Below are 57,671 nucleotides of genomic sequence, written 5' to 3'. Positions count from 1 at the left end.
GATCAAAAATAGAGGCTACCAGCTTGAGGACACCCCATGAGTATCATGCTGAAAAATTTTCTGTTTTCTGGGATCATCATTTTTCTAGTTTCGATTCTTTCGTTGATCGTTTTATATTTTACGATGCCTGTCTACTATGAACGAATGAAGCTGAACGAAATAAACAAGGAGTTCAATCAAGTAGCAGAAAGTATCGAAAATAAAGATTTAGCTACAATGCAAAAAGTTGTTGATCAATACTGGCTTGGAAGAGAACAAAGTCTTGATATCATGCTGATGAATAAGGATGGTCTAGTCATTGGCCCCTTCATTGATGTGAATCTTGACTATTCAGTGACAAGTTTTTTGTCTGATGAAATGAGCCTTTTTCAAGAAGTCACTGACAAAGAAGGAAACGCTTATTATTTAATTGGTATGTATTCGATGCAGCCAGTCGCAGAAGCTAGCCAAGTGTTACTTCATTTATATCCATTCATCATCATCATCTCACTGATCATTGGGGGAGTCGGCGCTTACTACTATAGTATTTATTCGACAAAAAAAATCAAAGAGATATCCAAAGTAACAGAAAAAATGATCGAATTAGATGCGGATATTCGTTGTGATGTCAAAGGTACGGACGAAATCTCACTTTTAGCGCAAGATATCAACCAATTGTATGTGTCTTTGATTCAAACGATTGATGTTTTAGAGCGTGAAGTAGCCAAAACGAAAGAACTAGAACAAGCAAAGTCAGAGTTTATGCAAATCGCTTCTCATGAATTGAAAACACCTGTTGCTTCATTGATGGGGCTGATTGATGGCATGATCTATAATGTTGGAAAATTTAAAGACAGAGAGCGATATTTAGAAGTTTGTAAAAATATTTTGCAAGAACAAACAGAAATGATCAATAATATCCTCTTTGCCTCAAGAAACAATTTGCCTTCAGATGATGTGGTCTATGAAGAAGTCTCAATCAAAGAAATGATCGAACATAAATTGACTTCTTTCCGAATACTTGCTGAAGCAGAACAGAAAAAACTAGTCGTCAATCTAAAAGGAGAGAAAATCATCGGTAATAAAAATGATATGGATAAAATTTTAGATAATCTACTAAGTAATGCTTTTAAATATACGAAGCATGAGGGAGAAATCAGTCTGTTTTTTGATGGGAAACAATTAGTGATTGAAAATGAAGTGAATCAGATACTTACGGAGGAGGAATTAAGTAAGATTTTCCAACCTTTTTATCGACCGGATTTTAGCAGAAGTCGAGACACTGGAGGTTCTGGTTTAGGATTGTTTATCGTACAACAGCTTTTTGAAAAATATGGCTGGGAGTATTCATTCAAGCCATCAACTGGTTCTAGAATGTGTTTTTCGGTCACTTTTGTTGAGAAAAAACGAAAGTAATAGAGTAATCAACACGTTTGGTAACACAAGTAGGGAAAACTAAGTCAGACTGCACAACTGCTATTTGCCAGGGACTTTATTTTTATATTTATACACACTCAATTGGAATTTACCAAACCAAACCACACCATACCAGGACAAAGTAAAGAACAGAACGATCAGAGAAGTCACACGTTAATACACTCTTGTAGAAAATTTAGTCCCTGGTGAGTAGCAGTTGTGCAATCGGGATGTGATATATTGAAAGAAGTCAGGACTACGTTCGCGCAGTCCTGACTTCTTTTTATATAGTTTCTTATACTATTCCTTGATTTTTCTTTCGCGTACAAAATAGTAACCCGTCATATAGATCAAGAAAATCAAACCGATCATCAATGAGATCCTTGTTTCGGGATTGATGAACATAAAGACTAATACCACTGCCAAAAAGGCCAATGACAGGTAATTGGTATATGGCGATAAGGGCATTTTAAACGGATGTTCAAGCATCTCTGTAGGATGTTTTTTTCTAAATTTGATTTGACTGATCAAAATAACGATCCACGGGACCATTCCTGGTAAGATACTGGAACTGTAGACAAAAACAAATAGATCCTGTGATTGGGAGTAGAAGAATGGCAACAGATAATTCAAAATCAACCCGATCAAAATACCAAATGAGATGGCTACTACTGGGTAAAATGGCACCCCATGACGTGTGAGTTTCAAAAACTTCTTAGACATTTTGCCGTTGATGGCCAATGTGTAGACCATGCGACTGGCGCTGAAAATACCGGAATTACAACCAGATAAAGCAGCAGTGATGACAACAAAATTGATCAAACCAGCTGCAAACGTGATCCCAATCTTAGAAAAAGTTTGAACAAATGGTGATCCTAGTTCGCTCAATTGATTCCAAGGATAGATGCTGACAATGATGAAGATCGCCCCAATATAAAAAATCAAGATCCGACCGATCGTTGATTGGACAGCGTCTACAATCGTTTTTTGTGGATCTTTCGCTTCACCAGCAGTCATTCCGATCAACTCGATTCCTTGATAAGAGGCAACGACGATCGATAGAGCAAAAAAGAAGCCTTTTACGCCGCCTGTAAAGAAACCACCATTTTTCCATAAGTTTGAAATCCCGATTGCTTCGCCATGATTACCGAATCCGAACAAAATGATTCCTAAACCAGCAATGATCATCAATATGATTGTGACTACTTTAATAGTAGAAAACCAAAATTCTAATTCGCCAAATGCTTTAACAGAAACAAGGTTGGCGAACATCAAGAAAAGGATCACAACGATCCCTGGAATGATCTGGGGCAAATCCGGCCACCAATAGTTCATATATTCCCCTACAGCGATCACTTCACTGATACCGACCACGATAAACTGAAAAATATTGCTCCAAGCCGTCAAATAACCTGCGACGGGATGGATGTATTCACTTGCATAATTAGCAAATGAACCAGTAGAAGGATCTAGATACAGCATCTCGCCCAAGGCACGCATGATCAGGTACAAAAAGAATCCTGCCACAGCATAAGCAACCATTACAGAAGGTCCTGTCCAGCGTATGGTGGATGAAGCACCCATGAACAGACCGACACCGATCGTTCCTCCTAGCGCAATCATTTGGATATGACGTGCACTGAGACTACGAGTTAATTTTTCTTCTTCCATACAAAAACTCCTTTTTTAAGTTGAGTGATAAAGTAAAAAATAAGTTCATTTTATAACTAGCAAACAAAATAACGACCATTACTTTATAGCTCTTGTTTGTGATTTTACAGAAAATTTTCAAAAATTGCGAGAAAAATCTAAAAAATCAAAAAAATCAGCTATAACACTTGTAAATGATTTTGATATTAGTTAAACTAAGGTTGAATAAAAAGTTAGGTACACCGAAAAGGAGTGGTAAGAGGTGTCTAAAAACGAAATATCCGTTAAAGATCTAACGGTTGCTTATCAAGGAAAGACAGTATTAAATAATGTATCAACAGTTATCCAAGCACAAAAATTTACAGGGATCATTGGACCGAATGGCGCTGGGAAATCTACTTTTATGAAAGCTTTATTAGAATTAGTTCCTAGAGTTTCCGGTGAAATCACTTTTGACGGCCGATCCATAAAAACGATCCGTAAAAAAATTGCCTATGTGGAACAACGTAGTGAGTTGGACCTTTCCTTTCCTATTGATGTGTTAGGAGTAGTGTTATTAGGAACCTATCCATCTTTGCGCTTGGGGCAACGTCCTGGAAAAAAAGAAAAGGAACGGGCGAAACATGCATTAGCGAAAGTGGATATGGCGGATTATGAAAATCGACAAATCAGTGAATTATCTGGAGGACAATTACAGCGGATATTTATTGCCAGAGCCTTGGCGCAAGGCGCAGAGTGGATTTTTTTAGATGAACCATTTGTTGGAATCGATGCGGTCAGTGAAAGAAAAATTTTCGCTATTTTGAATGAACTGAAAAATGAAGGGAAAACTATCGTGATCGTCCATCATGATTTGCACAAAGTCGAAGCCTATTTTGATGAAGTGATTTTATTGAATCAAACGCTGATCGCAGCTGGACCAGTTGGCGAAGTATTTACTTCAGAAAATCTACAGTTGGCTTATGGGGAGATCATTGGACAATTAGCTAAAGGGGTAATGGAAAAATGATTCAATCGTTTATTGAGGGGTTAATGGATTATCAGTTTCTACAATACGCATTGATCACATCGATGCTTGTAGGATTAGCTTCAGGGGTGATTGGTTCCTTTATTATTTTAAGAGGGATGTCCTTGATGGGGGATGCAATCTCTCATGCAGTACTGCCTGGTGTCGCAATTTCTTATATGTTTGGCTTTAGTTATATTTTAGGTGCGACCGCATTTGGGATGTTGACGGCTGGGATAATCGGCTTTGTCACACAGCGTAGTCGTTTGAAAAATGATACAGCTATTGGGATCGTTTTTAGTTCGTTCTTTGCATTAGGTGTCATCTTGATCTCTTTTGCTCAAAGTGCAACCAATCTGTATCATATCTTATTTGGAAATGTTTTAGCAGTCAGAGAAAGTGATATGTTGATGACTGCCATAGTGAGTGGGATCGTGTTGCTGTTTGTATTGATTTTCTATAAAGAACTGAAAATCACTTCTTTTGATCCGATGATGGCAAAAGCTTATGGTTTGAATACAACACTTGTTCACTATTTGTTGATGTTCTTCTTAACACTGGTTGCTGTGGTCAGTTTGCAGACAGTAGGAACGATTTTAGTCATCTCGATGCTGATCACACCAGCAGCAACCGCCTACCTATTGACCGATCGATTGGCAAAAATGATTTTCATTTCGGCAACAATCGGCGTATTAAGTGCAATCATTGGTGTGTTTTACAGTTATAGTTACAATTGGCCGTCTGGGGCAACCATTGTGTTGACCAGTGCAGTATTCTTTACGTTGGCCTTTTTATTTTCACCGACTAAAGGGATTATTTTTTCAAGAAACAAAACGAAAAAAAATGCCGAGTCGTAAAAAACTAACGCATAGAAATGGAGTATGTACATGAAAAATAAACTGAATATCTTATGGTTAATGGGAGCTGTCTTATTTATTTTTGCAGGTTGCGGTAGCTCTGCAGCTGAAGAGAAAGAAGAAAACTTGACAGTCGTAGCAACAAATTCGATCATCGCTGATATGGCGAAAGAAGTTGGAAAAGAACATGTCGATGTTCATAGTATCGTCCCAGTCGGCACAGACCCGCATGAATATGAAGTATTGCCAGAAGATATCAAAAAAGCAAGTGATGCTGATGTGATCTTATACAACGGGTTAAACTTGGAAACTGGTAATGGCTGGTTCGACAATTTGATGGATACAGCTAATAAAACAGAGAATGAAGATTATTTTGCAGTAAGTAAAGAAGTTGAACCTCTGTATTTATCAGGGGGAGAGTCAGAAACAGAAGCAGATCCACATGCTTGGTTAGATCTTTCAAACGGAATCAAATACGTGCAAGAAATCGCGCGCATCTTTGTAGAGAAAGATCCAGATCATGCGGAGCAATATGAAGAAAATGCCAATGCGTATATTGAAAAATTAAAAGAGCTAGATCAACAAGCAAAAGAAAGCTTTGGTTCGATCCCAGAAAATCAAAAGCTGTTAGTGACAAGTGAAGGTGCCTTTAAATACTTCTCACAAGCCTACGATCTACCAGCTGGATACATTTGGGAAATCAACACGGAAAGCCAAGGAACACCTGAACAAATGCAATCGATCGTCAGTCAAATTCGCGAATCAGATGTTCCAGTCTTATTTGTAGAAACGAGTGTCGATCCAAGAAGTATGGAACGTGTTGCTAATGAAACAGGTCTTGAAATCTTTGATGAATTATTCACTGATTCGATCGCAAAAGAAGGGGAAACTGGCGACTCATACTATGACATGATGAAGTGGAATATCGAAAGAATCCACGAAGGACTATCTCAAGAAAAAAGCTAATCAACCCTCGAAAGACTTAATAAAAAAGTATAAAAACAGAGAAAAGACTGTCACTGGTCTTTTCTCTGTTTTTCTATCAAGAAAAATTCGTCCGTTTATTGTTTTAAAGATACCAATTTTAGTGAAATTCCGTTATAGTTAAAAGAGAGGAAAGGAAGGTGAAGCTATGAATTTTACTAGCAAAGACAAACAATTGATTGCAAAAGAAATAACAAAAAAAATCAACCAACTAGAAAATAAGGAGAAAGATCAAGACCTCCTATTTCTTGAAGCAGAAATGGCGAAAGCGTTCATAGCAAGCCCAGAAGAATTGGAAACAGAGCAATATCCTGGAAAATGGTTATTTGATGATTTTCAGCCATTAGATGAAGATACAGGTATTGGCTACTTTGTCTTTCTTTCATCCGTCGGCTTTACTCCTGGCGTATTAGTCAAACAAAAGAACGAACTAAAGGTTCAAGCATGGCCTGCACTGTTTTCTTTGATAGGAACAGAGGGTGTTATTCCAAAAATCCAATCTGCATTTTTCAAGAGTGCATTTATCGCAAATAGCAAACTAATGAATACGTATTATAATCGTTTGGTAGAAATTGCTCGTCCAGGAGAAATTCCTCAAACGTTCACTTATGGGCAACAAAAAAATCTATACGAAGATGTTGTTTATTCACGGGATCTATCTGAGTTCTCACCAAGAGAACAACTCCGTTTACATGAACTACTCCACACAAAACCTGTTTCGTTGAACTTTTTCAATGCATTAGACCAACGTCGAAAATGGGTATCTGTGAATTTCTGGGAAGTTTTTGCTGCTAGAAATCGTTGGATGGAAGAAAGAAAAATCCCAGATCAACAGATCCAATTCGTTCAATTGAAAAAAGAACGATTATATTATGGATTATATAGTCGTGTCTGATCGAGGGTGGTAATGATGGCACTAACATTAAAGGAAGAAATCATTCAAGAAAGTAAGCGGATCGGGATCGATAAAATCGGGTTTACTACAGCAGAGCCATTTGATCATTTGAAAGAATCGTTAGTAGAACAAAAAGCCGCTGGACATACTTCTGGATTTGAACACCCTAATATCGATGAACGTTTATATCCGGAGATGACGTTTGATCGACCAAAATCGATCATTGCAATTGCTTTAGCGTATCCGACAAAGATCCATGAGAAGATGCCTAGAGATGAAAAACGGGGACAGTTTGCTCGTGCTTCTTGGGGCATCGATTACCATGATGTCTTACGGGATCGCCTGCAACAATTGATTTCATTTATTGAGTCACGAGCGACACATTGGCAAAAGGAAGAAGAATGGCGCTTGGCGCCGCAAGTAGATACAGGTGAGTTGATCGATGTCGCTGTCGCGCAACGTGCTGGTTTAGGTTTTATCGGTCGAAATGGATTATTGATCACAGAGGAATTTGGCTCGTTCGTCTATTTAGGTGAAATCGTGACCAATATCGATCTAGAACCAGATGCTCCTGGTGTCTTTGGGTGTGGTGAATGTACGCGTTGCGTGACGGCTTGCCCAACGGATGCGCTTTTAGGCGATGGCCGAATGAATGCTAAACGCTGTTTGTCTTATCAAACGCAGACGAAAGGCATGATGCCAGAGGAGTATCGAAAGAAGATGAGCAACGTCATCTATGGTTGTGATATCTGTCAGTTAGTTTGTCCATATAATAGAGGGAAAGATTTTCACTTCCATCCAGAAATGGAACCAAAAGTAGAAGAAGTCTATCCGAAACTCACGCCCATGTTAACGATATCTAATAAAGAATTCAAACAGCAATACGGTCATTTGGCTGGCTCATGGCGTGGAAGGAAACCTCTTCAACGAAATGCGCTGATTGCATTAGCTAATTTAGGAGAACGTGCCGCTTTGCCTCATATTGAAGAGTGTCTAAGTGATGTCCGTCCAGTGATTCGTGGAACAGCAGCGTGGGCAATCGGTAAATTAGGGATCAAAGACCCCGAAAAATGGCAAGAAGTATTAAGTCGCGCGCTAGAAAAAGAAACAGAAGAAGAAGCAATCCATGAAATGAACCAAGCAATGCAATTGTTACAAAAGAAAAAAAGTCCTAAAAAATGACTTTTTTATTTCAAACTTCTCGTTTTTCCCAGTAATTGTTGTAACAATTACTGGTTTTTTTGTGTTAATTGCATCAATTTTTGGAAAAATGAGAAGAATTTCGCAAAAAAATACGATAAATTGAAAAAAATATGTTCTGAATATTACAGAACATAAGTTTTTTAAAAGTTTCAATAAAAGAATTGAAAAACGATTACAACGCCGATTTATAAAGCTTCTAAGACTTTAGTCCTAGTTTTTCTAAAAATCAAATATTACAAATATTAAAAATGTGACGATTTTGTCATTAAATGTCATAATTCTTTCACCTATGAAATATTTCTAGATGATAAAGTTAGTGACGTTGAAACAAATCAAAGAGAAAAAAAGGAGCTTACTATGAATTCAATTAAAAAGATCGTTTTGGGGACAACTGTTGCCGCTGGAGCAACTGCAATGTTTGTAGGGACTACTGCTCATGCAGATGAAGTCTATACAGTAAAAGCTGGAGATTCATTATCTAAAATCTCACAAAAATTTGCAGGTGACAATTCACTGATCAAAGCTATTGCAGAGCAAAATTCGATTGACGATATCAACCGCATTTTCGTTGGTGAAGAATTAACAATTCCAACTGACGCTTCATCAGTAAAAACAACAGAAGTAGCACCAACAACTGAAAAAGTAGAAACTCCTGTAGTAACAGAAGCACCAGCGCAAGAATATACATATGTTGCGCCTGTTGAAACAGTTGAAGTAGCACCAGCTACAACTACTGTAACAACAAACAGCAACTCTGCGAAAGAATGGATTGCACAAAAAGAATCAGGTGGTTCTTATACTGCAACAAACGGCCGTTACATCGGACGTTACCAATTAGATTCAGCATATTTGAACGGTGACTACTCACCAGCGAACCAAGAACGTGTTGTAGAAGAATACGTTGCTGGACGCTATGGTTCATGGGATGCTGCAAAAGCATTCTGGTTAGCAAACGGTTGGTACTAAGATAACCATCAATTATAAAGTCAAAAAAGAGGACTACGCAAGTAGCCCTCTTTTTTTGTTCTTTTTATATTCGCGAAAGATACGTATCAATCGTTTTTTGGTACTTATCGCCGCCCCAAGTCCCTGTATTGAGATACTCTGCAATCAAATAGCCGATATAAGGGCCAGTAGTCAAACCAGAGGAGCCTAAGCCGCTTGCAGCGATCAAGCTTGGTTCATCTGGAACAGGTGCAAAGAACGGCGCAAAATCGGAGGTATACGCTCGGGTGCCAACTCGCATGGTGTGTTTCCATGTAGTAAGTTGATCAGGCTCAGCTAGAAACGGCGCTGTGCTTTGCATCAATTGCTGATAAGCGGATTCAGTAGGAGTCAAATCCCAGCCTCCATCATTTTCATGGGTAGCGCCTACTAATATCGTTCCATTGTTAAACGGGATAAAATCAGCTTCACCTTCTAACATGGCGACAGGCCATTCTTGGCTGTTGACATAAGGTGTCTGAAAAACGATCAGCTGTCCTTTTTGTGGACGAATATCGGCATGAAAGCCAATTTGCTCCAGTAACGGTTTCAATGAAGGCCCAGGTGCTAGAATGACTCGGTCAAAGCCAAGTTGTCCAAAAGCACCAGAGATGATCCATTGCGCGGCTTCTTTGCGTAGCTGGACACGTTCAGAGATTACTTTGACCATTTGTTTCTCCAAGCGTGTGGCAAGGTGAGATAGATAGGCATGACCGTCTAAACGCCCCCCTCCACTCACAAATAAGGCGGGTGATGGTTTTAGCAATGGGAGAGCCGAGGCTGTCTCTTCAGCCCTTAACAGCGAAATATCACCGATTTCTGGTGCGTCTTTCTTTCGTTGTTCGGCAAGTGCAGCAAGATCTTCCAAAGCATCTTTTTCGCGAAAAATCAGTGTACCTGATTGTTTATAGATAGAGTCATCAAGTGATAGATCCCGGATCAGTTTTGGGAAAAAAGCCGCACCATCTTTTGCTAACTGATACCACTGTTTATTTCGTCTTTTTGAAAGCCAAGGTGAGATGATGCCAGCACTAGCGCGAGTGGCTTGTCCTTCTTTCGTATCAAATAAAGTCACCTCAAATTTAGAGGTGTCTAAATAGTTGGCTAATGTCATACCGATGATGCCACCACCGATGACAGCAATTTTTTCCATAAAAAAACCTCCTTTACTCATCTACCATCTCATAGAATCACTAGAGATACAATATTTTATCCGAGGAATTTTTTCTATTTCATACGAACGAATGCATGGTGAAAACTGATTATTGATAAAGTTAGAGACAAAAAAAGGAGGAGTGAGCTTCATTCTCTCACACCTCCTTATATATTAATTTTGTATTTGCTTAGGTTTTTGCACCATATAGCGGATAAATAGGATCAAACTAATGATCAACAAACCAAGTAGGACACTTAAAGCAACTTTTGATCCTAACGTTGTTGCTGCTTCATAACTATCTGAACGATGGTCTTGGAAAAAGTTGATGATCACAGCCACCAACGTAGTAGCGACAGCTCCGGAAAATTGTTGCAACGTATTGAATACGGCGTTGCCATCACCTTGTAATTCCATCGATAAAGCATTCATTCCAGTAGTCATCATATTGCTATAAGACAAACCAATACCGATCATATAGAAGAAATGACAGGCAACCAAAAAGCCTAATGATGCGTGACCTAAAATCAGCACAAGGACGGTCCAGCCAACAAGTGAAAACAAGAGACCGATGAAAATTGGTTTTTTAGGTCCATGTTGGTCGAGTAGCTTTCCTGAAAAAGGAGATAAGAGGGCACCAATCGCTGCACCTGGTAGCATAGCTAGACCTGCGACAAAGGCATTGTTCCCTTGGACGATTTGGACAAAGTTCGGTAGGACAAAGGAAACACCCAGCAATAAAAATTGATAAACTAAAAAGCTAAATAAGAATAAGCGGAATGTATGATTTTTAAAAATCTCAAGTCGGATCAAAGGATGTTCGGCTTTTTTTGTTCGTTGATAGAAAAGAATGAATCCTAAAACGGCGATGACTAAGGATGCCCAGCCAATCCAGTCTCTGAACATGCTTAGAAAAGTCAAGCTTCCACTGAACATGAGAGTAATACCAAAGACACTGAGTAAATCTAAACGACCAGTTTTTTCAACCTTGAATTTAGGAATCGCATATAAGCCGATCACGAGTGAAATGAGTAACACTGGCAATAAAAAGAGAAAGATATGACTCCATGAGAAATTAGCAGTCAAGATCCCGCCATACGTTGGACCAATCGCTGGTGCAATGGCGGTTGTCAAAGTACCAAGACCCATCATTGTTCCTCTTTTTCCCATAGGAGCAAAAGTCAAGATGATATGAAACATCAATGGCAAGGCTATCCCTGTCGCAGCACCTTGGAGTACCCGACCTAAAAGTAGTAACAAGAAGGTAGGGGAAAAGTAATCGACCAACAAACCAGCAATAAATAGTAGATTGGAACTCAAGAAAAGAGTTCGCAGGCTAAAGTTTTTTGTCAGATAAGTTGAAAGTGGCACAATGATCGCAATCATTAGTAAGTAGATCGTTGTTACCCATTGTACTTGGGAGGTACTGATTTGAAATTCCTGAATCAGTGTTGGGAAGGTCACGTTCATTGCGGTTTCGATCAAAACGCCTGCAAATGACATGATCCCTGTGGCAAGTACAGCAGGAATTAATTGTAGTTGTTTTTGTTTTTGCATGTTTTTCACCTCTAAATTATTTCGTAAAAAAAGAGAGAGATTTCTATTCGAAAATAGAAACCGCCTCTCTCTCGACACGCTAGGCGTGTTATCTGTACGATTTATCGTTCGGCTTATTCTAGCACAAGTCTAAAAATAGTGTCAACCAGATTAGCCAATCCAATGCAAAAGAGTTATGATAGTAGTGAAGAAGAAAACAAGGAGGGCCTATGGAAAAAATCGAATGGAGAAAAACCGACCCTAGTTATCGTATGTCAAAGAAACCACAACTAATGACACTTCCTGCGCAAAATTTTTTTTGTATCAACGGAATAGGTGATCCAAATGGAGAAGAATTTAAGCGCCGTGTAGGTTGTTTATACGCTGTTAGCTATACGATCCGAATGGCACCGAAAAATGATTGGCTGATTCCTGACTATTTGCCTTACACGGTTTATCCTTTAGAAGGTCAGTGGGGGTTACAAGAAAAATTTTTGAACGAACCAGTGATGTTGAAAGAGCATTTTTCTTATCAGTTGATGATCAAGCAACCGGACTTTGTGACTCCTCAAATTGCTTTAGAGGCGTTAGCGCGAGCCAAAACAAAAATTCCAGAAGATTTAGCGAGTCAACTTGTATTCACAACGATCGAAGAAGGTCTTGTGGCACAGATCTTACACATTGGTTCCTACGACGATGAACCAGAAACATTTGAAAAGCTGGCTTTCTTTCTCAAAGAAAAAGGCTATCGCCGAACTTCGAAAGAGCATAAAGAAATCTATATGAGTGATCCCAGAAGGACTGCGCCAGAAAAATTAAAGACGATTTTGCGGGTAGCCGTTGAACAAGACAAATCAGTCGAAGTGTCAGACACCAACTAAATAAGAGAAAGATCCCCTGTTTTTTTGCTATAATAGATACGAAGAGGTGTTTTTGTATGAAAAAAAATCAACGACAATCATTGATTCGCCAATTGATCACGGAACATGCGATTGGTACGCAAGAGGAATTATTGAATCATTTGCAGATGAAGGGTGTCAATGCAACTCAAGCAACGATCTCACGGGATATTCGTGAGTTGAAACTTGTGAAAATACAAGATGAGAATAAACAAATACGCTATGCGTTGTTCAATCAACAAGCAGATTCTTTGATGGAAGATCGCTTGCGAAGTGCGGTCAAACGAGAAGTCTTACGAATTCAACGGATTCAATTCATGATCGTTGTCTTGACCGAAAAAGATGGTGCGGACGTGGTAACGAACTGGTTAGATGAAGTGGATTATCCAGAAGTTGCTGCAACGATTGCCGGTGTCGATACGTTCATTATTATTTGTCGCACAGAAGAAGAAGCCCAGGCTTTCGCTGAAAAATTAGAGCAAATGAGAGAGTAGGCGCGCTTTTTTGTCTAGTAATCAATGGAAGCGCTAAACACAATAGATCGTTGTGAAAATCGTACTAAATTCCAAGAGTAGTGGACTGTAAGAGTGGCACGTAACTAAAATGAACGATGTTTGTACCATTCGTCTCATGCTGAAGCGTTAATCAATTTGGACAAGTATATAGTGAAAGAGGGGCGACTTCGCCAGTGATGACAAACATGATCATTTTTCTAACAATTTTAGTTTACGGCGTCAATTTCTTGGCATTTATGTACATTAAAATAAAAGAAATCAAAAATTATCTAGAAAAAATTGCGATCTATTTTGGTGTGAATATGACATTATTGTTCACCAGTAGTATTTTCCTATTTTTTGGTAAGATCGTCGAAGACGGAATATTGTTGATAGAGTAATAGAAAAAAACTGATGCCCATTAATTTTGGGCATCAGTTTTTAATTTTCATTTATTTTTTTTTGGGAGGGGTACCGTACATTTTAGGTGTTACTGGTTTTAATTTAGGTGCTTTGCCTTCGATCTTAGGTTCTTCCAACCATTGATATTCCCCTTCACCATCTAAAGCTTTACCTTTTGCCCAAGAACCTTCGCTACTTTCGTCACCTTCTGAAAAGTTATAGAAATCATAAGCAATATCTTTACGTTCTTCTTCTCTTGGGAAAGTCGTAGGAACAAGAATACCGCCTTCTGTTTCTTCTAATTCTTTGACAGCTGCTGCCCAAAGGTTTTGATGATAACTGTCTCTAGCCAATAAAACTGATAGTAGGTCTTTTACGCCACGATCATCGATCATTTCGTAAATACGTGCCACTTGTAGTCTTCCTTGAGATTCTGCGTTCAAGTTTGCACGAAAATCAGCAAGTAGATTCCCACTAGCAACAATATAACCACCACTCCAAGGATTACCAACGCTATCCGCAGGACGAGGTCCTAAGCCAGCTACAATAGCGTGTTGAGGATTCATGCCGGAAATGATCGCACCAATCGTTGGGTCTTTTTTCATTGCTTCTTCTTGATCTTCAACAGGTGCATCTTCAAGTAAGCGTGCAACCATTGTCGCTAACATTTCAACGTGTCCAAGTTCTTCTGTTGCAATGTCCATCAGCATATCTTTATATTTTTCTTCCCCACGACAGCTCCAACCTTGGAAAAGGTATTGCATCGCTACACTCATTTCACCATACTGTCCGCCAATCAATTCTTGTAAATATTTTGCGATTAATGGATTCGGACGATCTGGTTTTGCCTCAAACTGTAATTCTTTTTGGTGTCTAAACATCAAATCTCCTCCTAATCAATTTTTAATACATTACTATTGTTATATGTATTGGAAAAAAATTCAAAGAAAACGCTCTAGATATTGGAGTTATTTTATAAACGTTGATTTATCAATGTTTGATTCTGTGAGAATGACTTCGTTAAAAGAAAAAAACAGGAATAGTTCAACAAACAAATTCTATTCATAAATGATAAATATTGTTTGTTTCCAATAGTATTCTCATTTTTATTGACGGAAAGTAAGTAACAAGAAAGAAGAGATTTTAAGCACAAGGAACGATTGGCACAATTTTTTGTCTTATGCCTTAGTGCTGAACGCTTCTTTCACGACCTATTGTTACTTGTAGAATGTTTGCTTCTTTGATATGGTTAATACAAGAAAAACATCGGAGGTATATCATGGCTAAAATTATGGTAGTGGAAGATGAAGAGATCATTCGTCAGCTGATTATGGAAGAGTTGGAGAAATGGCAATTTGAAACGTATGGAACGTCAGATTTCAATCAGGTTTTTGCTGATTTTGAGAAAGAAGAACCGCAACTTGTTCTTTTAGATATCAATTTACCAGTATTTGATGGTTATTATTGGTGTCAGAAAATACGAGAAATTTCCAAAGTACCGATCATTTTTATTTCAAGTCGAAATACCAATATGGACATGATCATGGCAATGAACATGGGGGCAGACGATTTTGTGACGAAGCCGTTTCAAATCGATGTCTTGATTGCTAAAATCAATGCTTTGTTGCGTCGCTCATATAATTATGGTGAGTTGTCGAGTGAAATGATGACCCATAATGGAATCACGTTGAACGTCGATAATGGCAGTATGGAGATCAATGGTGAAATGATCGATTTGAGCAAGAATGAGTATCGCTTGTTGTTTATTTTAATGAAGCAACATGGGAAAATTTTGACTCGCGAAAAATTGTTGCGGGCATTGTGGGATGATGAACGGTTTGTCGATGACAATACACTGACGGTCAACATCAATCGCTTACGTCGTAAAATCGAACAGGCGGGAATCACTGATTATATCGAAACAAAAGTCGGCCAGGGGTATATTGTTCCCTGAAAGGATGAAAAACAACTATGAATTTTTTTAAATATTTGAAAGATCAATGGTCGTTGATCGTCGGCTGGGTATTTTTCATTTTATTGACGATTTTTGTTATGTGGTTAGCGCCTAATATTGTGGTCGATTGGGCAACGATTTTTTACTTGATTTTGATTGAAGGAGTTTTTTTGATTTTTTTCTTACTTGTCAGTTATTTGAGTAAACGTAGATGGTGGGCGAAATTGGCGAATCTACAAAAAAATTCTCCTCTGCAAAATTATTTAGATGGTGGGCATACAGAAGAAGAGAAGTTGGTAGAAGCTTATATCAATCAACTAATACGTGAACATCAGGAAGTGATGCAAGAAGCTATCACGAATCAACAAGATCAAAAAGATTATATCGACTCATGGGTCCACGAAATCAAAGTGCCCGTGGCGGCTTCAGAATTGTTAGTACGATCGATCGAATTTGATATTGATGATCAAAAGTATACGTTGTTAGAAAATGAGTTGTCTAAAATCGACGAGTATGTGGAACAAGTATTGTACTATGCGCGCTTGGATAGTTTTTCAAGAGACTATTTGATCCAAGAATACAGTATCAAGAGTATCATCCAACCAGTCATTCGTAGCCAAGCGAATTATTTTATCCAAAAGAAAATACGCTATGAAGTGATAGGTGAAGATCAAACGATTTTAACTGATTCAAAATGGGTGGCTTTTATTTTCAAACAGATTCTTAGTAATGCCATTAAGTATACGCCGGATGGAGGGGAGATCAAACTATTGATCGAGAAGACAACAAAAGGCGTAAAATTTTCTGTCAAAGATTCAGGCATCGGTATACCGAAAGAAGATGTTGGACGGATTTTTGACAAAGGCTTCACAGGTGCGAATGGCCGTCTGAGCAAAACTCACTCTACTGGCCTAGGATTATACCTCGCTAAAAATCTAGCGGAAAAATTAGGGATTTCTCTCACTGTCGACTCGATTGAAGGAGAAGGGACGACGCTGTCTTTATTTTTCCCTATCTTGAGTTTTTACCAAGAAGAACGCTGAAAAAATGCGATTGCGACATATTCACGCTTATTTCTGAAGGAACTACCGGTTGAACATTGTCTGATTTGGTTATGAGAGAAGCGTGTTGACCTTAGATGATGATTGGAAAAGTTTTAATATAGTTATATATCGGCTGTTGCCCCGAAAGTAGAAGAATTTTCGAGGTAACAGTTGATTTTGTTTATGGATTTATTAGTGACTGATTGAACTTCATAGAAACGTCAATGAAGTTAAGTTAGAAAAAAGTGAGAAATAAAAAATAACTCTTGTGTTGTTAACGTTTTCGTTGATATGTTCTATAACATGTGACATTTAAAAGAAGGAGAATGTTTATGGAATTATTAATCGCATTAGTCCCAATGGTAGCGTGGGGAAGTATTGGTTTAGTCAGTGGAAAGATCGGTGGCGATGCCAATCAACAAACATTAGGAATGACGATCGGTGCATTTCTTTTTTCACTCGTTGCTTTTTTCATCGTTAATCCAACGATCACGCCATGGATCACATTGATTGGATTTTTATCTGGTTTAGCGTGGAGTGTCGGACAAAATGGGCAGTTTCATGGGATGAAATTTATGGGAGTATCTGTAGGTCTACCGTTATCGACTGGTTTTCAATTGATTTTGAATACGATTGCGGGCGCTGTCTTTTTCCATGAATGGACTCAAACAAAAGATTACGTTTATGGTATTTTAGCGCTGATTCTTCTTGTAAGCGGTGCGTATTTGACTGCTCGACAAGATGATGAAGGAAAAGTTGATACAGATAATAAAATGCTTGATTTTGGTAAAGGATTCAGAGCATTGATCTATTCTACTTTAGGTTATGGTGTCTATACGATCATCGTCAACTGGGCGAATTTAGATGCGATGTCGATTATTTTACCGCAAAGTATCGGTATGATCTTAGGGGCAAGTTTCTTTGCATTCCGAAAAGTAAAAGTTGATCAATATGTTTGGAAAAACATGGCAAGCGGGTTATTATGGGGAATCGGTAATGTATGTATGCTATTGACCGTTAAGTCATTAGGGCTAGCAGTCGGCTTCTCTCTTTCACAAATGGGTATCATCATCTCCACTCTAGGCGGTATTTTTATCCTAGGTGAGAAAAAGACAAAAAAAGAGCTAATATTTGTAATTGTAGGTTGCCTTTTAGTTATTTTTGGTGGTATTCTTTTAGGGTATATGAAAACAGCGTAAAGCTGTTTTTTTATATACTCAAAAATCAGGGGGAGGAAATTAAATGGATTTGTTTCGGAAGAAAGAAATCAATCTCAATCATACGAGTGAGATGAAGAAAGAACTAAAAACATCCGATTTGATCATGCTCGGTATTGGCGCGATCATCGGTACAGGAATATTTGTCGTAACAGGAGTGGCAGCGAACCAAAATGCAGGTCCGGCACTATCATTATCGTTTGTTTTAGCAGCGATCGTTGTGATTTTATCTGGTCTAAGCTTTGCAGAATTTGCTTCGCGGGTACCAGTGATCGGCGGACCATATGCGTATCTATACGTCGTATTCGGTGAATTTGCCGCTTGGTTGACTGGGTGGTTATTGATCGGTGAGTTCTTATTGGCCGTTTCATCCGTAGCTTCAGGTTGGTCCGGTTATGTACAAGGGTTTATTGAAAGTCTTGGTTTTGGTTTACCAACTGCGCTAACAGGTGGATATAATCCAGCCAATGGTACATACATCGACTTAATTGCGGTGCTTGTTGTGATTTTCGTCACATACATTGTTTCTTTGGAAGCAAAGAAAGCGTTACGATTGAACAACATGATGGTTTATGTGAAATTTGGAATCATTGCATTATTTATTATTGTAGGAATCTTTTTTGTTAAACCAGAGAATTGGCAACCATTCACACCATTCGGCTTTGAAGGTGTCCTAGATGGCGCAGCATTAGTTTTCTTTGCATTCTTAGGATTTGATGCGGTAGCGATGGCTGCGGAGGAAGTAAAAAATCCTCAAAAAGATGTACCAAGAGGAATTATCGGCTCGATCTTGATCGCAACCGTGTTGTATATCATTGTGACGCTGATTTTAACAGGGATCGTTCCTTATACAGAATTAGGCGTGAATGATCCTGTGGCATTTGCGATGCGTTACGTAGGGCATGGAACAGTAGGAGCAATCATAGCTGTTGGCGCGATCTTGACCTTATTGACTGTAACGATCTCAATGATGTATTCATTAGCTCGGTTATTATTTGCAGTAAGTAAAGATGGCTTATTGCCACAGTTCATGACAGAAATCGACAAAAAACATCGTACGCCGAAGAAAGCAACTTATGCAGCAGGGATCGCCGCACTATTCTTCGCAGGATTCTTCCCGTTGAATATTTTGGCAGAGTTGACGAACATCATGGCATTGGCTTATCTAATGTTAGTTAGTCTAGGCTTACTGAAATTACGTAAAATGTTTGGCAAACCAAAAGCAGGCGAGTTCAAAGTGCCATTGGTACCGATTTTACCAATCATTTCGATCTTATCTTGTCTAGTCTTGATGTCACGTTTACAAGCGGTGACTTGGTTAGTCTTTGGGATTACGATGGTGATCGGCCTAGTGATTTACTTTGGCTATGGTTACAAACACAGTAAGATGAATACCGAAAAATAAAGAATGAACAAAAAACCTTGTATCAAGCAGCGTTGCTGATACAAGGTTTTTTTATTCTATTTGTTATTGTGTTAAATCGAGTAATTTTTGTTTCAAGTCTTCTTCCATATGTCCAAGCTCGACTTCTGCATGGCGACGTTTTTCTTTTCCTTCTTGTTGGATACGAAGTGTTTCTTGGATCGTTTCAATCAAATCATTTTGTGTGGTTTGCAATGTTTCGATATCCACGATACCACGCTCATTTTCTTTGGCAGTTTCGATGGCAGAGATTTTCAACATTTCTGAGTTTTTCTTCAACAAATCATTGGTTGTTTCAGAAACTTGTCGTTGTGCTGTAACTGCATCTTTTTGTCGAAGCAAGGTCAATGCGATAACCACTTGGTTTTTCCATAATGGGATGGCTGTAGCAATCGATGCTTGGATCTTTTCTGCCAATGCTTGATTGGTATTTTGGATCAAACGGATCTGTGGCGCTTGTTGGATCGTGATCTGTCTTGCTAAACGTAGATCATGGGTGCGCTTGTCCAAGCGATCGAGAAACTGTGTATAATCATTGGCAATCTGTACATCCATTTGATCTCCTGTTTCTTCTGCTTTACGCATAGCTTCTGGAATGATCTTTGTCTGCAATTCTTCCATTTTTAATTCGCCAGCAGCGATATAAATGTTCAACGCATCAAAGTAGTCTTTATTTTTTTGATAAAGTTGTTCTAACATCAGATTGTCTTTTAATAGACCATCTTTTTCTTTATCTAATTTAACTGAGATCTTGTCGATTTGCGCACCGATTTTTTGGTATTTGGCGGTGACTTCATAAATCGATTGTTTGACTTTACCGAATACGCGTTGGAAAATATTTCCTTCTCCAGCACGTAATTCATCAGGATTTGCTTCTTGAAGACGATACATCAATTCAGTCAATGAGTCGCCAACTGGTCCGATATCTTGTGCTTGTACGTGATTCAACATCGACTGTGAAAATTCACCTAATTTTGTTTGGGCAGCTGAACCGTAGCTGATGACCGACTGAGAATCAGTGACGTCGATTTTTTCAGCCAATTGTTTGGCTTGTTCTTGTCTTTCAGCAGGTAATTTATCGATCAACCGAGCAGCAGTTTGCTGTTCTTGAAGTGCATTGATTTCATTTTGTTGTGTTTGAGTCAATTTATCGACAGGTGTCGAAAAAGGATTATTCAGTAAATCTTCTAAAGTATCATTTACAGGGGTTACTTCGTGTTTTGGTTCATGTGGATTATTTTCCATTAAAATTCCTCCTTATCGATTAAGCTAGAAAAAGTACCCGAAACAATCAGACGATGTCTAAGTGTTCCGAGTCCAAGAAATAAACGTGCTTATTCTTCTGGTACATCTTTATTATCACGCTTTAAGCTTTGTTTCGCAACAGATATCTCTACATCGATATCTTCTAAATCTTCCGAAACGAAATCTTGATAGTCTTTCGCGACTAATGAAGCAAGTTGATCAATGATCTGGGTGCTTTCTTCCAGTTTTTGATAGGTCTGTTTGTTTTTGATCTCGTGTCCATTGATCTCGATATATTTGTTTGTCAAATCCACTAAGTTTGGCAAGTGGGTGTAAAGAAACTGACTCGCATCATGCAAGCGAGTGGGTTCTTTTACGAGTTCTTTGAACAAACCTTTTGCTGCTTTTACAGGTTCGTGACGAAGATCGATCGCTTTAAGCTTTGCCGTTTCGTACATATTTTTTTCTAGTTGCTCAATTTCATTTTTTGTTTGATTCATCGTATCTCTGAAAAAAGAGATTTCACTCGGGGTCATGCCATTTTCGCTATAATGGGTCGCTAATTTGTCTGAAAGATTTGGTAAAGTTGTTTTATCTTTAGGTTTTTTACGAAAACCAAAAAGTCCCCAAATCAGTAAAACTGCGCCAATTAACAAGATCATTGATATGATCGATACATCATTATAACTGAAGAACAGTATCACTAAGAGTAAACCTACGATCCATTTCCAATTCTTTTTAATCATCCTAAAAACCTCCGTGTATATTCATTGTCCACTCTGCTCATCTACCTCTTTATTTTAGCACAACCTTCTTAATAATTAGTATCGGACTAAAGGTGGATTTTATGAGTTTATAGAATTTCTAAGGTTTGGATATGGTAAACTAAGTAAGAAATCAAAAAGAAAATTGAAAAAATCAAAAAAAGTAGTTATTATAGGACAAAAGAAAGCAGGGGAAAAGATGCTTGAATATGATCAGTTTGAAGAAAAAACGATCCAACGAAAAGAAATTTATCATGGAGCGATCATTGATGTCGCTGTGGATGATGTTCGCTTACCAGATGGAAATATCGGAAAGCGTGAATTAGTCTTTCACCCCGGTGGTGTAGGAATCATTGCTTTTGATGAAAAGGATCGTCTGCTATTAGTCAAACAATTCCGCAAACCTTTAGAAAAAGTGATCCTCGAAATACCAGCTGGTAAAATTGATCCAGGAGAAAAACAAGCGCCTGAGATCACTGCTGCTAGAGAATTAGAAGAAGAAACTGGATACCGCGCAGAGCGTTTGGAGCATTTGACTTCTATGTATTTATCACCAGGATTTGCGAATGAACTCCTGCATATCTATCATGCAGTAAATATCGAAAAAGTGGAGCAGCCTCTCGCACAAGATGAGGACGAAGTATTGGAACTTTATGCGTTGACTTTAGCAGAAGCAAAACAAGCGATGTCAGATCAAGTCATTTGCGATGCAAAAACGATTTATGCGATTCAATACTGGGAATCAATGAACAAAGGAAAGTAGAGGGATCAATTGATGGTCAAAGGACCGCTAGTCACACGTAGCGAAATCCGTAAACGACAGCAAGAACAGGCGCAAGAATCATTAAAAAAACAAAGAAAAGCGGAAGCTACGTACAAACAAGAAGAAAAAAAAATCGCGAGTTTTTATCGTAAAGAACAAAAGAAAAATAAGCCGATCACGAAAACAAGAGCGGGCGAACGAGAAAAAACACGCAAATGGAATGCTGTTTTGATGAAAGGCTTGGTTATCGTCATTTTATTGTTAGCCATCGTTTTTCTGGCAGTTGCATTTATATAGAAAGAAGGAGAACTACTAAATGAAAATTGGAATCATTGGAGCAATGGAAGAAGAAGTAAAAATTTTAAGAGAGCAACTAGGACAACCCTTATCATGGGAAAGAGCAGGCGCTCTGTTTATCTCAGGCTCATTAGGCAATCATGAAGTCATCATTGTACGTTCAGGTATCGGGAAAGTCTTAGCATCGATCACAACAAGCCTATTGATCCAACAATATGGTGTCAACATGGTCATCAATACAGGATCAGCTGGCGGCATCGGTGAAGGTCTACGTGTAGGGGATGTAGTGATCTCTGACAAAGTTGCCTATTTTGATGCAGATGTTACAGGGTTCGGTTACAAGCCAGGACAGTTACCAGGCATGCCTCTTTATTATGAAGCAAGCACGTATTTACGTTCAGAAATGAAAAGAGCCGCAGAGGCAACCAACTTGAATGCAAAAGAAGGCTTGATCGTCACAGGAGATACATTTGTTGATTCGCCAGTCAAAGTCCAAGAGATCCTAGCCAATTTCCCTGAAGCACTTGCTTGTGAGATGGAAGGGGCTGCAGTCGGTCAAACGGCGCAACAATTCAATATTCCTTTCTTGATCGTACGAGCAATGAGTGATACTGCGGACCATTCAGCAACACAAAGCTTTGACGAATTCATCGAAGAAGCAGGGAAACGTTCAGCTGAAATGGTCATTGAATTTGTCAAACATCTTGTATAAGGAGTGAACCGAATGAAAGCATTGATTTCGATTGATTACACCTATGATTTTGTGGCAGACGATGGGAAATTGACGACTGGAAAGAGCGGTCAGGCAATTGAACCAGCTTTAACGAAGTATACAAAAAAGTTTATTGATGAGAAAGAATTTGTCGTATTTGCGATCGATGCACATGATCCCGAAGATGCTTTTCATCCGGAAAACCAATTGTTTCCACCACATAATGTAGTCGGAACCAGTGGCCGCGATCTGTATGGTTCGTTGCAAGAGATTTATGCGGAACATCAAACACGAGCCAATGTTTATTGGATCGATAAACGTCACTATTCTGCCTTCAGTGGAACAGATCTTGACATTCGTTTACGGGAACGTGGGATTACAGAGATTTATTTGACAGGTGTTTGTACAGATATTTGTGTCTTGCATACAGCAGTCGATGCCTATAACCTAGGCTATCAATTATTTATTTACGAAGATGCAGTTGCCAGCTTTGATCCAATCGGACATGACTGGGCATTGAAACATTTTCAAACAGCCCTTGGTGCGGAGATCATTAAGGGATAAAAAGAGTGAGTATAGTGGATAAAGGCTTTTCTTGAGGACTTTATCCACTATTTCTATTGGTCATCAACTGAAAAAGGGAAATATATAGATACAAATTGATCAATGGGGTGTACATAAAGTCGTTTATACGTGAAGGGAAGGAATCGGTATGAGAAAAGGGAAAGCAAATTTAGGTTTTTTAGGTTTACTGGGAATTTTAGGGGTTTTAGGATATTTACCAAATCTCTCAGGGTTATTTTCGCTCTTTGCATTATTTTCTTTGTTTGGCTTTTTTTGGATAACAAAAAATGGGGGAGGTTTGAAAGATTTTTTTACGAAAGAAAGAGTTTTAACCAGAAGTATCTTACTAAAAATTATAATTTTTTCACTGTTATTAGCATATATTTTAACTATAAAACTGGGAGAGTTACAAGCGTTCGTCACTATATTTTTTAGTATGTTTTTTTCTCTTTTAATTATTTTAAAATCATATCTGAGCAGAGACTAGTAGGAGTAGTGTCAGCTGATCGGTGAAGAAAGTGTAAAATCATACATATGTTCAACTATCAAAAAAGAGTATGGAATAAGTAGAAAAAACCTTATTCCATACTCCTTTTTGATTTAATTATTTATTTAGCGAATGCTAGTTTGATCTCTTAGTAAATAACTACCAAATATGCACACGTTTTTCAGGGGCTAGATACATCGGATCTTCTTCAGTGATCGCAAATGTTTCATAAAACTCTGCTAAGTTTTGTGGCTGGATATTCGCCCGAAGTTTCGCAGGTGCATGAACATCGATTTGTAAAAGTAATTGTTGGTATTCTTTTTTCGCTTTTGTACGCCAGATCGTCGCCCAATTCATGAAGAAATCGGCTGCTGAATAATCGTCTTCGGTCATTGCAGCTTCTAGTGCACAACTTAATCCGCCAGCATCTGCAATATTTTCAGAAACGGTTAGTTTTCCATTGACTGTGCCATCGGCAAAAGGTACACCGTCAAACTGTTCGATCATGGCTTGCGCTTTTTCTTGGAAATGAGCGAAGTCTTCTTCTGTCCACCAGTTATTCAAGTTACCGAATTCATCAAATTTCGCGCCGTTGTTGTCAAACGCATGGGAAATCTCATGGGCAATGACTGCACCGATTCCGCCGAAGTTTGCTGAGCTAGATTGTTCCAAACTATAAAATGGTGCTTGTAAAATCGCAGCTGGGAAAACGATCACGTTTCGGAATGGATGGTAGTACGCATTGACTGTATCAGCACTCATTTCCCATTCATCACGGTCGACAGGCTTGTTCCATTTACTGAAACGGTCTTTTAGGGTTAGATGACTAAAGTTCAACGCATTTGAAAGAAGGGTACCACCTTCATTTGCGGGAACTGTTTGGAACGCATCGAACAAGGCAGGGATTTTATCAGGGTAACCGACTTGGATACCTAATTTGTTCAATTTGACGATTGCTTTTTCGCGTGTTGCATCACTTAACCATTCATTCGTTTCGAGTCGTTTTTGGTAAACATTGATCATTTTCTTGACCATTTGTTCGACGTCTTTTTTTGCTGCTTCGCCAAAATACTTGTTTCCGTAGTAATCGCCCAACACATGATCAAACTGTCCTGAAGCAAGGTAGTAAGCTGCTTTCTTTTGTGGCATTGCTTCATCGGTTCCTGATAAAGTCCGAGAGAAGATCCCGCTGACTTGACGGAAATCTTCAGATAGATAACTGCTTAGTGAACGCACCGTTTTTACGATCATCCAGCTTTTAAGTAATCGGAAATGTGGTGTCGTCAAAAGTTCAGCTAAATGTTCAAAGTAGACAGGGTCAGTAACGATCACTTGGTCTGGACGTGTGCCGATCAAGCCAGTGGTCAAGGTAGTTAAGTCAAGTGCATCGGTATATGCCGTAAATTCAGTAAAGGTACGTGGATTGTACATTTGGCTATAATCTGCATTTTCTTCCGCGCTTTTAACATGGGGCGCAATCAATTTATCGAATTGGATCGCTTGTTCGACGATTGCTTCTGCCTGACTTCTTTCTTTCCCTGTCATTTCTAAAAGTTGGACCATCATATCAAAAAAGACGGACAATAATTGAGCACCATTTGGATGCTCTGCTTCATAATAAGTTTTATCTGGTAAGAATAAAGACGGTGGTGAAGCGAAAAAGGCATTGACTTGCGCATTTTTCATATCTGCATCCACATCTAAGACAACAGGCAACGGTAAGCTGTCCAATGTCCATTCTGGAAATTGCTGATTTAATTCGTCAAAGGAAGTGAGTTGCTCGATCCTTTCGAGGATTGGTTGTAAAGGTGTAGCACCTAATTGATCTCTGTATTCATAATCATTTGCCAGTTGATAATAAGCAAGGAAGTGACGCATTTTATCAGATGTAACTTTTGTTGGATCAGCTAACATCTCATCTGTATCTCGCATCATTAGTTGATCAATGCCATCAACTAAATCCTGAAACCCACCAGTTGCTGGCTTATCGGCAGGAATTGTTGCTGTTTTTAACCATTCTTCATTTACTGCTTCAAAAAAATCTTGTTTCAAACGTTCTTGGTTCATTGAATCATCGCTCCTTTTTAGTTCCGTGTGCCCATTATCTAACAAAAAAGCAGAATAAACAAATGGAACGTAAAATCTATTTCAAAGCGATAAATTGTGTAATCGATTTCATTTGCGAGCAAGCTCTAAAATCATTTTACATACGAATCAGGAAAAATGTTCAAAACGCGCAATCAACCATTAGTCGATCTGATTTATTTTTTTAGGACTATCCCTTATAATGAGGGAGGAGGTGATCGATTCTGAAAAAAGCAAGTGGGAAATGGCAAGAAGTCTTGCTCAATGGAAAAACCGAGCGAATCAGTGAGTTTCGTCTGCTAAAAAGGAAACAAGAAAATGGACACTATTTAGCAGTGATTTTTGAAAATGAGAGTTATTTGATCATTGATCCTCAAGGAAAAACAGTCGAATTTGTTACAGCGGTAAATGCCTATTCAACAAGCATCGCAACATCCACTATGTGGCAAGAAGCCAGTATAAATGCAGAAGGAATTGACGATGAGCTGATCGATAAACTTCTGGCAAAGTGGGCGCAACAAGCGCCAACGACTCATTTAGTTGATTGTTGGGTAGGTTTGCCGGAACAACGTTTCTTGACATATAAAAAGTGGCGAACAACGTCTGGTTATCTTTGTGGCACCTATGCGGCAGCAGTGTTGCTTGCCTATTATCAAGATTATGGTATGCCGAATCTGATTCCTTCAGATATTCGTCGAAAAGATTCCCGCGATGCGAAAGAATTGATCCAAAAACTGCGTAAAACGATCCAACCTTTGGGCTTGCCTACCGTACCTATCCAAGTAAGTACAGGGATCTCAGCCTTTTTTAGAACACAACAGCAACCGATTTATGCCAGAAGTACAGTAGTCGGTTCTTGGCAACGAGCAACAAAGCGGATACGAGAAGGAAAACCAGTGATGATCGGTATTTTAAGATTGCTAGGCAGTACCTACGGCAATCATTGGGTCACTGCTTATGCTTACTATGAATCAGCTTCTGGTGAGCGTTATTATAAAGTCCATGATAATTGGGGAAACACAAATAAAGTGATTCCTGCAAGTTGGGGGAATGGAACAGTCTCACTTCCTTGATTATTTTCAGAAAATACCAGAAATACGGAACGAAATATGTTAAACTATCGAAGAATAGAGAAGTTTGGGAGGATGTCATGAGTAAAAAGTATCAGGACGACACGTTGAAAATCTTTAGTTTGAATGGGAATCGACCGTTAGCAGAAAAAATCGCCAAAGTATTTGGAACAGAGTTAGGGAAAAGTGTAGTCAAACAATTTAGTGATGGAGAAATTTCAATCAACATTGAAGAAAGTATCCGTGGCGATCATGTCTACATCGTTCAATCGACGAATGCACCAGTCAATGATTACTACATGGAATTATTGATCATGATCGATGCGATGAAACGTGCAAGTGCCAAAACGATCAATGTGGTGTTGCCTTATTATGGTTATGCGAGACAAGACCGTACAGCGAAGCCCCATGAACCAATTACAGCAAAATTGATTGCGAACATGCTTGAAGAAGCAGGAGCGACTCGTGTATTGACCTTAGATCTGCATACGGTGCAAGTACAAGGATTCTTTGATATTCCAGTAGATAACTTATTTACAATGCCATTATTTGCGCATTATTACCGTGAACTTGGTCTGGTCGGCGATGACATTGTCGTTGTTTCACCAAAGAACAGTGGTGTCCAACGCGCGCGTAGCTTATCAGAGTATTTGAATAGTACGTTAGCGATCGTTGATCATGCGGATGAAGAAGTCGAAGGAACAGCAGCAAGTTACGTGATCGGGAATGTTCAAGGAAAAACGTGTATACTGGTTGATGATATTTTAAATACTGGATTGACATTCGCTCGAGCAGCCAAAGTCTTGAAAGAAAATGGCGCCAAAGATATCTATGTTTGTGCTTCCCATGGCTTGTTGTCAGAGCCAGCAAAAGAGATCTTGGACGAAGCGCCAATCAAAGATATCTGTATCACTGATTCTGTGTATACACCAGAAGACCGTCACCCAGAAAACTTGACGATCGTCACTTGTTCAAACTTGATGGGTGAAGCCGTCAAACGTATCCATGAAAACACGCCAATGAGCCCATTGTTCCGTTTGGAAGAGAAGAGCTTTAGATAAAAAATGAAACACCATAAAATGACGAAATATAGAGGTCATTTTATGGTGTTTTTTTAGACGCTTTAACTTATCTACTAAAAAAATCCTTCTTTTGCCTAAGTTTATTTTTGGTAACTGGCTATTTCTATGCTAGAATGTGCCTAGCTCTATTTGAAAGGGATGAATACATTGGGCAATATTTATTTAGATCATGCAGCGACGACGCCGATGCATCCGTTGGTAATCAAAGAAATGATGGATATCATGGAAGGGACATTTGGCAATCCTTCGAGCATTCATGGATTTGGTCGGATGGCTCATGAAAAATTAGAAAATGCTAGACAAATCGTGGCAGATAGTTTGCACGTCCGCCCGCATGAGATTATTTTTAACAGTGGTGGAACGGAAGGGGATAATACTGCGATACTTGAAACAGCATTCTCACGTCAAAATGAAGGGAAACATCTAATCACTACAGTTATTGAACATCCAGCAGTCTTGAATACGATGAAGTATCTTGAAAAAAAAGGTTTTGAGGTTACATATCTACCAGTTGACCAAAAAGGGAATATCTCGATCGCTGATTTCCGCTCGGCTTTAAGAGAAGACACTATTCTAGTATCGATCATGTACGGAAATAATGAAATCGGCAATTTATTACCGATCAAAGAAATCGGTGAAATATTACGAGAACATCCAGCCTATTTCCATACGGATGCTGTTCAAGCTTATGGTAATCAAACGATTCATCCTCAAGAGTTAGGAATCGATCTTTTGAGCATATCTGGTCATAAAATCAATGGACCTAAAGGAATCGGTTTTTTATATAAAAGAGATGGCGTAAATATCCCACCTTTGCTTTTAGGTGGAGAACAAGAAGAAAAACGCCGTGCCGGTACAGAAAACTTAGCGGGGATCTGTGGATTAGCGAAAGCGGTAGAAATATTAACGCTAGAAGAAAGAGAAGCACGTAATAAAAAATACTTGGGCTTCCAACAACTTATTTTAGATAAATTGACAGAAAATGAGATTGAATATGCAATCAATGGGGATTTGACGAATAAATTACCTCATGTATTGAATTTACGTATTCCAGGGATCGTCAACGATCTATTATTGATGAAATTGGATCTACAAGGCTTTGCGATCTCGATCGGTTCGGCATGTACTGCTGGAAATATCGAACCTTCTCATGTACTAGAAGCCATGTATGGAAAAGGAACACCATTTTTAAAAGAATCCATCCGTATCAGTTTTGGCTATGGGAATACAGAAGAAGAAGTCCAACGATTTGCTGATGGTTTAGTCAAAGCAATCTAAGCGCTAAAAAACCTAGTAAAACGAGTTAGAAACTTTTATAATAAAGAGGAAACTAAACTTACTGAGGTGAAAAAGATGGCATTTGAACAAACAGCGTCCGTACTCGGTTCTCCAGTTAGCTACCGTTTACATCCAGATGCAAAAAGATACACATTACGCGACAATGGCTTTACAGAAACAAATGGCGGGAACTATCAATTGATTCGTCCGCTTGATGCAACACCACAAAGCAAAGAGGGTTTTAAATTAAAAATCACGGTTGCAAAAGACATCAAGACAATGAAGATGTCGATCACGACAGCCAATGGCTTGCGTGCAGTCGATATTTTTAAAGATCCAAAGCAAAAAATGAGTCAAGATAAGTTTTATTTCTTGATGGATAGCATGATCAGTCGTGGACTATTTGAAAAAGTAGAAGGCTAAGCACTCATGTGAAACAATAAAGAAAAACAAAAAAGTACCTAAATACTAGGAAAACAAGTGCATGTATCGTCTTCATGTGACGGCGAGCATGCGTAACTGTCCTTCCTAGCGTTTGGGTACTTTTTTATTTATCGGTCAATGATCATTCAACTTTTGACCATTCATCTAATGTTTTTCCTTGGGCATCTTTTAGTTCTAACCAACTATTTGTTCCGCCATAATACAGTAATAGGCTAGCTTCATTCACACTTTTGACAATGATATCCTCCACAACTTTCCCATCTTTGATCTGCTCTTGGTAGTCAGCCCGCATTTTATCTCCATATTTTGCAGCATAACTAACCGAACCGTCTTTATTCAAAGGGGCATCAAGTAATAACGTAGCGCCAGCTTTGATCAACATCTCATTGCGACTGATCCAGTAAAGGGTTGCCTTGCTACCACGAAATTCCACAGTAAAAGGAATCTCGCTGATTTGTTTCGTCCACCGATGACGCGCTTTAGCGGGTTTCTTTTTCGTCTCAGGAAGTGGAGCCAAGCCGTAGCCGAAGGTCGTCAACACAGTCGTTACTTTTTTAATACTTGTTGCTAATTTCTTCGTTGCTTCAGCTGGAATCTTTTCTTTGAAATCTTTGTCTTTTTCTAAGGTTAAACCAGCCTCTTTTGCTTGCTCATCCAACAGGTACATAAAATAATCTGCTTCAAGATCCCATGGTAATTTGACGAGAATCACTTTGTCAAAGCTTTTAGGTGTATAGTCTTTTGCAATGGCAATGCACTTGTTTTTTTCATAATAAAGAAAAAACGAGTTCTCTAATTGCTTTGTTTTCTTGTTTAGAATACTGAAATGGATTTGTTCTTCTTCAAAATCAACAATTATTTCTGAAGGACTGATCGTGGTGTGGAAACTGACTTGATCCATGGTTATACCTCCCAAGATGTTTTGTTCAGTTTACCATTTTTTTAATCGGGAAGAAATAATGTGGACTTTGTTTTGTAGAAATCGCTGGAGTAATAATGGTAGAATGAAACGAAACAAAAAAGCAGGAGGGATTTATGGAGAAACATTGGAAAAAAAATATCAACCTATTTCTTATAGGTCAATTTTTATCAGGGATCACAAGCATGGTCGTACAATATGCCATCATTTGGTATTTGACACAAGAAACAGGTTCTGCGACTATTTTAAGCTTTGCCACATTATTAGGAATGCTGCCGATGGTTCTATTAAGTCCGTTTGTTGGGCCGCTGATCGATCGTTGGGATAAGAAAAAATTATTGATTTATACGGATATCATTGTTGCGATCTTTGCACTTATTTTATCCATTGTAGGAACAGTGATGTCGACCTTTCCGCTGTGGTTAGTGTTTGTCTCTTTATTTATTCGTTCGGTCGCACAGACCTTTCAAATGCCGACGATCCAATCGATTTTACCGACAATGGTTCCAGAAGAAGAATTAACAAGGATCAATGGTCGATTGGGTATGGTGCAATCAGCGAATTATATCGTTGCTCCTGGATTAGGTGCTTTTTTATTTGCTGCGGTACCGATGAATGCCTTGATTCTTTTGGATGTATTAGGAGCTATTCTTGGTGTCGGGTTGTTGATTTTTGTGTTGATTCCCAAGATCGATATACAAGGAGAAAGGATTCATCTATTAGCCGATACTAAATTCGGAGTAAAGAAGCTGTACGAGAAACGGGGACTGTGGCATATCATGCTCAATGGTGCGGTTTTCATGCTATTGTTCATGCCCGCTGCAAGCTTATATCCACTGATGACCATGGGCTATTTTAATGGCACAGTCGGACAAGCAGGGTTGATCGAAGTCATTTACGCTGTTGGGATGTTAATAGGCGGTGCAATCATCGGTTTTTCTGGTCATTTTAAGAATCGAATGAAGCTAGTGATCATCTCCTATATCGTCTTAGGTTTATCGGTCGCAGCGAGTGGATTATTACCAGCAACCTCACAAGGATTTATTTACTTTGTTCTGTTGAATGCCATTTCCGGCTTGGCTACGCCTTACTACAATACATTAGTCATGGCGATGATCCAACAAAGTTTTGAGCCAAGTATTTTAGGAAGAGTATTGGGCGTGTTCAATTCACTGATGTCTCTCCCTGGTCCAATCGGTTTGATCTTTGCCGGGCCACTAGCAGATGCCATTGGCGTGGAGAAACTATTTGTGATTGCCGGTGTCGGTACATTACTTTGTGCAATTGCACTGTACATGGTTCCTTCAGCTAGAAACTACGATTTAGAATTACAAAGTAAACATAGCTAAAAGAAAACAATAAATTTCTTTTTTGAAAATAGGCATTGATTGCCTATTTTTTTGTTTTCACATACGATATTTATATAGGAGAGTGAGCTTAGATGAATTATTTTATCAGTGATATGCATTTTTTCCATGAACGGTTGCTAGGTAATAGTGATTTTTCACCACGACCATTTAAAAATGTTGCCCGCATGCACCATCAATTGATCACTAGTTGGAATGCAGTCGTAAAGGAATCCGACCATGTTTATCATCTAGGAGACCTTGCGATGCACCCTAAGTATGAAAAAGGTAGCGCAGAAATTCTTTCCTTAGTCAAAGAACTGAATGGCACAATCCACTTTATCAAAGGGAATCATGACAGTCGGGCCTTTTTCAACTATTTGGAACAACATGATCCGTGGAAAAATGAAGGAAAGCAAAAGTTTCACTTTTATGATGTAGGTGTCATCATAAAATTCAATCATCAGCAATACTATTTGACCCATTATCCATTGTTGCTCGGAGGCAATGATAAAATACGCAATCTTCATGGGCATATCCATCATTATAGCGTACCTATCGGCAACGACGTCAATGTAGGAGTAGACGCACCAGAGCGAGAATTATTAATAGTAAAACGCCCGTTTGGCACGCCACTTTCGGAAGCAGAGATTGAAGAAATCTATGAAGCAAAGTTTCAAGAGCTACAAAAAATCCAACGCTAAACATCGTTCGATAATTTTAAACCGTTAGTTATTTTTAAATTATTCTTAATTAAAGAATAGTTTAGATAATAAGCGGTTTTTGTTTACATTTAAATCCATTTTTGTTCTAAATTTTAAGTTATTATAAATCCATATCAAATAGAGAGGTGATGACATATGATCAAAAAATTGAGTGTAAGTTTAGCTTCTGTTGGCCTATTCAGTGCATTTGCTTTTGGTGCTGTTCCTACCTTTGCTGACACATCGCAAGGAACAGAACAAGTCGGTGAAGAAATAGAAACAAAAGAAGAACTATTAAAAATGTTGCAAGAAGAATACGGCACAGAAGACAGATTTTATCTTGAATTTGAGGATGATGAATACAAAGAAGAAATCAATCCAGTAACTGGAATGGCTAGAACCACTAATAAAAAAACAGGGGAAACGGAAGAATATGAAGCATTCGGGGAATTTGAATTATTTACAAAAGAAGAATTTCTAAAATCACTACAAGAAGAATACGGGACAGAGGACAAATTCTTTTTAGAGTATGAAGATGATCAAACGAAAGAAGAAATCAATCCGATTACTGGAATGGCTCGAATAACAGATAAGGAAAAGGGGACGATTGAAGAGTACGATGCGTTCAAAGCACTTGAAACAGTTACAAATGACAAACTGCTTCAAACATTGCAAGAAGAATATGGTACAGAAAATCGGTTTTATCTAGTCTATGAAGATGAAGAGATCAAAGAAGAGATTAATCCTGTAACAGGAATGAGTCGACTGACTGATAAAGAATCCGGTGAAGTCGATGAACTCTCCCTTATCGAAGAGACAGAAGTTGCTGGATCAAAAGAATAACCATTAGGAAAAGTAGGTAAGAAGAAAGTGAGGGATGGATTACCTCAAGAAATAAGGCGACAGCTACAAAAATTGTTTTCAAATTTTTGTAGCTGTCGCTTTTTTGATGAGGTTACTTCTGTTCCCAACGAATATTCGGTTTTAAGGTTTGAGACAAAAGGAAATGTTACTTTTGTCTCAAACCTGTTTTATTTTCGCCATTCATCTAGATCCTAGGTGGGAAAAGTGTAGAGTCCATTTGTTAATCCTTGTTAACAACTTTATAGATTCATCAGACATAAAATCCAATGAGCTATTGAAAGTTTAAATAATACAATTGACGAGTTTTCCTTGATTATTCAATCCTTTACCAACAGTGGCTGTTCCATCATTCAAACGTTTAAGATCATTCGTGATATTTGTTGAGTAGACGATAAGGACCTCTTCTTTTGTATATTGATTCAACCAGTCGATCGCGTAATCCACAGATTGGTTGACGCCGATATGATAGTAATAATTTTGGTAAATCGTTTTGGCTTCATCGGTCATTGTAAAATCATGGTTCAGTCCATAACCGTTCCTCTGAAAAGCAGGAGTAGTGAAAGAACCATGGAACCGTAGATAAGTGGCGGATCGATAGGTGCCATTTTCTAACTTGATCAACGCATGGAAGTTATTAAAGAAATAATACCAAGTCGGACGGTTCTTCGTATAGGATACATCATAATTCAGTGGATTCGGATAGGCTAGATCATAATTTTCATAGACACTTAAATTCTCCGTGTAATCAAATTTTCTTTGAGTAAATGCTGGAGGAGTATGTACTACTTGACTAACTAAATAGCCATATGAAGGATGTGCTTTTTGATCGATTTTTGAATAAGTCGGATTATAGCGTAGGTGATTACTATCCGTCGTGATATCTTTTGAGTAAACAATATCAAAGCTACACTGAGTATAGCGATTGATCCAATTCATCACGTAATTTGGGATATCCGCAAATTCAATACCATTAGGTACAACAGGGATATTTTTATCTGCGTATTTTTGCTTCGCTTCATCAGTCAAAGCAAAATTGGTGAATAAATCTAATTGTGCCACGACATTCCCACTGGCGTTACGACCGAGAGTAAGAGATTTGTTGGTGTAGGGACGTTGGTTGTTTTGGTCGATTGCTAAGAAATGATAGTCGTTTTCAAGGTAATAAAGGTTAGAATTCGGGCTGAAAACAAAATCTTCACCTTGAAGCGGCGCACCTTCCCCTGACCAAGTAATATTTTTTATATAATCGATGTGTTGGGGAAACGAAGGACTGATTTTTTCCAGTTTATCGGAGCGCAAGATATCGTTAGGTGTAATTGAAAACACTTCAATAGGTTTATCTTTTGATTCAAGATCAATTCCTTGGAACTCTGGATCATTTGCTGGTGTAAGGTCATCAATGTTGCCATCCGGTGTAGCATTCATATAAGCAGCCCATACAAGCATGGAGCAATACCAAGTGGACCGACTAAATTTACGATTACGGTGACCGCTTGCATCATGTATGTGGTAACCTTTTCCTAACTGTGTTCTCATAAATTGAACAGCAGCTTGTTTTTGTAAAACAGTTGCTTCAGGGACTCTTAAGATGGAGGCATTTGTATAATCAAAACGTTCATCATCTAATACGCCGTAGACTACCCCATTACTTTTGTCGCCAAAATTACCTCCTGTGGCTTCAATTGTCCGAATATATGTAAATGTTTCTAATTTCCCGTTGATCATATGGCTTTCTTCAACAATATCATCGACAATCATTATGTGATGAAGCAAAATCACTCCGAGATCTAAAATATCCGCTCGATTTACCTCGAAAATAAGATCTCCAGGCTGGACCGTATTCAATAAGTCATAAGTACCATATTCAGGCTTCTTTTCAAAAGTAATATTATCTAGAGAGTTTCCAATATTGAAAGACCATAGTGGTGGGATTTTGGCTAACCGTTCTGCTTCCTCGGTTAAATACGTGTCATTGATGGAATGTGCATATTCTTTTAAGTGATCCTCATCTAAATAAGGTGTCTGGTTGTAGTAATCAGCTGAAAATTCCTCAAACGTCTGCCCAAAGGAAGCGTATTCATTTTTGAAAAATTCATAATAATCCTCTAAAGACTGATAAGATTCCGCTTCGGCAAGTACCTGCATATTTGAGAATTGAAGTGAAACGATTAATAAAAAAGTTGTGAAAAAAAGTTTGATCTTCATGATATTCCCTCCTTAAATTTATGATAAAATAATAACATATAAACATTTATAAAAACACTTATTTTTTTGATTTTTTATGTTTTTTTTTATATGGATTTATAAAAAAACTTTTATCTAATTAAATTATTTATTAAAAGTTTATGTTGGGATTTTTTTATTATTTCTTTGTAAGTTAATTTATTTATTTTAAAGTTATTTTAACTTTTGTTTTAAATAACTTTTTATTAGTTTTTTTGATTGTTAGATGTATAATTTTCTATTAATCCAAAAATAGCTTCGATTATTTCAAACGAAGCGAAGAAAGGAGTAGCTTATGAATGGGTACAAAATCGGCTTGTGTATGTCAATGTCCTTATCTGTTCTGTTTATTATTGGTTCGCTGATTGATGGACGTGGACTAATTGGATTGTTGTTAGTTTTTTTTACAATTATTCCAGGATTTTTTGGGATCTATTTTACAACTAAAATCACTATGGATAAGCTTCTGAAATCTTTTTTGTTCATCGTAAATTATTTATTCGCCACGCATCTTCATATCAGATATTTAATCCAGTTTTTAACGAGGGTTCTATAGGTTGTAAGAGATCAACGAATAAAAATCAGCTGAATCAGCGAATAGCGTTACCTAAAATTTTTAGAAGAAAGGAAGATTAGATGAACGGTTATAAAATCGGGTTAATTGTTTCTATGATTTTATCGATCTTATGTTTATTGGGAATACTCATAGATTATAGAGGGTATGTTGGTTTTATTTTGTCATTTGTAATCATAATTCCTGGCTTTTTGGGAATTTATTTTACTACAAAAACTACCATGAAAAAGTACTTAGAGTGGACTCTGTTAGTTGTGAATTATTTATTTGCGACTACGCTTAGTGGTTGGTATTTTATTCATGCTATTTTACATTTATACAAGTAATGTATGATACATATCAAAAAATGGGAAAAGGAGGAAATATAATGACTCAAAATAAAAAGTATTTAATTCTATCATTTGTCTTTTTAGGTCTGTCATGTCTACTTGCTAGGCATTATTTTTTATCCTATACCCAATATCCAATCGAACATCAAAGAATTATCATCTACGGCTGTTGGATACTAAGCGGATTTAGTTTATTTTTTTGTCGGGGAATCAGGAATAAACTTCTGAAAGTTATTGCCATTGGCATCAACATTTTCTGTATCTATGGTTGGTGGCTTTTTTATTGATTGTTAAGTTCTATCAAGTAAACTGGTCATCCGAACAACAATAACTTAAATGAAATTATGAAAGGAGATATTTATGAACGGTTATAAAATTGGGTTAATTGTTTCTATGATTTTATCGATCTTGTGTCTATTGGGAACAATCATAGATTATGGAGGATATATCGGCTTTATCTTGATGTTTGTGATCATTATCCCAGGATTTGCGGGAATCCATTTCACCACAAAACTCATTATGAAAAGGTACTTGAAATGGTCTCTGTTAGTCGTGAATTATTTATTTGCAACTACGCTCACCGGATGGGACGTTATCCATGTTTTCTTACGATTTATTTATAAATAAAAAGGACCAGGCGTATCAAGAAAGATATTGAAAGAAGGAGAAAAAAATGATTCAAAATAAAAAATACTGGATTTTGTCGTTTGTATTATTGATACTGTCATGTTTACTTGCTAGGCATTATTTTTTATCCTATACCCAATATCCAATCGAACATCAAAGAATTATCATCTACGGTTGTTGGATACTAAGTGGATTTAGTTTATTTTTTTGTCGCGCGGTCAGTAATAAATTTCTGAAGCGTATTGTCATTGGCATTAACATTTTCTGTATCTATGGTTGGTGGTTTATATTTTGATTTTTGAAACTACAGATATTCATAAATTTAAAAGGAGAATAAGATGACGAATAACCAATTCAGATTATCTATAGCAATGTTTTTTTCGATGAGTTGCTTTGTTGGAGGAATCATTTCCGGAGAGAGTGCTCTACGGATTATTTTGTTTTCCATGATGACTTTTCCAAGTCTGCTAGGACTTTATTTTTCCACTAAAGTGGAACTTCGACATTATAAATGGTTGCTTATTTCTTTGAATTACTTTTTTGCTACGTATATTGTTATTGGGCAATTCATTGAATGGTTCATTAGAAAGTTTATCCAAATGAGTTAAGACTATTTTACGAGGAGGGATATGATTGTTGACCACAAAAAATTATTTAGCATCTATTCTATCAATTGCTTTATTGGCGATGTCTATTCTTTTATTTTTATTCTATGCTTATCCGTATTCTAAATTGCAATATGAAATCAGAATATTCATCATGGCGGTTTGTTGGTTATGTAGCACTGCAAGTTTGTTTTTTTCAACGAAAATCACTTATCCATATTTGAAAAGAGGAATCATATTAGTGAATTTTTGTTGTATCTATGGTTGGTTATTTTATTTTGGTTAGTCTATGTGTGCTGGTAAAATAGAAAATTAAAAATAGTAAAAAGGAGCGTATAAATGTCTTTTCTAAAAAATCAGTCTTGTACAAAAAAATCAGTAGTTCTATTGGTATTGTCAATTTTTCTTGTATTTATTACGTGTATCTTTGCTAGTCCCATATTGTTTGACTCATTTAAGTATCAACCGCATCTATTTATAGTCACAATTTCGATTTGTTGGGTCATTAATGGAGGGAGTATCGTTTTTGCGTTAGGAATCGCAGACAGATACCTGAAAAAGACATTGATTACGTTGAATTTTGTATTTGGCTATGTCTTTTTATCTACGATTTTTCATTTTTCTTTGAATTTTTGAAGCTATTTCTGTTTTTAGTGAGAAATATTGATGTTGATAAGGAGGAGAAAGAAGAATGAAACGTGCATTGAATCTAGTCGTTTTATGTTTGTCAATGCTTGCATGTGTCAGTGGTCTATTTTATATACATATTTATTTAAGTGGAGAAATTGAAGGGATTCTTTTTGCATTAGGTTTGGGTTTTCCGGGTTTGATTGGTTTTTATTGTTCGACAAAAATAAAAAAGCCGAAGTTGAAATGGCTACTGCTAGGGCTGAATTACCTTTTCGCTACTTACAGTACTGTCTTGATTATCGTAATTTATTGGTTACAAGTCTTCGGGATAGAGTTTTTTACAAGTTAGTACATTTTATTTTATGTATTAATTGAACAATATAAAAATTAATAGAAATTTTATCTAGTTGTGAGTGGATTAAGAAAGAAGGAGTCACATATGATTATAAAACAGAATAACAAGTACTGGATTTTATCGATCATCTTTTTGTTCGCTTCTTGTTTGTTTAGTAGCAGTTATTTTTCATCTTATAGAACTTTGCCTCTTGTATATCAAGGAATCATCGTTATCAGTTGTTGGCTATTGAGTGGATGTAGTTTGTTTTTTTCTACAGGAATCAACAATAAATTTATCAAGTGTATTGTTGTAGGAGCGAATATTTTTTGTATTTATGGTTGGTGGTTTATATTTTGATTTTTGAAAATACAGATATTCATAAAATTAAAAGGAGAATAAGATGACGAATAATCAATTCAGATTATCTATAGCAATGTTTTTTTCGATGAGTTGCTTTATTGGAGGAATCGTCTACGGAGATAGTCCTCAGAGTGTCTTATTGTTTTTCATTATGACATTTCCTGGATTAGCTGGGTTTTATTATTCGATGAAAGCGAATCTTGGACGATACAAATGGATGATTGTTTCTCTGAATTATTTTTTTGCTACATTTATTATTATTGGACAATTCATTCAATTAATTGTTTTAACTTTGAACAAAAAATAGAGTTAAGTATTACTTGAAAGGGAGATTGAAATGAAAAGTACATACAAAAAATATTGTTCATTGATTATTTTACTCTTATCGATCAGTGTAATTACGTTCAGTATGGTTCAAGGAGGACGCTATCGTATTGAATGGCGAGTAATATTGACATCGATTTGTTGGTTACTTAGCAGTATAAGCTTATTTTTTTCAAGGTTCATTGAAAGTAAAGTCTTAAAAAACTTAGTCATTTTTTTTAACTTTAGTTGTATCTACGGTTGGTTGTTTTCTTTTGGCTAAGTGTCTATTACTGATGAAATGAACAGTAACTGTACATAGAAAAAAGCACCATAACGCCACAATGAATAAAAGATGAATAGGAGATCACCATGAAATTCCATAAAATAGGATTGGGTCTGTCGATGCTGTTGTCTATCTTATTTATGATAGGGAGCTTTCTATATCGAGAAGAGCCACTTTCAAGTTTTGCATTTATCCTGTACATGGTAATTCCTGGACTTATGGGGATTTATTTTACGAACTGTCTTACGATGAGTAACTATCAGAAAGGATTTCTCTTAGTCGTAAATTATGGATTTGCGTTCGCTATGAGTTTGATGCGTGTGATTGAGTTTATTTCTAGTAAGCTATGATCGTTAATCGTTGAAAAAAGGAGTGAGATGAATGATCTCGATTGAACCTAAAAGATTTAAGTTTTTTTGCCTACTAGTTATGTGCTTGTCAGTTTTTTTTGCGAGTTTTTATTTTTTACCTTATTCACCATATACTGGCGAGATTAAATTGATGATTTCCACTATTTGCTGGTTCTTGAGTGGGATTAGTTTATTTTTTTCAACAGGAATAAAATTCGGTTGGGTAAAAGTATTGATCATTTTGGTTAACTGGTTCTGTATCTTTGGCTGGTGGTTTTCTACTAGATAAGTATTTTTTAAAAGGAGTGAGTGGAATGTTTGTAAAAAAAAGTATGCCGAATAAATATATTTCGTTCTATCTATTGGCGCTTTGTTTTCTATTGGGAAGTTTAGTTTTTGTTTTCAAATTTTATTGGTTATTTGCAACAGTCCAATATTCTTGGTGGATCATCAGTGGAATCAGTTTGTTTTACTCAACTAGAATCCCCTCAGCATTCTTAAAAAGGGTGCTCATTGGAATTCATCTTGTTTTGATGTATGGTATTGTACTTGGGACTTTATTAGGTTTTGTCAGCTTTGGTAAGGTGGAGTATTTATTGTTCCCTGTGGCGTACGTATTGATTGTGGGCGCGCTTCATGAGTTAGAGAAAAAGAAAGCATTCTTTATCATGGGATTGATTATCCCGATGTCTATTTCTACACTCGCATTTATTTATGCTCATTATTTGATTATTTTTCAAAGTCATTCATTCGAAAGTTATTATTTGATTCCTTTACTGCTGTTGATGGTGATCTCTGGATTGATTGGATTATACGCCGCAACAAAGCTTGAAACTAGCCGGCGAAAATTTTACTTATTGTTTATCAACTATTTGTTTTCTACATATTTCAATGTTGTGCTACTACTTTTGTTTTTGGTGAATTTAGTAAGAAACTGAATCACGAATAAAACGCCTCTCATAGCAAAGTTTTGGTATCTGAAAAGTACAGAATAGGCCAACTAAAAAACGTCGCTTTTTTAAATTGATTATTTAGGGGTGAAATTTTCAGAAAGATGACGTATAATGTAAAATACTGAAAAGTTGCGACCTTCAACTCGTAGATGTTTCAGAATCTAATTGAAATGATGGTGATACCATGACAGACAACAGCAAAACACGCGTTGTCGTTGGGATGAGTGGCGGTGTTGACTCATCTGTAACAGCACTTTTGTTAAAGGAACAAGGCTATGACGTAATCGGGATCTTTATGAAAAACTGGGATGATACCGATGAAAATGGCGTCTGTACGGCGACAGAAGATTATAAGGATGTAGCGAAAGTCGCTGCCCAAATCGGGATTCCTTATTACTCGGTCAATTTTGAAAAGGAATATTGGGACCGTGTGTTTGAATATTTCTTAGCAGAATATCGTGCGGGACGTACCCCAAACCCAGATGTAATGTGCAATAAGGAAATCAAATTTAAAGCATTCTTAGACTATGCAATGGACTTAGGAGCGGAATATGTTGCTACTGGCCATTATGCGCAAGTCACACGTGATGAAAATGGCGTGTCACATATGTTGCGTGGGGTCGATAATAACAAAGACCAAACGTATTTCCTTAGCCAATTGTCACAAGAACAGTTAGCAAAAACGATGTTTCCGTTAGGCGGTATGGAAAAATCAGAAGTACGTGCGATCGCAGAACGTGCCGGGCTAGCAACGGCGAAGAAAAAAGATTCAACAGGTATCTGTTTTATCGGCGAAAAGAATTTCAAACAATTTTTAAGTAACTATTTACCAGCTAAAAAAGGCAATATGGTGACCCTTGACGGTGAAGTCAAAGGTGAACATGCTGGTTTGATGTACTACACGATCGGACAACGCCAAGGCTTAGGCATCGGCGGCGGTGGTGATTCACAAGAACCTTGGTTCGTGGTGGGGAAAGATCTTGCGACGAATACGTTATATGTTGGACAAGGTTTCCACCACCCTGCATTGTATGCAACAAGTTTAGATGCAAGCGAAATCCATTTTACAACGAATGAACCTATGCCAAAAGAATTCAAATGTACAGCGAAATTCCGTTACCGCCAACAAGATGTGCCGGTAACCGTGCGCTTATTAGAAAATAATCGGGCAGAAGTGATCTTCGACGAACCCGTGCGCGCAATCACACCAGGACAAGCCGTTGTTTTTTATGACGGAATGGAATGTCTAGGTGGCGGATTGATCGATCATGCGTATCAAGAAACGAAAGTTTTGCAATACGTCTAAGATAATCTAAAAAAGCCACAGGATTTTTTTACGAATCCTGTAGCTTTTTTGCTATTTATTGACGAAAGCATGACCATCGGTTGTTTCTTCCTGCTTATGGATCTCCTTCGTATTATGGCGAACCAGCACAAAGTTTGCAAGTACAAGTAAGGAGGTGGATAAAAAGACACCACGATAACCAAAGATACTTGAAACGCTTGAGCCGATCAATGGACCGACGACATTTCCGGTGGCTTGGAAAGATTGATTATAACTAAAGATTCTTCCGGCAGCTTGTGGGGGAGAGTATTTAGTGATCAATGCTTGGACCGCTGGTAGGAGGCAAGCGTCGGAGATCCCGATCAAAAATCGTAGTCCTGCAAGTTGCCATACATTCGTTACGAAAGCCATTGGGATGTAGACGATCAAGGCGAAGCCTAAACCGATGGCTAAGATTCGTTCACTCCCGATCTTATCGCCTAAGCGTCCGAAACGAGGAGCGGCTATCAGGGTGGCAATACCGGGAATAGAAGCAATGATTCCGCTGATCAACGTGACGTTGCCGTGTCCATGTAATAATTGCCGAATATATAAACTGATGATCGGACTGATCGAATTATTTGAAGCTTGAATGATCATTGTGGTAATAAACATGCCGATGACGACATGCGGGTATTTCAGGTCGCGGAAAATTTGTTTAGCAGAAACCAACTCGCTTTTTTCTACTGGAACAAATTGTTCATGGACAAAAAATAAGCTAAGTAAGAATACGAAGAACAAAATTGTCCCAGTAATAAAGAAGGTAGGGCGATACCCAAAAGCAGAAGCAGAAAGTCCACCGAGTAAAGGACCGAGCAATGTTCCGGTCACAGAGCCAGTCGCCAAAGTGCCAAGTACTTGGCCGCTTTTTTCTCTCGGGGTGCCAGTGGCGACTAAAGCTGTAGCGTTACTGATATAGCCGGAAAAAATCCCTTGCAACAGACGTAATGCGACTAATTGATACACGCTGGTTACTAGTCCCATCAAGGAAATCACTACCGCCATCCCTAGAGAAGCGCGCAACAACATCAACTTTCGGCCTTTTTGATCGGCAAGACGGCCCCACCATGGAGAAATCAAGGTAGTAACAAGGAAAGTGGAGGAGAAGGTCAATCCGCTCCAGAAATTCAATTGTGCTGTACTGTAATTTCCTAACGTATCTATGTAAAGTGACATAAAAGGCATCACTAGACTAAACCCAATCCCTGCCATAAATGTACCAAACCACAAAACCACTAGATTTTTCTCCCAAGGTTCTCTTTTTCTGAATACAGCATCCTTTACTTTTGAAACCACAATAAAGCCTTCTTTCTGAAAATTTTCATCTACAATTATTTATTATAAACTACAATGTGTAGTTTATCAACAACAAGTCTTTTTTATCTTCGTCTTTCATGGTAAACTGAAAGGGATTGAGTTTATTCCATAAGAGGGGAAATCAAATGAAAAAACGAACGCTGTCACAAGAGAAAATCATCGACTGCTTTCGAGAATTGGCAGAAGAGATGGCTGTACAGCAAATCACTTTTCAACATTTAGCTAAGGCATTGAATATCAAATCACCGTCGCTTTATAACCACTTCAAAAACATTCGGGAAGTGAAAACGGCGTTGACTGCGAAACTTTTAACGGAGTTGAATGATCAATTACGTCGAGTGTTAGTTGGGAAAAGTAAGGGAGAAGCGATCCAAGCGTATGCGCAAACTTATCAGTCATTTGCGTTTCAAAATCAGGCGGTCTATGAACTGCTGATCAGTGTACCACATACGAATGAAGAAATTTTATTAGAGGGAATACACGAAACGAACCAAATCATTTTGCAAATATTTGACGCTTTTTCTTTGTCGAAAGAAGAAAAGGTGCATCGAAGTCGAGAACTGCGAAGTATGATCCATGGCTATCTTTCGTTACGTTTTTTAGGGTACTTTACCAATGAACCGAATGTTTCTCCAGAAGAAAGTTATGTCTGGATGATCGACGACTTTATTGCAACTTTACCAATAAAATAAAAGGCATCATTTAAATTAATTTTCTGAACATTCATAAAATGCCCCTTTTAAGCAAAATTTCTTGCAACTTTCTTGGAAAGTGACTAATATGTTTTTAAGATGATCTGAGAAAAGGAGCGCATGTATGTATCAAGTAATTACAATGTTCGGTGATAATGAGCCTTGGTGGTTCTTTGAAGATTGGCAAGAAGATATTCAAGTGGAGGAAACTTTCTCCTCTTTTGAAGAAGCACAACAAAACTATGAAGAAAAATGGCTAGCCATTAAAAACAACTATGAGTATATCCATGCCAAAAATAATTTTCTAAGCGCCTTTTGGAATGATGGCGATGAGCGCTGGTGTGAAGAATGCGATGATGATTTGCAGCAATACAAAGGACTTGCTTTGCTGAAGGATTATCAGCCGATCACCATAGAAAGCAGAAAGGATTTTTATGAAACAACTAATTCTAGCGGAAAAGCCAAGCGTTGCGAAAGACCTAAGCAAGGTGCTTGGTGCTAATCAAAAACACAAAAACTACTACGAAGGACCCAAGGTGATCGTGACTTGGGCCCTTGGTCATTTATTAGGTCTAAAGATGCCAGAGGACCTGAATAAGGAATGGCAAAGCTGGCAAATGGAAACATTGCCGATGATCCCAAAAAAACTAGGGATCAAACCGTTACCAAAAACTGGTCATCAATTGAAGGCCATCAAGCAATTGGCTACTCGTAAAGATGTCTCAGAAGCAGTGATCGCCACCGATGCCGGACGTGAAGGAGAACTCGTTGCACGTTGGATCTTGGAATATGTTCACTTCAATAAGCCGGTGAAACGTCTATGGATCTCCTCTCAGACGGACAAAGCGATCAAGACAGGCTTCAGCCAATTGAAACCAGCTAAAAGCTATGATGCGCTTTATGAGTCTGCTTTGGCTAGAGCAAAAGCAGATTGGTTGGTCGGATTGAATGTGACGCGTGCGCTGACTGTAAAATATCAAGACAATTTATCAGCGGGTCGGGTACAAACCCCAACCTTAGCTTTAGTGCGTAATCAGGAAAAGAAAATCGAATCGTTCCGACCACAAACGTATTTTACGATTTCATTGACAGTCGGCAATGAACAAGCAAAAATGGTCCAAAAAAATCAGTTTGCTTTGAAGTCCCATGAAGAAGCCCAAGCGTTTGTGAAAAAACTCAGTCAGAGTAAGGGAACAGTGGTTAACATCGAAGAAAAAACAAAGACCGAAAAAGCCCCTCTGCCTTATGATCTCACGGAGATCCAACGAGAAGCCAACCAACGTTATGGCTATTCTGCAAAGAAAACGTTAGGACTTGTTCAAAGTTTATACGAAACGCACAAGATCGTCACCTATCCACGAACAGATAGTAAATATTTGACGAATGATATGAAAAGTACCATGAAAGAAAGACTTCAAGCCATCAGCGATTTTGCACCAGAAGTAAAAACTTATTTGAAAAATGGGGCAGTGGTTCGTCAAACGAGTGTCTTCCAAGATAGTAAAGTAACAGATCACCATGCTTTGTTACCGACGGAAAATCGTCCACGCTATGAAAAATTAAGTAACGAAGAACAAAAAATCTACCAAATGATCGTGACACGATTCTTAGGCTTATTTGCAGAACCACATAAAATCAGTCAAACGAAAATCACTGTCGTATTTGGTAACGAACAATTTGTTTTCCGCCAAAACCGGGTGTTGGAAGCTGGTTGGAAAACCACTGCTGAAAGTCATGTGGATTCGTTTGACTGGAAAAAAGACATGCGCATCCAACCTGATTTTACGATCAAAAAAGAATTGTCAGCACCACCAAAACCTTTGACAGAAGCAAGTCTGTTAGGTTTGATGGAAAAACACAGTTTAGGCACGCCCGCGACTCGTGCGGAGATCATTGAAAAGTTGATCAAATCCGAATTAATGGAACGCACACCCCAAGGCTTACAAGTCTCGCCGAAAGGCAAGCAGTTGTTAGAACTGGTCAATCCATCGCTTGTGACACCAGATTTGACTGAAAGTTGGGAAAGAGATCTAGAAGAGATCGCGCTTGGAAAAAAACAAGCAAACGCCTTTTTGCAATCCATCGAAAAAGAAACGAAGCGACTTGTCCAAGAAATCAAAACAAGTAAGCAAGAGTACCAAGATTTTTCGATTACTCAAAAGAAATGTCCGGATTGTGGCTCGAACCTGCGTGAAAAGAACACCAAAGATGGCAAAATCTATGTGTGTACGAATCAAGATTGTAACTATCGTCGTCGGAAAGATCCGAAAGTCTCTAACCATCGTTGCCCACAATGTCACCGCAAAATGGAAATCATTGAAGGCAAAAATGGGGCTTACTTCCGTTGTAAATTTGACGGGACGACAGAGAAGATGCTAGGGAAAAAAGAGCAGAAGAAAAAAATGACAAAACACGAAGAACGACGTTTGATGAAGAAATATTCTCAAGCAGAAGAACCGGAAGAAAGCCCATTAGCAGCAGCCTTAAAAGCTGCGATGAAGGATAATTAAGTTACAAGACTTCATACCTTGGTAGATGATCCACATGAGCGAGTAGCCGTTCAAAATCTGCAAAGGGAAAAATGATGGTACTGGTGTTGCTGTTTGGATGAAAGCCCACGGTATCTTTGCGATCGATCGAGGAGTCAATGACGACTTGGATCTCGTTTTCTAAATCGTTGACTAAGGCAAACGGATTGACAGTGCCGGGCGGAACATGTAACAACTGTTTGACTTGTTCTTCTGAAACAAACGATAATCGTTTTTCATTCAACTGTTCTGCCAATAATTTCAAGTCGGCTTGTTTTTCATCAGGTAAGACGACAAAATAAATTTGTTTGCCTTTCTTTGATTTGACCAAAAGATTTTTGACTTGTGGACCTGGCAAAGTAAAAGTTAGATTTTTGACAGAAGTAATGGCTGGATGGCTTACTTCTTGGTAATTGATCGCCAATAGATCAAGCAATTCATAGGCTTCTTGTTTCGTAGCATGACACATAAAAAACAACCCTCCATTCATTTTTTTATTTATTTTAGCACAAAAAAGATTGACAAATAAAAATGAATCAGGTAAATTACTCATTAAGTTAAATAAAAGACATCGAAAAGAAGAGTAGCAATTAAGTGTTTGAAGAGAGTCTCTGGTTGGTGAGAAGAGGCAATAACTGATTGTGAAACACATCTTGGAGTCGATTTTCTGAACAGCCAGTAAGAAAATCCGGGAAGCCCGTTATAGCTGCGGTCGTTGTTAGACGACCAGATAAGGTTAGTTTTGCGAGAAACTAATAAAAAAAGGTGGAACCACGTATTTTGCGTCCTTTGGTCTTCGGATCAAAGGACTTTTTTTGTTTTTCATGTGGTTGGAAGGGACAGCTAACAATGTACCCCTTTAAAGAAAAGAGGAGGAAAAGAAAATGAATGATTTATTAGAAGTGATGCCACAGTTGTTAGTAGGGGCGCTGACAACCTTGAAATTATTTGCCTTTACCTTGATTGGTTCTTTGCCATTAGGAATTATTTTAGCCTTAGGGTTGTCGTTACATTTTAAACCGATCCGTTATTTCCTACAAACGTATGTCTGGATCATGCGAGGAACACCGCTATTATTACAATTGATCTTCGTGTTTTACGGCTTGCCAACGATCGGGATCGTGTTTGATCGCTTTGAAGCTGCTTTGATCGCATTCATTTTAAATTATGCTGCTTACTTTGCCGAGATTTTCCGAGGTGGTATCCAGTCGATCCCTAAAGGGCAATATGAAGCGGCACAAGTCTTACAGTTGAGTCCTTTCCAAACAGTGACAAGAATCATTATTCCGCAAGTAACCAAAATCGTGTTACCTTCTGTCGGCAATGAAGTCATCAATCTAGTGAAAGATTCTTCGTTGATCTACATCTTAGGTTTAGGTGATGTGATGCGAGCTGGTAAGATCGCGATGGAGAGAGATGCAAGTTTACTTCCGTTGCTTGGCGTGGCGTTGATCTATCTCGCGCTAACAGGAGTGTTGACGATCGTGTTGAAGCAAATTGAAGAAAAATTAAATTATTACCGCTAAGAAACGAGGAGGGAACAGCGATGATTGAATTAAAAAAGATTAGTAAATCATTTGGTGACAAACAAGTGATCAAAGATTTTGACTTAGTAATCCCAGAAGGGCAGACATTAGCGATCGGTGGACCGTCAGGAGGCGGTAAAACAACGATGTTACGGATTTTAGCCGGTTTAGAAAAAGCCGACAGTGGTGAGTTTTACCTGGATGGTACGAAATTTGACCCATTTGAATTGAAAACAGAAGAACAAGTGGTAGGCGTCGTGTTTCAAGATTTCCAGCTTTTCCCACACTTGAGTATTTTTGACAATATTACTTTGGCACCTAAAATGGTGTTGAAACAAAGTAAAGAAGAATACACGAAAAAGGCGGAGGAATTAGCGGACTCATTAGGGATTCGTGATTTATTAGGAAATTATCCTTATCAATTATCTGGAGGACAAAAACAACGTGTGGCAATTGCTCGTGCCTTAGCGATGAACCCGCGAGTATTAGCGTATGATGAACCGACGAGTGCATTAGATCCAGAGTTGCGCCAACAAGTAGAGAAGTTGATTCTTTCATTAAAAGAAGAAGGCGTGACACAAATCATCGTGACCCATGATTTAGTCTTTGCTGAAAACGTCGGGGATCAATTGATCAAAGTTGTACCAAGTAAGTAGGAAAGCGGTGGGGAGAAAATGAAAAAATTCAGCTTTTTGATTATATCTTTGATTGGTTTTTTCTTTTTAACTGGCTGCACGAATGAGCGGACAGCGACAGAAAGCTGGTCAAGAATCAATGAAGAAAAAAAGATTATCGTAGGACTAGACGACAGCTTTGTACCAATGGGTTTTCGTGACAAAGATGGCAAACTGACAGGATTTGATATTGAATTGGCAAAAGCTGTCTTTGATGAATATGGCATCACCGTTGAGTTCCAACCGATCGATTGGTCGATGAAAGAATTTGAGTTGAACAATGGAACGATCGATTTGATCTGGAACGGGTATTCAAAAACGCCGGAACGTGAAGAAAAGGTCTTGTTTACAAAACCGTATATGGAAAACGACCAAGTGTTGGTCACGCCAAAAGCTTCTGGCATTACAAGCTTTGAACAAATGCAAGACAAGATCTTAGGGGCACAAAACGGTTCTTCTGGCTATGATATGTTTGTCAGACATCCAGAAATACTAAAAGACTATGTGAAAAACCAAGATGCAGTCTTGTATGCAAGTTTCAATGAAGCATTGATCGATTTGAAAAGTGGCCGTACAGATGGTGTGTTGATCGATAAAGTCTACTCCGAATATTTTTTGACCGTACGAAATGAATTGGATAATTTCAACGTGATCAAAGGGGATTTTGATGGAGAAGATTTTGCTGTTGGTGCACGAAAAAATGACGAGATACTTGTGAAAAAAGTCAATGATGGCATAGCCGAATTGGTTGAAAATGGCGAGTTTAAAAAAATCTCAGAGAAATGGTTTGGCGAAGATGTTACACCAGAATAGGTGACAGGATGACGGGAAGCGTTAGACCAAGTGGAGTTCGAAAAAAAGTGGGAGCAGCTGATGCTGTCCCACTTTTTTGTTTTGCTCTGGACTTATTTTTTAAATGACTAGACTTTTATTTGGAAATGTCAAAAATCTACTTGGTAATGAAAAGGGTTTCGTGTTATTCTAAAGAGGTAAAGATTGAACTAGGAAAGGAAGATGTTCATGGAACACCAAAAATTAACGGCATTTCCTGATGATTTTCTTTGGGGATCTGCTTCAGCTGCCTATCAAGTAGAAGGCGCATGGCAAGAAGGCGGAAAAGGTGAGTCTGTTTGGGATCGCTTTGTTCGTATTCCAGGTAAGACATTTAAAGGAACAAATGGTGACCTAGCAGTAGATCACTACCATCGTTATAAAGAAGACATTGCCTTGATGAAAGAACAAGGCTTGAAAACGTATCGTTTCTCTGTGGCTTGGACGCGTATTTTTCCAAATGGTCGCGGGGAGATCAATCAAGAAGGCTTAGCTTTCTATATGGATTTGATCGATGAGTTGATCAAACACGACATTGAACCAATGTTGACGTTGTATCATTGGGATCTACCCCAAGCGTTACAAGATGAATACCAAGGGTGGGAATCTCGTCAGATCATTGAAGATTTTACCAACTATGCAAAAACATTATTCGAAGCATTTCGTGGCAAAGTCCACTATTGGGTGAGTTTGAACGAACAAAATATTTTTACTTCACTTGGTTATTTATTAGCGGTACATCCTCCTGGTGTAACTGATCCAAAACGGATGTATCAAGTAAACCATATTGCGAACTTAGCCAATGCAGCAGTGATCAATGCGTTCCATGAAATGGATATGCCTGGGAAAATCGGACCAAGTTTTGCGTATACGCCAAACTATCCGATCGACAGTGATCCAAAGAACATTTTGGCTGCTGAAAATGCGGAAGATTTGATGGCACATTATTGGATGGATGTTTATATGTGGGGCAAATATCCAATTGCTGCGATGAAATTCTTGGAAGAACAAGGGTGGGCGCCAACGATCGAAGAAGGTGATGAGGAGCTATTAGCATCTGCAAAACCTGACTTTTTAGGCATCAATTACTACCAAACAGCAACGAACGCTTTTAATCCATTAGATGGCGTCGGCGCTGGTAAAATGAACACTACAGGTAAAAAAGGTTCATCAGAAGAAACAGGCGTGCCTGGTATGTACAAAAAAGTCGAAAATCCATTTGTCGAACGTACAAATTGGGATTGGGAAATCGATCCAGAAGGTTTACGTATTGCTTTGCGACGAATCACAAGTCGCTACCGTATCCCTGTTTTGATCACAGAAAACGGTTTAGGCGAATATGACAAATTGACAGAAGATAAAAAAATCCATGATGACTACCGTATCAACTATTTGGAAAGCCATGTCAAAGCCATCAAAGAAGCTATTTCAGATGGTGCGGAAGTCTTGGGCTATTGCACATGGTCGTACACAGATCTACTGAGTTGGTTGAATGGTTACCAAAAACGTTATGGTTTTGTTTATGTAGATCAAGATGAAACACAAGAAGGGTCACTTGATCGCTACAAAAAAGATAGCTATTACTGGTACCAACAAGTGATTCGTGAAAATGGCGCAAATATCGGTGAATAGAATAGATGCTTGACTAAGAGTAAGTTCTGAAATAGGCGTGATAGATTAAAAAAAATGGAACAAAAGAAGAGGTTATACTCATCTTTTTGTTCCATTTTTACTTATCTCGTCAGTTTTTACGTAGCTTAGAATGTCTGTTGATAATTAGTCTAACATAAATTGTTGAAGCGCAGTTACACCAAAATCTGGGGCAGTCAATAATGTTGCACCGATTGCGGCATCCGACAATTTCCCACTATACGAATTTAGTGTCAGTAGTTTCCCACTACGAACGTTTCTGAACTTGTACAATGGAATGGTTCCATACGCATGTCCTGCGCTTACTACTCGCCATTGTGCCCGTTTATCTGAAGCATTTAGAACTCCAGTACGTACAATAGAGAAGCCATCCCATGTACTATCTGATTCATACATTGAAAAGTTATTCGCTCGATTATGGATGACAAAGGAATTGTTAGCCTCATAGAATACAAATCTCCATTGTTGGTTCGTATCCCTGTGTTCATTAAAATAGATGACATCATCACTACTTGCTGAATCATCTAGCGCTCTACTATTGTTAAGAGAATTAATAATGTGATAAGAATTACCTAACTTATTAGCCAATTCCTTTTGCTCTTGGTAATCCCTGTCATCATTCACAGCAGTGAGTCCTCTCGAATTTATGGCAATTGTATCAATAAGTTGTTTTCTTTCCCAAACATTCCCAATCACTCGATAGATTTTCATTTCATTTTTTGAATGATCGACTTCTGCAGTTAAGTAAGTTTTTTGAGAAGCACTGCCAGAAGAATAAACGGGAACTTTTCCAAAATACTGCGGGTAAGAAACCTTACCGATTGTTTTGTGATAATGTCCTGTAAAAACAGCTCGCAACGTTCCATTATCATAATATTTTTCTACCATTGCCTTAAATCTTCCTTGCGGATCACTTCCCAATTTCCAATCATTTGGTTTATGCATATAAAGAATAGCCGGTTGGTTTGCACTTCTTGCTTCTTCTAACTGTCTCTCAATATAGTCCATTCCAGGTGTTAACCAATAAGTAGGACCAGTCCCTCCAGAGCAAGAAAGATGCATCGTGGGATAATTGTTGGCTGTGATCATTCTAAAATCCCCGATTTTTTGTGAATAGTTTAGGCTACCAACATGCTTATATTCGAAAAAGTAATCTTCTTTCCAAGTATCTTTTGAAATCCAATTATGAGGTCTATAGGTATGCATCCTGCTAAAGGTTATCCGCCAAGCTTGGATGAGGAAAGTATCCTCGAAATTATTTTCAATATCATGGTTTCCTAGGCCATAAGAATAAGGCATCTTTAACCTACTAAATAATTGATCCATGCGACTCCACTGAGAGCCCTGACCGTAGGCGGTGACATCCCCATTGACATAGGTATGTATTACTTTATTGCCGATACTTGTTGAATAATCATTGATACTATCATACTGATTTAAAATTAATGCTGCGGACTCCGCTCTGAGATCGCTATCTGATTGATAAATACCATCATCTGTTTTTGCTGTCCATGGAAATTGAGGATCGGAGGTAACCACAAACGAATAATCAATGTCTGCAAATGCGGTGGTGCCAACCATAATTGTACCTACTAGGATACTCGCACTCAAAGTAATGCTTTTGATCATTTTATTTATTAATATTTTAGTACGCTTTTCAAATTTCATTTCTACTCCATTCTCTTAAATTGATTTATTTTAAAGTCTATTTCACTTTTATTTTGAAATTCTACACTCAAAGGCTCTTTTTCGTTTATTGCGTGTGTTATGACAAAACAATTAGTGGTGTGATTTCCGAGATTGTAGTAACCTCCTTTCAACGTTGATTGTTTATACAAAAAGTATATCTGTCTGTAAAATGCCCGGTTCATAGTGTGTGTTGTTGCAACAAATCAATTTTTTTGATGGACGGAAAAGAATGAATAGAATGCCTCCTCTTATTTATTTTGGGGAAGTACAAAAATATGGTAAAAATGCACCTGTACTTTTGTGTCATAGCTCTTATTTTGCGAGTAAAAGAATTTCTATTCTAGTCTCAATTAGAGGTCGAAGATCATGCAGATAAAAGGATTGCTCAGTATCGCAATGGAAGCTGTAGAAAATCAGATAAAAAGAAAATCAGCAATCGGACAAACAAAACTTTTGTTCGCTTGCTTTTTTTTGTATAATGGAACTTGATGAAAAGAGGGATATATCATGGCAAAGAAAAAACGTCCTGCTAAGAAGAAAAGAAAAACAAAAAAACAAAAACAGCAGCAGGAGCAAATGATTGCGATCGGTGTTGGCTTTGCTTTTATACTATTTGCTGTCTTTGGCTTTTTGAAATTAGGCTTTTTAGGCATTTTAGTGGCGAATGGTTTTCGCATAGTCGCTGGAAATACGTATCAGATCCTATGTGTATTGTTAGCAGTTTTAGGATTTTGGATCATGGTCAAAAATAGAGAATTCACGATGGGTAAGAGTCGTCGTTGGCTGGGAGTCGGTCTGTTTTATTTAGGTATCTTACTCTTTTTACATGCCAATCTTTTTGGGAAATTGAACAGCGGAGAACCAAATATCATTGGTACCACTTGGGATCTACTATCGGCAGATATTCGTCAAAGTCAAATCACCACGAATGTCGGTGGCGGTATGTTAGGTGCATTTATTTATAATCTGACATTCTTTTTGATTGCTCAACCGGGCAGTTATTTCGTAGCTGTTTTATTGGTTATTGGCGGAGCAGTATTGTTCAGTAATGTTGAGGGGCATCAATTATTGAATGCCTTACAAATCATGGGAGATAGATTCCAAGAACTGTTAGAAGGCGACCCAGAAAAACAGGCACGCAAACAAGCCGCGAAAGAAGAACGGCAAAAACAACGAGCAGAAGCGAAGGAAGCAAAACGCCTTGCTGCGAAAGAAGCAGCCGAAGCTGAAGCTGCGGAAATGGAACAAAAACGAGCCACTCGTCAAAAGAATCAAATCCAAAAGGAAACTTCTCCTAGTTACGAAGAAAGTGAACCTGAACAATTGAGTTTTGTACCGATTGACAGTTTCCAAGGAAATGTCCAACCTCCTGTTATGGAACGTCCAAAACAGGATGAAATGACCCAAGCACAAGATTCGCCAGAAGATGAATTATTTGAAGATGATGGCACTGCATTAGAATTTGAGATCGAAGCAGAAGAAGAAAATCAAGCATACGAACTACCTTCAATCGATTTATTAGACTCAGCGCAAACCGTGGATCAAAGTGATGAGTACAAGAAAATTGAAAAAAATATTGGCGTGTTAGAACAAACTTTCCAAAGTTTTGGTGTCGATGCGAAAGTCGTCAAAGCGAGTTTAGGACCATCTGTGACGAAGTTTGAGATCCAACCAGCTGTTGGAGTGAAAGTAAGTAAAATCGTTAGTTTGACTGATGATATTGCCTTAGCTCTAGCCGCAAAAGATGTTCGTATGGAAGCACCGATACCTGGGAAATCATTGATCGGGATCGAAGTGCCGAACAGCAAGATCAGTATGGTTTCATTTAGAGAGATCATCGAAGCCCAACCGGATCATCCAGACAAACTATTGGAAGTACCTCTAGGACGAGATGTATCAGGTCGTGTCCAAACGGCTGATCTATCGAAAATGCCTCACTTGCTCGTTGCTGGTTCGACTGGTAGCGGGAAGTCAGTGGCGATCAACGGGATCATCACAAGTATCTTGATGCGAGCAAAACCTCATGAAGTCAAACTGATGATGATCGACCCGAAAATGGTTGAGTTGAATATGTATAATGGTATCCCGCATTTGTTGACGCCAGTTGTGACCAATCCTAGAAAAGCAGCACAAGCGTTGCAAAAAGTCGTTCAGGAAATGGAAGAACGTTATGAGAAGTTTGCTGCGACTGGTGTGCGAAATATCTCCGGATACAATGAATTTGTCCAACAAAAAAATCTAGAAAATGGGACAAAACATCCGACCTTGCCATTTATCGTCGTCATTGTTGATGAATTGGCGGATCTGATGATGGTCGCAAGCAACGAAGTCGAAGATGCGATCATTCGTTTAGCACAAATGGCTCGTGCCGCAGGTATCCATATGATCTTAGCGACACAACGCCCAAGTGTGGATGTCATCACAGGGATCATAAAAGCCAATGTTCCTTCACGAATGGCGTTTGCTGTTTCCAGCGGAACAGACTCACGAACGATCATTGATTCCAATGGAGCTGAAAAGCTCTTAGGACGAGGGGATATGCTCTTCTTGCCGATGGGTGAGAATAAACCGATCCGTGTCCAAGGTGCCTTCATTTCAGATCATGAAGTGGAACGTGTGGTCAGCTTCGTCACCGATCAACAAGAAGCCAATTACGAAGAAAAAATGATGCCAACGGATGAAGTTGAATCGGCTGGTTCAGCTGAACAACCCCAAGATGAACTATTTGAAGAGGCAAAAGCATTAGTTATCGAAATGCAAACCGCTAGTATTTCCCTGTTGCAGCGTCGTTTTAGAATCGGCTACAATCGGGCAGCTCGGTTAGTCGATGAACTAGAAGCACATGGCGTCGTAGGACCATCAGAAGGAAGTAAGCCTCGAAAAGTTTTCATTGAACAAATGGAAGAGGCAATGGATCAATCATTATCCGAAAATCAAGAAATATAACAAGAAATACAAAATGAAAGCAAGAAATCTTTTCTTATCGAATGGATTTTTTGCTTTTATTTTGCGTTTAGTCCATAAAAATATCTTTTATGGAAAAAAACAGATAGTAACAAAACGATTTTTATAAAATTATTCATACTGAAAAAATGATAAGCTTAAAGTCACAATAGTTTTTTTAGATGAAAGGAGATTCACTGAATGAACGATGAGACAACGAAAAAGATTGATCAAGTAACGAATGAAGCTTCTGAACAAATGACGGATGAACAATTTACAGAAACAATGGATGAAGCGACTGGAAAATCAGTCAACGAACAACCTAAAGAACCAATCGAAGAACCAGTCGAAGAACCGATTAAAGAACCGATTAAAGAACCAATCGAAGAACCAATCAAAGAACCGATCAAAGAACCAATCAAAGAACCAATACAACCAACGAGCCAAACACAAAAAGCAACGCTTGATGAACCCCAAGTCGGCTTGGCAAATTCTGAGTTTCAAAGGGTCAATCAGGAAGTACCGGAAGAAATCAAAAAATGGAATTGGGGTGCCTTCTCTCTTAACATCATTTGGGGAATCGGAAACAAAACGTATCTTCCATTACTGTGTTTGATTCCACTATTCAATCTAGTTTGGGTGTTTATTTGCGGGTTTAAAGGAAATGAATGGGCATGGAGAGATGGAAACTATACGGATGTAGAAACATTCAAACAAGTCCAAAAAACTTGGAGTCGAGCTGGCATAGCGATGTTTATTATTCAAATTGCGATCATCCTCTTATATCTTGCTTTTGTCGTATTCATACTTTCTAGCTTATGGTATATTCGTGATTCTTTTATCCGGGATTCTTATAACTATGATCCTTACATCTATGATGGTTATTACTATTAGAAAAGGAGAAAACAGCATGCATCAAAAAATGATCAAAACTATTTTTATATTGAATATCGTTCAAACAGTGATTTATCTTTTTGGTTTCTTTAACCGAGTAGCTGAGCAGTCAGGCCTGATTCCGCTTGTCTATGTGACACGGATATGGGGGGATTTTTCTGGAATTATTTTTTGGTCGATCCTTAGTATGATTTGTGTGATCGGTTTCACTTTGACCTTATATTTATTGCTTTCAAAAGCAGTAGATTCTAAAAAAATGGTCGGGCTGATCATTTCTGCTGTCGGTTATGGTTCCCCGCTTCTATTC

The 57,671-nt window shown here is 38.2% G+C and carries 55 protein-coding genes, 2 pseudogenes and 1 other annotated feature (2 of these 58 cut by a window edge); of the genes and pseudogenes, 45 read left to right on the top strand and 12 right to left on the bottom strand.

Annotation, left to right across the window (positions count from 1 at the left end; translation table 11 throughout):
• Together CUS89_RS00605 and CUS89_RS00600 are read left to right on the top strand one after the other, a co-directional pair.
• Window positions 1–40 carry the final stretch of a response regulator transcription factor gene (locus CUS89_RS00605; RefSeq protein ID WP_104870628.1) on the top strand. The gene continues 617 nt to the left of window position 1, outside the view, so only the last 40 of its 657 coding nucleotides appear in the window; its start codon lies off the left edge, out of view; its stop codon occupies window positions 38–40.
• Window positions 37–1,395, top strand: coding sequence for a HAMP domain-containing sensor histidine kinase (locus CUS89_RS00600; RefSeq protein ID WP_104870627.1), 1,359 nt, complete (start codon window positions 37–39; stop codon window positions 1,393–1,395). Before CUS89_RS00605 ends, CUS89_RS00600 begins: the two co-directional genes overlap by 4 nt.
• Window positions 1,396–1,695: 300 nt before the next feature.
• Here CUS89_RS00600 and CUS89_RS00595 read toward each other — a convergent pair whose 3' ends face one another.
• Window positions 1,696–3,066, bottom strand: coding sequence for an amino acid permease (locus CUS89_RS00595; RefSeq protein WP_104870626.1), 1,371 nt, complete (start codon window positions 3,064–3,066; stop codon window positions 1,696–1,698).
• Between the two features lie 241 nt (window positions 3,067–3,307).
• On the opposite strand from CUS89_RS00595, the gene CUS89_RS00590 reads away from it, so the two are divergent.
• From CUS89_RS00590 to CUS89_RS00565, 6 genes are all read left to right on the top strand, one after another.
• Window positions 3,308–4,054: a metal ABC transporter ATP-binding protein gene (locus CUS89_RS00590; protein ID WP_104870625.1), complete on the top strand. Its 747-nt coding sequence runs from the start codon at window positions 3,308–3,310 to the stop codon at window positions 4,052–4,054.
• Complete coding sequence (locus CUS89_RS00585) at window positions 4,051–4,908, top strand: metal ABC transporter permease (protein WP_104870624.1); 858 nt, start codon at window positions 4,051–4,053, stop codon at window positions 4,906–4,908. The genes CUS89_RS00590 and CUS89_RS00585 overlap by 4 nt, the downstream gene beginning before the upstream one ends.
• Window positions 4,909–4,938: 30 nt before the next feature.
• On the top strand, window positions 4,939–5,874 hold the full coding sequence (locus CUS89_RS00580) for a metal ABC transporter substrate-binding protein (RefSeq protein WP_104870623.1): 936 nt from the start codon (window positions 4,939–4,941) through the stop codon (window positions 5,872–5,874).
• A 166-nt stretch (window positions 5,875–6,040) separates the two neighbouring features.
• A complete protein-coding gene (locus tag CUS89_RS00575; protein WP_104870622.1) occupies window positions 6,041–6,787 on the top strand; it encodes a hypothetical protein in 747 nt (248 codons plus the stop codon).
• 15 nt (window positions 6,788–6,802) lie between these two features.
• Window positions 6,803–7,969: a tRNA epoxyqueuosine(34) reductase QueG gene (gene queG / locus CUS89_RS00570; protein ID WP_104870621.1), complete on the top strand. Its 1,167-nt coding sequence runs from the start codon at window positions 6,803–6,805 to the stop codon at window positions 7,967–7,969.
• A 378-nt stretch (window positions 7,970–8,347) separates the two neighbouring features.
• The gene (locus CUS89_RS00565; protein ID WP_104870620.1) at window positions 8,348–8,956 is read left to right on the top strand and encodes a LysM peptidoglycan-binding domain-containing protein; all 609 of its coding nucleotides are present in this window, start codon (window positions 8,348–8,350) and stop codon (window positions 8,954–8,956) included.
• Between the two features lie 64 nt (window positions 8,957–9,020).
• On the opposite strand, the gene CUS89_RS00560 is transcribed toward CUS89_RS00565, so the two are convergent.
• Window positions 9,021–10,127: an NAD(P)/FAD-dependent oxidoreductase gene (locus CUS89_RS00560; RefSeq protein ID WP_104870619.1), complete on the bottom strand. Its 1,107-nt coding sequence runs from the start codon at window positions 10,125–10,127 to the stop codon at window positions 9,021–9,023.
• 174 nt (window positions 10,128–10,301) lie between these two features.
• On the bottom strand, window positions 10,302–11,684 hold the full coding sequence (locus tag CUS89_RS00555) for an MFS transporter (protein ID WP_104870618.1): 1,383 nt from the start codon (window positions 11,682–11,684) through the stop codon (window positions 10,302–10,304).
• Window positions 11,685–11,893: 209 nt separating this feature from the next.
• Between CUS89_RS00555 and CUS89_RS00550 the strand changes: the two genes are divergently transcribed.
• The 3 genes from CUS89_RS00550 to CUS89_RS00540 all read left to right on the top strand — a co-directional run bounded on the left by CUS89_RS00550 (window position 11,894) and on the right by CUS89_RS00540 (window position 13,457).
• Entirely contained in the window at window positions 11,894–12,544 is a 651-nt protein-coding gene (locus tag CUS89_RS00550; RefSeq protein ID WP_104870617.1) for a GyrI-like domain-containing protein, read from the top strand.
• Between the two features lie 56 nt (window positions 12,545–12,600).
• Window positions 12,601–13,056, top strand: a complete 456-nt coding sequence (locus tag CUS89_RS00545) for an arginine repressor (RefSeq protein WP_104870616.1) — start codon at window positions 12,601–12,603, stop codon at window positions 13,054–13,056.
• A gap of 194 nt (window positions 13,057–13,250) precedes the next feature.
• On the top strand, window positions 13,251–13,457 hold the full coding sequence (locus CUS89_RS00540) for a hypothetical protein (RefSeq protein WP_023519183.1): 207 nt from the start codon (window positions 13,251–13,253) through the stop codon (window positions 13,455–13,457).
• Window positions 13,458–13,508: 51 nt separating this feature from the next.
• Here the strand turns inward: CUS89_RS00540 and CUS89_RS00535 are convergent, their stop codons facing one another.
• Window positions 13,509–14,339: a manganese catalase family protein gene (locus tag CUS89_RS00535; RefSeq protein WP_010736207.1), complete on the bottom strand. Its 831-nt coding sequence runs from the start codon at window positions 14,337–14,339 to the stop codon at window positions 13,509–13,511.
• Window positions 14,340–14,737: 398 nt separating this feature from the next.
• On the opposite strand from CUS89_RS00535, the gene sapR reads away from it, so the two are divergent.
• From sapR to CUS89_RS00515, 4 genes are all read left to right on the top strand, one after another.
• Entirely contained in the window at window positions 14,738–15,412 is a 675-nt protein-coding gene (gene sapR, locus CUS89_RS00530; protein ID WP_010736206.1) for a two-component system response regulator SapR, read from the top strand.
• A gap of 17 nt (window positions 15,413–15,429) precedes the next feature.
• A complete protein-coding gene (gene sapS, locus CUS89_RS00525; protein ID WP_104870615.1) occupies window positions 15,430–16,455 on the top strand; it encodes a two-component system sensor histidine kinase SapS in 1,026 nt (341 codons plus the stop codon).
• Window positions 16,456–16,787: 332 nt separating this feature from the next.
• Window positions 16,788–17,654: a GRP family sugar transporter gene (locus tag CUS89_RS00520; RefSeq protein WP_019724165.1), complete on the top strand. Its 867-nt coding sequence runs from the start codon at window positions 16,788–16,790 to the stop codon at window positions 17,652–17,654.
• A gap of 43 nt (window positions 17,655–17,697) precedes the next feature.
• Window positions 17,698–19,077 carry an APC family permease gene (locus tag CUS89_RS00515; protein ID WP_104870614.1) on the top strand — a complete coding sequence of 460 codons (1,380 nt, stop codon included), beginning with the start codon at window positions 17,698–17,700 and terminating at the stop codon, window positions 19,075–19,077.
• Window positions 19,078–19,140: 63 nt separating this feature from the next.
• Here CUS89_RS00515 and CUS89_RS00510 read toward each other — a convergent pair whose 3' ends face one another.
• Window positions 19,141–20,340: a toxic anion resistance protein gene (locus tag CUS89_RS00510; protein WP_010736201.1), complete on the bottom strand. Its 1,200-nt coding sequence runs from the start codon at window positions 20,338–20,340 to the stop codon at window positions 19,141–19,143.
• 89 nt (window positions 20,341–20,429) lie between these two features.
• The gene (locus tag CUS89_RS00505; protein WP_104870613.1) at window positions 20,430–21,086 is read right to left on the bottom strand and encodes a 5-bromo-4-chloroindolyl phosphate hydrolysis family protein; all 657 of its coding nucleotides are present in this window, start codon (window positions 21,084–21,086) and stop codon (window positions 20,430–20,432) included.
• Window positions 21,087–21,303: 217 nt separating this feature from the next.
• Between CUS89_RS00505 and CUS89_RS00500 the strand changes: the two genes are divergently transcribed.
• From CUS89_RS00500 to CUS89_RS00480, 5 genes are all read left to right on the top strand, one after another.
• Window positions 21,304–21,867, top strand: coding sequence for an NUDIX hydrolase (locus CUS89_RS00500; protein ID WP_104870612.1), 564 nt, complete (start codon window positions 21,304–21,306; stop codon window positions 21,865–21,867).
• A gap of 12 nt (window positions 21,868–21,879) precedes the next feature.
• On the top strand, window positions 21,880–22,164 hold the full coding sequence (gene macP, locus CUS89_RS00495; RefSeq protein ID WP_010736198.1) for a cell wall synthase accessory phosphoprotein MacP: 285 nt from the start codon (window positions 21,880–21,882) through the stop codon (window positions 22,162–22,164).
• A 19-nt stretch (window positions 22,165–22,183) separates the two neighbouring features.
• Window positions 22,184–22,876, top strand: a complete 693-nt coding sequence (locus CUS89_RS00490; RefSeq protein ID WP_019723541.1) for a 5'-methylthioadenosine/adenosylhomocysteine nucleosidase — start codon at window positions 22,184–22,186, stop codon at window positions 22,874–22,876.
• A gap of 12 nt (window positions 22,877–22,888) precedes the next feature.
• Entirely contained in the window at window positions 22,889–23,440 is a 552-nt protein-coding gene (locus CUS89_RS00485; protein WP_104870611.1) for a cysteine hydrolase family protein, read from the top strand.
• A gap of 148 nt (window positions 23,441–23,588) precedes the next feature.
• Window positions 23,589–23,927, top strand: a complete 339-nt coding sequence (locus CUS89_RS00480; protein ID WP_104870610.1) for a hypothetical protein — start codon at window positions 23,589–23,591, stop codon at window positions 23,925–23,927.
• Between the two features lie 159 nt (window positions 23,928–24,086).
• On the opposite strand, the gene CUS89_RS00475 is transcribed toward CUS89_RS00480, so the two are convergent.
• Window positions 24,087–25,994 (bottom strand): M13 family metallopeptidase, encoded by a 1,908-nt coding sequence (locus tag CUS89_RS00475; protein WP_104870609.1) that lies wholly within the window; start codon window positions 25,992–25,994, stop codon window positions 24,087–24,089.
• Between the two features lie 275 nt (window positions 25,995–26,269).
• On the opposite strand from CUS89_RS00475, the gene CUS89_RS00470 reads away from it, so the two are divergent.
• From CUS89_RS00470 to CUS89_RS00455, 4 genes are all read left to right on the top strand, one after another.
• Window positions 26,270–27,085: a dihydrolipoamide dehydrogenase gene (locus CUS89_RS00470; RefSeq protein ID WP_258082357.1), complete on the top strand. Its 816-nt coding sequence runs from the start codon at window positions 26,270–26,272 to the stop codon at window positions 27,083–27,085.
• A gap of 77 nt (window positions 27,086–27,162) precedes the next feature.
• The gene (locus CUS89_RS00465; protein ID WP_019723536.1) at window positions 27,163–28,143 is read left to right on the top strand and encodes a ribose-phosphate diphosphokinase; all 981 of its coding nucleotides are present in this window, start codon (window positions 27,163–27,165) and stop codon (window positions 28,141–28,143) included.
• A gap of 168 nt (window positions 28,144–28,311) precedes the next feature.
• Window positions 28,312–29,442, top strand: a complete 1,131-nt coding sequence (locus tag CUS89_RS00460) for a cysteine desulfurase family protein (protein ID WP_104870607.1) — start codon at window positions 28,312–28,314, stop codon at window positions 29,440–29,442.
• Between the two features lie 75 nt (window positions 29,443–29,517).
• On the top strand, window positions 29,518–29,865 hold the full coding sequence (locus tag CUS89_RS00455) for a DUF1831 domain-containing protein (RefSeq protein ID WP_010736189.1): 348 nt from the start codon (window positions 29,518–29,520) through the stop codon (window positions 29,863–29,865).
• 142 nt (window positions 29,866–30,007) lie between these two features.
• On the opposite strand, the gene CUS89_RS00450 is transcribed toward CUS89_RS00455, so the two are convergent.
• Entirely contained in the window at window positions 30,008–30,787 is a 780-nt protein-coding gene (locus CUS89_RS00450) for a hypothetical protein (protein WP_104870606.1), read from the bottom strand.
• A 134-nt stretch (window positions 30,788–30,921) separates the two neighbouring features.
• On the opposite strand from CUS89_RS00450, the gene CUS89_RS00445 reads away from it, so the two are divergent.
• The 3 genes from CUS89_RS00445 to CUS89_RS00435 all read left to right on the top strand — a co-directional run bounded on the left by CUS89_RS00445 (window position 30,922) and on the right by CUS89_RS00435 (window position 33,698).
• On the top strand, window positions 30,922–32,154 hold the full coding sequence (locus CUS89_RS00445; RefSeq protein ID WP_104870605.1) for an MFS transporter: 1,233 nt from the start codon (window positions 30,922–30,924) through the stop codon (window positions 32,152–32,154).
• Window positions 32,155–32,246: 92 nt separating this feature from the next.
• Window positions 32,247–32,855 carry a metallophosphoesterase gene (locus CUS89_RS00440; RefSeq protein ID WP_104870604.1) on the top strand — a complete coding sequence of 203 codons (609 nt, stop codon included), beginning with the start codon at window positions 32,247–32,249 and terminating at the stop codon, window positions 32,853–32,855.
• 156 nt (window positions 32,856–33,011) lie between these two features.
• Window positions 33,012–33,698, top strand: coding sequence for a hypothetical protein (locus CUS89_RS00435; protein ID WP_104870603.1), 687 nt, complete (start codon window positions 33,012–33,014; stop codon window positions 33,696–33,698).
• 303 nt (window positions 33,699–34,001) lie between these two features.
• Here CUS89_RS00435 and CUS89_RS00430 read toward each other — a convergent pair whose 3' ends face one another.
• Window positions 34,002–35,924 (bottom strand): hypothetical protein, encoded by a 1,923-nt coding sequence (locus CUS89_RS00430; RefSeq protein ID WP_104870602.1) that lies wholly within the window; start codon window positions 35,922–35,924, stop codon window positions 34,002–34,004.
• 1,281 nt (window positions 35,925–37,205) lie between these two features.
• Here CUS89_RS00430 and CUS89_RS00410 point away from each other — a divergent pair.
• The 7 genes from CUS89_RS00410 to mnmA all read left to right on the top strand — a co-directional run bounded on the left by CUS89_RS00410 (window position 37,206) and on the right by mnmA (window position 42,602).
• Complete coding sequence (locus CUS89_RS00410) at window positions 37,206–37,472, top strand: hypothetical protein (protein ID WP_104870598.1); 267 nt, start codon at window positions 37,206–37,208, stop codon at window positions 37,470–37,472.
• Between the two features lie 633 nt (window positions 37,473–38,105).
• The gene (locus CUS89_RS00395; protein ID WP_104870595.1) at window positions 38,106–38,363 is read left to right on the top strand and encodes a hypothetical protein; all 258 of its coding nucleotides are present in this window, start codon (window positions 38,106–38,108) and stop codon (window positions 38,361–38,363) included.
• Between the two features lie 405 nt (window positions 38,364–38,768).
• On the top strand, window positions 38,769–39,056 hold the full coding sequence (locus tag CUS89_RS00385; protein ID WP_104870593.1) for a hypothetical protein: 288 nt from the start codon (window positions 38,769–38,771) through the stop codon (window positions 39,054–39,056).
• A 388-nt stretch (window positions 39,057–39,444) separates the two neighbouring features.
• Complete coding sequence (locus CUS89_RS00375; protein WP_104870592.1) at window positions 39,445–39,711, top strand: hypothetical protein; 267 nt, start codon at window positions 39,445–39,447, stop codon at window positions 39,709–39,711.
• A gap of 368 nt (window positions 39,712–40,079) precedes the next feature.
• A complete protein-coding gene (locus tag CUS89_RS00370; RefSeq protein ID WP_104870591.1) occupies window positions 40,080–40,343 on the top strand; it encodes a hypothetical protein in 264 nt (87 codons plus the stop codon).
• A gap of 314 nt (window positions 40,344–40,657) precedes the next feature.
• Complete coding sequence (locus CUS89_RS00360; RefSeq protein ID WP_104870589.1) at window positions 40,658–41,281, top strand: hypothetical protein; 624 nt, start codon at window positions 40,658–40,660, stop codon at window positions 41,279–41,281.
• A gap of 199 nt (window positions 41,282–41,480) precedes the next feature.
• Window positions 41,481–42,602: a tRNA 2-thiouridine(34) synthase MnmA gene (gene mnmA / locus CUS89_RS00355; protein WP_010736172.1), complete on the top strand. Its 1,122-nt coding sequence runs from the start codon at window positions 41,481–41,483 to the stop codon at window positions 42,600–42,602.
• A 51-nt stretch (window positions 42,603–42,653) separates the two neighbouring features.
• Here the strand turns inward: mnmA and CUS89_RS00350 are convergent, their stop codons facing one another.
• Entirely contained in the window at window positions 42,654–43,916 is a 1,263-nt protein-coding gene (locus CUS89_RS00350) for a multidrug efflux MFS transporter (protein WP_104870588.1), read from the bottom strand.
• 146 nt (window positions 43,917–44,062) lie between these two features.
• Between CUS89_RS00350 and CUS89_RS00345 the strand changes: the two genes are divergently transcribed.
• The 3 genes from CUS89_RS00345 (at window position 44,063) to CUS89_RS00335 (ending at window position 47,139) form a co-directional block, all read left to right on the top strand.
• Entirely contained in the window at window positions 44,063–44,629 is a 567-nt protein-coding gene (locus tag CUS89_RS00345) for a TetR/AcrR family transcriptional regulator (RefSeq protein WP_010736170.1), read from the top strand.
• Between the two features lie 124 nt (window positions 44,630–44,753).
• Entirely contained in the window at window positions 44,754–45,131 is a 378-nt protein-coding gene (locus CUS89_RS00340) for a DUF1033 family protein (protein WP_104870587.1), read from the top strand.
• Complete coding sequence (locus tag CUS89_RS00335) at window positions 45,064–47,139, top strand: DNA topoisomerase III (RefSeq protein ID WP_104870586.1); 2,076 nt, start codon at window positions 45,064–45,066, stop codon at window positions 47,137–47,139. The genes CUS89_RS00340 and CUS89_RS00335 overlap by 68 nt, the downstream gene beginning before the upstream one ends.
• 1 nt (window position 47,140) lies before the next feature.
• Here CUS89_RS00335 and CUS89_RS00330 read toward each other — a convergent pair whose 3' ends face one another.
• Entirely contained in the window at window positions 47,141–47,626 is a 486-nt protein-coding gene (locus CUS89_RS00330; RefSeq protein WP_104870697.1) for a prolyl-tRNA synthetase associated domain-containing protein, read from the bottom strand.
• Window positions 47,627–47,719: 93 nt separating this feature from the next.
• Window positions 47,720–47,950 (top strand) — a binding site (T-box leader).
• 91 nt (window positions 47,951–48,041) lie between these two features.
• Here CUS89_RS00330 and CUS89_RS00320 point away from each other — a divergent pair.
• The 4 genes from CUS89_RS00320 (at window position 48,042) to CUS89_RS00305 (ending at window position 51,820) form a co-directional block, all read left to right on the top strand.
• A complete protein-coding gene (locus CUS89_RS00320; RefSeq protein ID WP_071866648.1) occupies window positions 48,042–48,683 on the top strand; it encodes an amino acid ABC transporter permease in 642 nt (213 codons plus the stop codon).
• Between the two features lie 20 nt (window positions 48,684–48,703).
• A complete protein-coding gene (locus CUS89_RS00315) occupies window positions 48,704–49,339 on the top strand; it encodes an amino acid ABC transporter ATP-binding protein (protein ID WP_104870585.1) in 636 nt (211 codons plus the stop codon).
• An 18-nt stretch (window positions 49,340–49,357) separates the two neighbouring features.
• The gene (locus CUS89_RS00310; protein WP_104870584.1) at window positions 49,358–50,170 is read left to right on the top strand and encodes an amino acid ABC transporter substrate-binding protein; all 813 of its coding nucleotides are present in this window, start codon (window positions 49,358–49,360) and stop codon (window positions 50,168–50,170) included.
• A 207-nt stretch (window positions 50,171–50,377) separates the two neighbouring features.
• Window positions 50,378–51,820, top strand: coding sequence for a glycoside hydrolase family 1 protein (locus CUS89_RS00305; protein ID WP_065096128.1), 1,443 nt, complete (start codon window positions 50,378–50,380; stop codon window positions 51,818–51,820).
• Between the two features lie 144 nt (window positions 51,821–51,964).
• Here CUS89_RS00305 and CUS89_RS00300 read toward each other — a convergent pair whose 3' ends face one another.
• Window positions 51,965–53,506, bottom strand: a complete 1,542-nt coding sequence (locus CUS89_RS00300) for a metallophosphoesterase (protein WP_104870583.1) — start codon at window positions 53,504–53,506, stop codon at window positions 51,965–51,967.
• Window positions 53,507–54,034: 528 nt separating this feature from the next.
• On the opposite strand from CUS89_RS00300, the pseudogene CUS89_RS16560 reads away from it, so the two are divergent.
• The 4 genes and pseudogenes from CUS89_RS16560 to CUS89_RS00285 form a co-directional block, all read left to right on the top strand.
• A pseudogene (locus CUS89_RS16560) lies at window positions 54,035–54,890 on the top strand (cell division protein FtsK); the annotation flags it as partial.
• 65 nt (window positions 54,891–54,955) lie between these two features.
• Window positions 54,956–56,473, top strand: a pseudogene (locus CUS89_RS16555) (DNA translocase FtsK); the annotation flags it as partial.
• A gap of 480 nt (window positions 56,474–56,953) precedes the next feature.
• On the top strand, window positions 56,954–57,364 hold the full coding sequence (locus CUS89_RS00290) for a ribonuclease G (RefSeq protein ID WP_104870696.1): 411 nt from the start codon (window positions 56,954–56,956) through the stop codon (window positions 57,362–57,364).
• Window positions 57,365–57,380: 16 nt separating this feature from the next.
• Window positions 57,381–57,671, top strand: partial view of a hypothetical protein gene (locus CUS89_RS00285; protein ID WP_104870581.1) — the 5' portion only. It continues 123 nt past the right edge of the window; the window shows 291 of its 414 coding nt (coding positions 1–291); it begins with the start codon at window positions 57,381–57,383; its stop codon lies off the right edge, out of view.

The sequence above is a fragment of the Enterococcus mundtii genome (assembly GCF_002947535.1).
GTDB lineage: Bacteria > Bacillota > Bacilli > Lactobacillales > Enterococcaceae > Enterococcus_B > Enterococcus_B mundtii_B.
The sequence above is the reverse complement of the archived record's forward strand: the minus strand, read 5'-3'. Positions and strand labels throughout refer to the sequence as shown.

Excerpts from the sequence above, each read along its gene's own strand:
- CUS89_RS00600 (WP_104870627.1), top strand. The coding sequence starts at position 37 with ATGAGTATCATGCTGAAAAATTTTCTGTTTTCTGGGATCATCATTTTT.
- CUS89_RS00585 (WP_104870624.1), top strand. The coding sequence starts at position 4,051 with ATGATTCAATCGTTTATTGAGGGGTTAATGGATTATCAGTTTCTACAA.
- macP (WP_010736198.1), top strand. The coding sequence starts at position 21,880 with ATGGTCAAAGGACCGCTAGTCACACGTAGCGAAATCCGTAAACGACAG.
- CUS89_RS00360 (WP_104870589.1), top strand. The coding sequence starts at position 40,658 with ATGTTTGTAAAAAAAAGTATGCCGAATAAATATATTTCGTTCTATCTA.
- CUS89_RS00440 (WP_104870604.1), top strand. The coding sequence starts at position 32,247 with ATGAATTATTTTATCAGTGATATGCATTTTTTCCATGAACGGTTGCTA.
- CUS89_RS00490 (WP_019723541.1), top strand. The coding sequence starts at position 22,184 with ATGAAAATTGGAATCATTGGAGCAATGGAAGAAGAAGTAAAAATTTTA.
- CUS89_RS00340 (WP_104870587.1), top strand. The coding sequence starts at position 44,754 with ATGTATCAAGTAATTACAATGTTCGGTGATAATGAGCCTTGGTGGTTC.
- CUS89_RS00300 (WP_104870583.1), bottom strand. The coding sequence starts at position 53,506 with ATGAAATTTGAAAAGCGTACTAAAATATTAATAAATAAAATGATCAAA.
- CUS89_RS00465 (WP_019723536.1), top strand. The coding sequence starts at position 27,163 with ATGAGTAAAAAGTATCAGGACGACACGTTGAAAATCTTTAGTTTGAAT.
- sapS (WP_104870615.1), top strand. The coding sequence starts at position 15,430 with ATGAATTTTTTTAAATATTTGAAAGATCAATGGTCGTTGATCGTCGGC.
- CUS89_RS00445 (WP_104870605.1), top strand. The coding sequence starts at position 30,922 with ATGGAGAAACATTGGAAAAAAAATATCAACCTATTTCTTATAGGTCAA.
- CUS89_RS00305 (WP_065096128.1), top strand. The coding sequence starts at position 50,378 with ATGGAACACCAAAAATTAACGGCATTTCCTGATGATTTTCTTTGGGGA.
- CUS89_RS00315 (WP_104870585.1), top strand. The coding sequence starts at position 48,704 with ATGATTGAATTAAAAAAGATTAGTAAATCATTTGGTGACAAACAAGTG.
- CUS89_RS00335 (WP_104870586.1), top strand. The coding sequence starts at position 45,064 with ATGAAACAACTAATTCTAGCGGAAAAGCCAAGCGTTGCGAAAGACCTA.
- CUS89_RS00310 (WP_104870584.1), top strand. The coding sequence starts at position 49,358 with ATGAAAAAATTCAGCTTTTTGATTATATCTTTGATTGGTTTTTTCTTT.
- CUS89_RS00320 (WP_071866648.1), top strand. The coding sequence starts at position 48,042 with ATGAATGATTTATTAGAAGTGATGCCACAGTTGTTAGTAGGGGCGCTG.
- CUS89_RS00580 (WP_104870623.1), top strand. The coding sequence starts at position 4,939 with ATGAAAAATAAACTGAATATCTTATGGTTAATGGGAGCTGTCTTATTT.
- CUS89_RS00550 (WP_104870617.1), top strand. The coding sequence starts at position 11,894 with ATGGAAAAAATCGAATGGAGAAAAACCGACCCTAGTTATCGTATGTCA.
- CUS89_RS00500 (WP_104870612.1), top strand. The coding sequence starts at position 21,304 with ATGCTTGAATATGATCAGTTTGAAGAAAAAACGATCCAACGAAAAGAA.
- CUS89_RS00485 (WP_104870611.1), top strand. The coding sequence starts at position 22,889 with ATGAAAGCATTGATTTCGATTGATTACACCTATGATTTTGTGGCAGAC.
- CUS89_RS00565 (WP_104870620.1), top strand. The coding sequence starts at position 8,348 with ATGAATTCAATTAAAAAGATCGTTTTGGGGACAACTGTTGCCGCTGGA.
- CUS89_RS00410 (WP_104870598.1), top strand. The coding sequence starts at position 37,206 with ATGAACGGTTATAAAATTGGGTTAATTGTTTCTATGATTTTATCGATC.
- CUS89_RS00505 (WP_104870613.1), bottom strand. The coding sequence starts at position 21,086 with ATGATTAAAAAGAATTGGAAATGGATCGTAGGTTTACTCTTAGTGATA.
- CUS89_RS00515 (WP_104870614.1), top strand. The coding sequence starts at position 17,698 with ATGGATTTGTTTCGGAAGAAAGAAATCAATCTCAATCATACGAGTGAG.
- CUS89_RS00535 (WP_010736207.1), bottom strand. The coding sequence starts at position 14,339 with ATGTTTAGACACCAAAAAGAATTACAGTTTGAGGCAAAACCAGATCGT.
- queG (WP_104870621.1), top strand. The coding sequence starts at position 6,803 with ATGGCACTAACATTAAAGGAAGAAATCATTCAAGAAAGTAAGCGGATC.
- CUS89_RS00555 (WP_104870618.1), bottom strand. The coding sequence starts at position 11,684 with ATGCAAAAACAAAAACAACTACAATTAATTCCTGCTGTACTTGCCACA.
- CUS89_RS00575 (WP_104870622.1), top strand. The coding sequence starts at position 6,041 with ATGAATTTTACTAGCAAAGACAAACAATTGATTGCAAAAGAAATAACA.
- CUS89_RS00345 (WP_010736170.1), top strand. The coding sequence starts at position 44,063 with ATGAAAAAACGAACGCTGTCACAAGAGAAAATCATCGACTGCTTTCGA.
- CUS89_RS00430 (WP_104870602.1), bottom strand. The coding sequence starts at position 35,924 with ATGAAGATCAAACTTTTTTTCACAACTTTTTTATTAATCGTTTCACTT.
- CUS89_RS00435 (WP_104870603.1), top strand. The coding sequence starts at position 33,012 with ATGATCAAAAAATTGAGTGTAAGTTTAGCTTCTGTTGGCCTATTCAGT.
- CUS89_RS00480 (WP_104870610.1), top strand. The coding sequence starts at position 23,589 with ATGAGAAAAGGGAAAGCAAATTTAGGTTTTTTAGGTTTACTGGGAATT.
- CUS89_RS00375 (WP_104870592.1), top strand. The coding sequence starts at position 39,445 with ATGACGAATAATCAATTCAGATTATCTATAGCAATGTTTTTTTCGATG.
- CUS89_RS00475 (WP_104870609.1), bottom strand. The coding sequence starts at position 25,994 with ATGAACCAAGAACGTTTGAAACAAGATTTTTTTGAAGCAGTAAATGAA.
- CUS89_RS00450 (WP_104870606.1), bottom strand. The coding sequence starts at position 30,787 with ATGGATCAAGTCAGTTTCCACACCACGATCAGTCCTTCAGAAATAATT.
- CUS89_RS00385 (WP_104870593.1), top strand. The coding sequence starts at position 38,769 with ATGAAACGTGCATTGAATCTAGTCGTTTTATGTTTGTCAATGCTTGCA.
- CUS89_RS00455 (WP_010736189.1), top strand. The coding sequence starts at position 29,518 with ATGGCATTTGAACAAACAGCGTCCGTACTCGGTTCTCCAGTTAGCTAC.
- CUS89_RS00545 (WP_104870616.1), top strand. The coding sequence starts at position 12,601 with ATGAAAAAAAATCAACGACAATCATTGATTCGCCAATTGATCACGGAA.
- CUS89_RS00520 (WP_019724165.1), top strand. The coding sequence starts at position 16,788 with ATGGAATTATTAATCGCATTAGTCCCAATGGTAGCGTGGGGAAGTATT.
- CUS89_RS00560 (WP_104870619.1), bottom strand. The coding sequence starts at position 10,127 with ATGGAAAAAATTGCTGTCATCGGTGGTGGCATCATCGGTATGACATTA.
- CUS89_RS00595 (WP_104870626.1), bottom strand. The coding sequence starts at position 3,066 with ATGGAAGAAGAAAAATTAACTCGTAGTCTCAGTGCACGTCATATCCAA.
- CUS89_RS00510 (WP_010736201.1), bottom strand. The coding sequence starts at position 20,340 with ATGGAAAATAATCCACATGAACCAAAACACGAAGTAACCCCTGTAAAT.
- CUS89_RS00370 (WP_104870591.1), top strand. The coding sequence starts at position 40,080 with ATGAAATTCCATAAAATAGGATTGGGTCTGTCGATGCTGTTGTCTATC.
- mnmA (WP_010736172.1), top strand. The coding sequence starts at position 41,481 with ATGACAGACAACAGCAAAACACGCGTTGTCGTTGGGATGAGTGGCGGT.
- sapR (WP_010736206.1), top strand. The coding sequence starts at position 14,738 with ATGGCTAAAATTATGGTAGTGGAAGATGAAGAGATCATTCGTCAGCTG.
- CUS89_RS00330 (WP_104870697.1), bottom strand. The coding sequence starts at position 47,626 with ATGTGTCATGCTACGAAACAAGAAGCCTATGAATTGCTTGATCTATTG.